The organism is Brevundimonas sp. SORGH_AS_0993 (assembly GCF_030818545.1).
Lineage (GTDB): Bacteria > Pseudomonadota > Alphaproteobacteria > Caulobacterales > Caulobacteraceae > Brevundimonas.
The window spans coordinates 1,130,245-1,187,915 of the sequence record NZ_JAUTAH010000001.1 but is presented as its reverse complement, the minus strand read 5'-3'; the positions used below and the strand labels follow the sequence as shown (position 1 = coordinate 1,187,915).

The 57,671-nt window shown below is 65.6% G+C and carries 46 protein-coding genes, 3 tRNA genes and 3 pseudogenes (2 of these 52 only partly in view); 31 read left to right on the top strand and 21 right to left on the bottom strand.

Translation table 11 applies throughout. The features are described 5' to 3' along the window. A protein-coding gene (locus tag QE389_RS05925) for a TonB-dependent receptor (protein ID WP_307365377.1) crosses the window boundary here: on the top strand, positions 1-1,983 show its 3' portion. 1,170 nt of this gene lie to the left of the window's left edge; 1,983 of the gene's 3,153 nt are visible here — the last part of the coding sequence; its start codon lies off the left edge, out of view; its stop codon occupies positions 1,981-1,983. 97 nt (positions 1,984-2,080) lie between these two features. Here QE389_RS05925 and QE389_RS05920 read toward each other — a convergent pair. After that, positions 2,081-2,985 (bottom strand): annotated as a pseudogene (locus QE389_RS05920) (MBL fold metallo-hydrolase). Between the two features lie 216 nt (positions 2,986-3,201). Continuing rightward, positions 3,202-3,738: a hypothetical protein gene (locus QE389_RS05915; RefSeq protein WP_307365375.1), complete on the bottom strand. Its 537-nt coding sequence runs from the start codon at positions 3,736-3,738 to the stop codon at positions 3,202-3,204. 149 nt (positions 3,739-3,887) lie between these two features. On the opposite strand from QE389_RS05915, the gene QE389_RS05910 reads away from it, so the two are divergent. From QE389_RS05910 to QE389_RS05900, 3 genes are all read left to right on the top strand, one after another. After that, positions 3,888-5,942 (top strand): TonB-dependent receptor plug domain-containing protein, encoded by a 2,055-nt coding sequence (locus QE389_RS05910; RefSeq protein ID WP_307365373.1) that lies wholly within the window; start codon positions 3,888-3,890, stop codon positions 5,940-5,942. Beyond that, complete coding sequence (locus QE389_RS05905) at positions 5,869-6,999, top strand: TonB-dependent receptor domain-containing protein (protein ID WP_307368937.1); 1,131 nt, start codon at positions 5,869-5,871, stop codon at positions 6,997-6,999. Before QE389_RS05910 ends, QE389_RS05905 begins: the two co-directional genes overlap by 74 nt. Before the next feature lie 140 nt (positions 7,000-7,139). Then, positions 7,140-7,727, top strand: coding sequence for a hypothetical protein (locus tag QE389_RS05900; RefSeq protein WP_307365371.1), 588 nt, complete (start codon positions 7,140-7,142; stop codon positions 7,725-7,727). Positions 7,728-7,767: 40 nt separating this feature from the next. Here QE389_RS05900 and metH read toward each other — a convergent pair whose 3' ends face one another. The 4 genes from metH to QE389_RS05880 form a co-directional block, all read right to left on the bottom strand. Beyond that, a complete protein-coding gene (gene metH, locus QE389_RS05895; protein ID WP_307365370.1) occupies positions 7,768-10,434 on the bottom strand; it encodes a methionine synthase in 2,667 nt (888 codons plus the stop codon). Positions 10,435-10,585: 151 nt separating this feature from the next. Then, positions 10,586-11,674 (bottom strand): homocysteine S-methyltransferase family protein, encoded by a 1,089-nt coding sequence (locus QE389_RS05890; protein ID WP_373458293.1) that lies wholly within the window; start codon positions 11,672-11,674, stop codon positions 10,586-10,588. Beyond that, positions 11,674-12,639 carry a methylenetetrahydrofolate reductase [NAD(P)H] gene (metF, locus tag QE389_RS05885; RefSeq protein ID WP_307365368.1) on the bottom strand — a complete coding sequence of 322 codons (966 nt, stop codon included), beginning with the start codon at positions 12,637-12,639 and terminating at the stop codon, positions 11,674-11,676. Before metF ends, QE389_RS05890 begins: the two co-directional genes overlap by 1 nt. Beyond that, on the bottom strand, positions 12,639-13,601 hold the full coding sequence (locus QE389_RS05880; protein ID WP_307368933.1) for a metalloregulator ArsR/SmtB family transcription factor: 963 nt from the start codon (positions 13,599-13,601) through the stop codon (positions 12,639-12,641). Before QE389_RS05880 ends, metF begins: the two co-directional genes overlap by 1 nt. A 121-nt stretch (positions 13,602-13,722) precedes the next feature. Here QE389_RS05880 and QE389_RS05875 point away from each other — a divergent pair, with 121 nt between their 5' ends. After that, positions 13,723-14,124 carry an EF-hand domain-containing protein gene (locus QE389_RS05875; RefSeq protein WP_307365365.1) on the top strand — a complete coding sequence of 134 codons (402 nt, stop codon included), beginning with the start codon at positions 13,723-13,725 and terminating at the stop codon, positions 14,122-14,124. On the opposite strand, the gene QE389_RS05870 is transcribed toward QE389_RS05875, so the two are convergent. The 3 genes and pseudogenes from QE389_RS05870 to QE389_RS05860 form a co-directional block, all read right to left on the bottom strand. Then, positions 14,125-15,051: a 2-hydroxyacid dehydrogenase gene (locus QE389_RS05870; RefSeq protein WP_307365363.1), complete on the bottom strand. Its 927-nt coding sequence runs from the start codon at positions 15,049-15,051 to the stop codon at positions 14,125-14,127. A gap of 28 nt (positions 15,052-15,079) precedes the next feature. Beyond that, entirely contained in the window at positions 15,080-16,747 is a 1,668-nt protein-coding gene (ettA, locus tag QE389_RS05865) for an energy-dependent translational throttle protein EttA (RefSeq protein WP_307365362.1), read from the bottom strand. Between the two features lie 101 nt (positions 16,748-16,848). Then, positions 16,849-17,461 (bottom strand): annotated as a pseudogene (locus QE389_RS05860) (TIGR02466 family protein). Between the two features lie 139 nt (positions 17,462-17,600). On the opposite strand from QE389_RS05860, the gene QE389_RS05855 reads away from it, so the two are divergent. Further along, the gene (locus QE389_RS05855) at positions 17,601-19,613 is read left to right on the top strand and encodes a biotin carboxylase N-terminal domain-containing protein (protein ID WP_307365360.1); all 2,013 of its coding nucleotides are present in this window, start codon (positions 17,601-17,603) and stop codon (positions 19,611-19,613) included. Here QE389_RS05855 and QE389_RS14625 read toward each other — a convergent pair. After that, positions 19,546-19,899 (bottom strand): putative quinol monooxygenase, encoded by a 354-nt coding sequence (locus QE389_RS14625; protein WP_373458291.1) that lies wholly within the window; start codon positions 19,897-19,899, stop codon positions 19,546-19,548. The two genes, QE389_RS05855 and QE389_RS14625, sit on opposite strands and share 68 nt — an antisense overlap. Before the next feature lie 108 nt (positions 19,900-20,007). On the opposite strand from QE389_RS14625, the gene QE389_RS05850 reads away from it, so the two are divergent. Both QE389_RS05850 and QE389_RS05845 read left to right on the top strand, forming a co-directional pair. Beyond that, positions 20,008-20,406 (top strand): DUF1489 family protein, encoded by a 399-nt coding sequence (locus QE389_RS05850; protein ID WP_307365359.1) that lies wholly within the window; start codon positions 20,008-20,010, stop codon positions 20,404-20,406. Positions 20,407-20,469: 63 nt separating this feature from the next. Then, on the top strand, positions 20,470-21,822 hold the full coding sequence (locus tag QE389_RS05845) for an MATE family efflux transporter (protein WP_307365356.1): 1,353 nt from the start codon (positions 20,470-20,472) through the stop codon (positions 21,820-21,822). 346 nt (positions 21,823-22,168) lie between these two features. On the opposite strand, the gene QE389_RS05840 is transcribed toward QE389_RS05845, so the two are convergent. Beyond that, complete coding sequence (locus QE389_RS05840) at positions 22,169-22,588, bottom strand: NINE protein (protein ID WP_307365354.1); 420 nt, start codon at positions 22,586-22,588, stop codon at positions 22,169-22,171. Positions 22,589-22,837: 249 nt separating this feature from the next. Here QE389_RS05840 and metG point away from each other — a divergent pair, with 249 nt between their 5' ends. Both metG and QE389_RS05830 read left to right on the top strand, forming a co-directional pair. Beyond that, on the top strand, positions 22,838-24,541 hold the full coding sequence (metG, locus tag QE389_RS05835; RefSeq protein WP_307365352.1) for a methionine--tRNA ligase: 1,704 nt from the start codon (positions 22,838-22,840) through the stop codon (positions 24,539-24,541). Positions 24,542-24,563: 22 nt separating this feature from the next. Further along, a complete protein-coding gene (locus QE389_RS05830) occupies positions 24,564-25,277 on the top strand; it encodes a 2OG-Fe(II) oxygenase family protein (protein WP_307365350.1) in 714 nt (237 codons plus the stop codon). On the opposite strand, the gene QE389_RS05825 is transcribed toward QE389_RS05830, so the two are convergent. From QE389_RS05825 to rlmB, 3 genes are read right to left on the bottom strand one after another with little or no spacing between them, the layout of a single operon-like run. Next, positions 25,274-25,609 (bottom strand): rhodanese-like domain-containing protein, encoded by a 336-nt coding sequence (locus tag QE389_RS05825; protein ID WP_307365348.1) that lies wholly within the window; start codon positions 25,607-25,609, stop codon positions 25,274-25,276. The two genes, QE389_RS05830 and QE389_RS05825, sit on opposite strands and share 4 nt — an antisense overlap. After that, positions 25,606-26,412, bottom strand: a complete 807-nt coding sequence (locus QE389_RS05820; RefSeq protein ID WP_307365346.1) for a TerC family protein — start codon at positions 26,410-26,412, stop codon at positions 25,606-25,608. Before QE389_RS05820 ends, QE389_RS05825 begins: the two co-directional genes overlap by 4 nt. A 31-nt stretch (positions 26,413-26,443) precedes the next feature. After that, positions 26,444-27,328 carry a 23S rRNA (guanosine(2251)-2'-O)-methyltransferase RlmB gene (gene rlmB, locus QE389_RS05815; protein ID WP_373458290.1) on the bottom strand — a complete coding sequence of 295 codons (885 nt, stop codon included), beginning with the start codon at positions 27,326-27,328 and terminating at the stop codon, positions 26,444-26,446. 149 nt (positions 27,329-27,477) lie between these two features. Between rlmB and QE389_RS05810 the strand changes: the two genes are divergently transcribed. From QE389_RS05810 to rplA, 11 genes are all read left to right on the top strand, one after another. After that, positions 27,478-27,561, top strand: a tRNA-Tyr gene (locus tag QE389_RS05810). Between the two features lie 82 nt (positions 27,562-27,643). Further along, a tRNA-Gly gene (locus tag QE389_RS05805) sits at positions 27,644-27,717 on the top strand. Positions 27,718-27,777: 60 nt separating this feature from the next. Beyond that, on the top strand, positions 27,778-28,968 hold the full coding sequence (gene tuf / locus QE389_RS05800) for an elongation factor Tu (RefSeq protein WP_307365289.1): 1,191 nt from the start codon (positions 27,778-27,780) through the stop codon (positions 28,966-28,968). Between the two features lie 186 nt (positions 28,969-29,154). Beyond that, positions 29,155-30,129 (top strand): sensor histidine kinase, encoded by a 975-nt coding sequence (locus QE389_RS05795; RefSeq protein ID WP_307365342.1) that lies wholly within the window; start codon positions 29,155-29,157, stop codon positions 30,127-30,129. A gap of 96 nt (positions 30,130-30,225) precedes the next feature. Further along, positions 30,226-30,360: a hypothetical protein gene (locus tag QE389_RS05790; protein WP_307365340.1), complete on the top strand. Its 135-nt coding sequence runs from the start codon at positions 30,226-30,228 to the stop codon at positions 30,358-30,360. Positions 30,361-30,476: 116 nt separating this feature from the next. Next, positions 30,477-31,811, top strand: a complete 1,335-nt coding sequence (locus QE389_RS05785) for a hemolysin family protein (RefSeq protein ID WP_307365338.1) — start codon at positions 30,477-30,479, stop codon at positions 31,809-31,811. A 95-nt stretch (positions 31,812-31,906) separates the two neighbouring features. Then, a tRNA-Trp gene (locus tag QE389_RS05780) sits at positions 31,907-31,982 on the top strand. A gap of 70 nt (positions 31,983-32,052) precedes the next feature. Further along, on the top strand, positions 32,053-32,352 hold the full coding sequence (secE, locus tag QE389_RS05775) for a preprotein translocase subunit SecE (protein ID WP_307365336.1): 300 nt from the start codon (positions 32,053-32,055) through the stop codon (positions 32,350-32,352). A gap of 17 nt (positions 32,353-32,369) precedes the next feature. Continuing rightward, positions 32,370-32,945 carry a transcription termination/antitermination protein NusG gene (gene nusG, locus QE389_RS05770; RefSeq protein ID WP_307365334.1) on the top strand — a complete coding sequence of 192 codons (576 nt, stop codon included), beginning with the start codon at positions 32,370-32,372 and terminating at the stop codon, positions 32,943-32,945. A gap of 284 nt (positions 32,946-33,229) precedes the next feature. Continuing rightward, a complete protein-coding gene (gene rplK, locus QE389_RS05765; RefSeq protein ID WP_292183138.1) occupies positions 33,230-33,661 on the top strand; it encodes a 50S ribosomal protein L11 in 432 nt (143 codons plus the stop codon). 4 nt (positions 33,662-33,665) lie between these two features. Then, positions 33,666-34,355 carry a 50S ribosomal protein L1 gene (gene rplA, locus QE389_RS05760; protein ID WP_307365332.1) on the top strand — a complete coding sequence of 230 codons (690 nt, stop codon included), beginning with the start codon at positions 33,666-33,668 and terminating at the stop codon, positions 34,353-34,355. Between the two features lie 136 nt (positions 34,356-34,491). On the opposite strand, the gene QE389_RS05755 is transcribed toward rplA, so the two are convergent. Next, positions 34,492-35,100 (bottom strand): NAD(P)-dependent oxidoreductase, encoded by a 609-nt coding sequence (locus QE389_RS05755; protein ID WP_307365330.1) that lies wholly within the window; start codon positions 35,098-35,100, stop codon positions 34,492-34,494. 54 nt (positions 35,101-35,154) lie between these two features. Here QE389_RS05755 and QE389_RS05750 point away from each other — a divergent pair, with 54 nt between their 5' ends. The 5 genes and pseudogenes from QE389_RS05750 to rplL all read left to right on the top strand — a co-directional run bounded on the left by QE389_RS05750 (position 35,155) and on the right by rplL (position 38,075). Continuing rightward, on the top strand, positions 35,155-35,571 hold the full coding sequence (locus QE389_RS05750) for a helix-turn-helix domain-containing protein (protein WP_307365328.1): 417 nt from the start codon (positions 35,155-35,157) through the stop codon (positions 35,569-35,571). Between the two features lie 111 nt (positions 35,572-35,682). Next, positions 35,683-36,132: an NUDIX hydrolase gene (locus tag QE389_RS05745; protein ID WP_307365325.1), complete on the top strand. Its 450-nt coding sequence runs from the start codon at positions 35,683-35,685 to the stop codon at positions 36,130-36,132. Positions 36,133-36,200: 68 nt separating this feature from the next. Continuing rightward, positions 36,201-36,782 (top strand): DUF2059 domain-containing protein, encoded by a 582-nt coding sequence (locus tag QE389_RS05740; RefSeq protein WP_307365323.1) that lies wholly within the window; start codon positions 36,201-36,203, stop codon positions 36,780-36,782. 330 nt (positions 36,783-37,112) lie between these two features. Beyond that, a complete protein-coding gene (gene rplJ / locus QE389_RS05735; protein ID WP_307365321.1) occupies positions 37,113-37,628 on the top strand; it encodes a 50S ribosomal protein L10 in 516 nt (171 codons plus the stop codon). Between the two features lie 62 nt (positions 37,629-37,690). Next, positions 37,691-38,075 (top strand): annotated as a pseudogene (rplL, locus tag QE389_RS05730) (50S ribosomal protein L7/L12). Between the two features lie 105 nt (positions 38,076-38,180). Here rplL and QE389_RS05725 read toward each other — a convergent pair. From QE389_RS05725 to QE389_RS05705, 5 genes are all read right to left on the bottom strand, one after another. Further along, positions 38,181-40,154: a M61 family metallopeptidase gene (locus tag QE389_RS05725; RefSeq protein ID WP_307365319.1), complete on the bottom strand. Its 1,974-nt coding sequence runs from the start codon at positions 40,152-40,154 to the stop codon at positions 38,181-38,183. A gap of 211 nt (positions 40,155-40,365) precedes the next feature. Beyond that, complete coding sequence (locus QE389_RS05720) at positions 40,366-42,321, bottom strand: M61 family metallopeptidase (RefSeq protein WP_307365317.1); 1,956 nt, start codon at positions 42,319-42,321, stop codon at positions 40,366-40,368. Between the two features lie 131 nt (positions 42,322-42,452). Beyond that, positions 42,453-42,974, bottom strand: coding sequence for a hypothetical protein (locus QE389_RS05715; RefSeq protein ID WP_307365315.1), 522 nt, complete (start codon positions 42,972-42,974; stop codon positions 42,453-42,455). Positions 42,975-43,080: 106 nt separating this feature from the next. Beyond that, entirely contained in the window at positions 43,081-43,629 is a 549-nt protein-coding gene (locus QE389_RS05710; RefSeq protein WP_307365310.1) for an FKBP-type peptidyl-prolyl cis-trans isomerase, read from the bottom strand. Between the two features lie 56 nt (positions 43,630-43,685). Beyond that, positions 43,686-44,549: a S9 family peptidase gene (locus QE389_RS05705; protein ID WP_307365309.1), complete on the bottom strand. Its 864-nt coding sequence runs from the start codon at positions 44,547-44,549 to the stop codon at positions 43,686-43,688. 350 nt (positions 44,550-44,899) lie between these two features. Here QE389_RS05705 and rpoB point away from each other — a divergent pair, with 350 nt between their 5' ends. Together rpoB and rpoC are read left to right on the top strand one after the other, a co-directional pair. Next, positions 44,900-49,015: a DNA-directed RNA polymerase subunit beta gene (gene rpoB, locus QE389_RS05700; RefSeq protein ID WP_307365307.1), complete on the top strand. Its 4,116-nt coding sequence runs from the start codon at positions 44,900-44,902 to the stop codon at positions 49,013-49,015. 142 nt (positions 49,016-49,157) lie between these two features. After that, positions 49,158-53,354 (top strand): DNA-directed RNA polymerase subunit beta', encoded by a 4,197-nt coding sequence (rpoC, locus tag QE389_RS05695; RefSeq protein WP_307365304.1) that lies wholly within the window; start codon positions 49,158-49,160, stop codon positions 53,352-53,354. 268 nt (positions 53,355-53,622) lie between these two features. On the opposite strand, the gene QE389_RS05690 is transcribed toward rpoC, so the two are convergent. After that, a complete protein-coding gene (locus QE389_RS05690; RefSeq protein WP_307365301.1) occupies positions 53,623-54,438 on the bottom strand; it encodes a hypothetical protein in 816 nt (271 codons plus the stop codon). Positions 54,439-54,805: 367 nt separating this feature from the next. Here QE389_RS05690 and rpsL point away from each other — a divergent pair, with 367 nt between their 5' ends. The 3 genes from rpsL to fusA form a co-directional block, all read left to right on the top strand. Next, positions 54,806-55,180: a 30S ribosomal protein S12 gene (gene rpsL / locus QE389_RS05685; protein WP_021697983.1), complete on the top strand. Its 375-nt coding sequence runs from the start codon at positions 54,806-54,808 to the stop codon at positions 55,178-55,180. Positions 55,181-55,261: 81 nt separating this feature from the next. After that, positions 55,262-55,735, top strand: coding sequence for a 30S ribosomal protein S7 (gene rpsG, locus QE389_RS05680; protein ID WP_166623005.1), 474 nt, complete (start codon positions 55,262-55,264; stop codon positions 55,733-55,735). Positions 55,736-55,870: 135 nt separating this feature from the next. Next, positions 55,871-57,671: the 5' portion of an elongation factor G gene (gene fusA, locus QE389_RS05675; protein WP_307365291.1), read on the top strand. It continues 278 nt past the right edge of the window; only the first 1,801 of its 2,079 coding nucleotides appear in the window; the start codon lies at positions 55,871-55,873; the stop codon falls past the right edge of the window.

The window sequence follows — 57,671 nt, the reverse complement described above, 5'->3', positions numbered from 1 at the left end:
GTCATCAACGACAAAACGACCACCACGACTGTCACTAAGACATTTGACGCCGCGACAGACGCCTATCTGCGCGAAACCGCGCCGATTTACGCTGACGCTGGCGGCATCACGCAAATCTACAAGTACACCGGTGTCTTCACTGACTGGTTCACTTTGTCCGCTCTGTATGGCCGGCAGGAAAACTCGCAGCTGGATTACGGCGACCCGGTTAACCTGCCCGGCATTCGTGACTATGTGGCGAACGGGGGCGGTTTTATCACGGCGGGTATTCACGCCGGACCCTACAATCTCGAAGGCACCGATATTCGTAAAACCTATCGGGTCGATGCCGACTTCTATGTCAATCTGCTGGGCGATCACCATATCCGGGTGGGCTATGACAAGGAAGACCTGCTTTCGACGGCTCGTAGCGCCTATTCTGGCGGTGCGCTGTACTACGCGCTCGATCAAGCCGATTGCCCGGCAGGCACGCTAGCTGCGGGATGCGTCGAAGTTCTGACCTTCGCCAACAATGGCCGCTTCACGGCGGACCAAAGCGCTCTTTATATCCAAGACTCTTGGGACATTCTCCCGAACCTGAATCTTCAACTTGGTGTTCGTAACGATCGCTACGATTACAAGAACGTCGATGGCGAAAGCTATATCAAAGTCGATGATCAATGGGCGCCGCGTTTGGGCTTCAACTGGGATCCGTTGGACGACGGCGCAAATCGCATCTATGGCTCGTTTGGCGACTATTACCTGCCGATCGCGACAAATACGTCGATCCGTGCCTCGTCGGGCGAAGTTTACACCGACGAGTATTTCGACGCCTCTCGCAACGGTAGCGGTGCTCTGGTTCTTAACGGCAACTATCCCGTTCTCGGCACCCGGCGTCAGATCGACTACCTGAGCCCTCCTGGCGCTCCTGATCCGCGCACGGTGGCTGAAGCCGACCTCAAACCCATGTATGAGCGCGAGTTCGTTCTGGGATATGAGCACAGCTTCAGCGACGGCATGTTTGCGGACTGGTCGGCCGGCGTTCGCTACATCCATCGCAATCTCGAACAGGCTATCGAAGATACGGCCATCGGTGACGCCATCGTGCGGTACTGCGTCCGCACCAACACGGCTTGCGGTCAAAGTGGTCCGGGCGATTCCGGCTTCTCGTCGCTGTTCCCGTATGTCTTGGTGAACCCAGGCGACGGCGCTTCCGTCTTCATCGATCTGCAAGGCGACACACGCACCGTGGGTAACGCTGCGAACCCTGCCTACAACCCCCAGCAAATTGAACTGACGGCGGAGGATTTGAATCTGCCGAAGGTTGATCGCAAGTATCAGGCGCTGGAATTCACCTTCGAGCGTCCGTTCGATGGACGTTGGGGATTGCAGGGTTCCTATACCTTGGCGGAATCTAAGGGCAATTACGAAGGGGCTGTTAAATCTGACATTGGTCAGACTGACACTTCCATCACTCAAGACTACGACCATTCGGCGAGTTCATTGGGTTCCTATGGTTATCTTCCTAATCACCACGCCCATACGATCAAGCTGTTCGGGTCTTACGCGCCCAACGACTTCTTCAACGTTGGCGCTAACTTCACGGCGCAGTCGGGCCGTTACTATGGTTGCCTAGGTCGCGTCCCGGTTTCGGTCGATCCTCTGTCGCCGCAAACGGGGACACCTTCGGGTTGGTACTGCCCCATCGGCGCCAACAACGCGGTAATCTCAACCCCGCGCGGGTCACAGGGTGAAACCCCTTGGACCTATCAGCTGGACCTGAGCATGAACTTCAACCTCCTGCAGACGGAGACGAAGGGCGCGCTTACGGCTTCGATCGACATCTTCAATGTGTTCGATAACGACGCTGTGACCCGCGTCGTGGAGCAAGGTCTGATTCGTACCCCCGCAAACGTGCCCAACGCGCGCGCGCCGTATTACGGCATGGCGCGTAGCTACCAGGCACCTCGCACGCTTCGCTTCGGACTGCGGTATCGTTTCTAATACCGTCGAAGCAGGCTAACGACGAAGAGGCGGCGGAGCATGCTCCGCCGCTTTTTCAATCCGCTATGCGACTTAGCGTTAAAGACCTGAGCAGCCGTTAGGCACGAAAGAAACGGGTGTCCCGCCAGGCTTGTCCATCGACAGTCACGCGCTGATCGTCGACTAGCTTCATCAAGTGGGCGAGGACCGAGAGCGAGGCGGCAGGCCATAGACGTCCATCAACCCCAGCGTAAAGTGCGGGGACAATCGCGACGACGGTGCGGTCTCCCGCGGCAAGCCGTGCCAGGATTTGGGTCTCGCGCTGAAGGCGATGCGCGCGATAGGCAATGAGAAATGGTTGAACATCGGTGACGGGCGCGCCGTGGGTGGGCCAGATTGTGGCGAAGCCGCGCGCGATCACGCGGTCAAGGCTGTCCATATAGGTGCGCATGTCGCCGTCGGGCGGGGCGACGACCGTTGTCGACCACGCTATGACGTGGTCGCCGCTGAACAAGGCGTTCTCTTCCTCCAGGATGAAGGCCAGGTGGTTGGACGCATGACCTGGCGTCGCCAAGACTTCGAGATTCCACTCGTCGCCGTCCAAACGCTCGCCTTCGGTCAACAGGACATCCGGACGAAACTCCGCATCCTCATCTTCGTCCACCGCGCCCGAAGCATGGGTATCGGCGGCCGGCGGTCGGGCGGCGAGGATGGTTGCGCCGGTTCTTTCCGCGAACGGGCGAGCGAGAGAGAGGCGTGGTCGCGGTGGGTGTGCGTAACGAGGATGTGGCTGACGGTGCGGCCCTTTACCGCGTCAAGGAGGGCGTTCAGATGAGCCTGGCTCAGAGGGCCGGGATCGATGACCGCCGCGGTCGCCCCCGCCTCGGGCCGGCCGACGATATAGGTTCCCGTGCCGGTGAAGGTGAAGGGCCCCGGGTTTTCAGCGATCACACGCTGGATCAAGGGAGACACCCGGTCGCATCGGCCATAGGCGAAGTCGAACGCGCGAACGAAGGGAATCACGGCGCCGCGACGACTTGGCGCGCGCCTTGCGGGGCGGAGGCGGCAACATCATTCGGAGCACGTCCTTTGGCCCGGTCGATCCTTCTCGCTGTTTCAAAACGGCTCCAGGCCCTGGTTGCGGCCCTGTTGTGTCTCATGGCGATCCAACTCATCGCAGCCTCCTGCACCCCGGAGCCCGCGCCCTATGCGACGCGAACGGCGATTCAACGGTAGCGTCTACTGTCGTCTGACCCGGAAAGGCGGCGCGTCGCCCACTTTCATCATATAGCTGCCCATCGCCGCCCGACGGACCGTGACGGAATACCGGCGGCGCGTCGAAAGGCTGAGGTCGCCTGAGTCGATCTTTCGCCAGATGGAGCCGTCGTCGAGCGTGATGATCCATTCGCCTCGCCCCAGATTGCGGGCTGACGTCAAGGTGGCGGTGATCGACTGAAGTTCCTCGGTGCGTCCGTCGCGGTCGAAGGGATTGACGATCGATACATCGAATCCGAAGAGCCGCCTCTGATTCTGTTGAATTTCCTGTCGACTGACGATGGCGACCTCGCCTGCGGCCGCCAGTGTCGCCGCTGCCGCATCGAAGCACGCCAGGCGCGCTGCATCCGACTCGATCGTCCGGCATTGCGTCACCGCTTGGATCGCGTTCGAGGCGGCGGGTTGAAAAGTGCCTGTTTGATCCACAGCGGTGGCAAAAGTGAACGTGGGGAGGGTAAGCGTTGCGGTAAAAATTCCGCAGAACGGCCGCAGTATGTGCATATTTGTTCTTTCAATGTTTGGAGGTGCGCCACAATCTTGCCACAAGAAATGCCATGCGCGAGGCTCACTAAAGAGCGCCGAAACTGTGTCGCTCTTGCGACATATGCGCCCATACTGTGGCGAACGGGCACCTTGAAGCTAGACTTGGTGTGCGGTTGCTGCGCTGTCTGCTCCCATCGGTCATCGGACCGGCATTGGATATTGATCGAGCGGGGCGCAAATCGCGTGTCCGGCTCTTTCCGGGAGAATATGCCTTGAACACCATCAAGTATCGCAGCGGACTGTTGGCGAGCACGATCATCGGGGGGGCCGCGCTGGCTCTGGTCGCGTCGCCGTCGTTTGCGCAGACGGCCGACCAGGCCACCGAAGTCGGCGAAATCGTCGTGACGGGTTCGCGGATCGCGCGTCAGGACTATCGATCGACGAGCCCGATCGTGACCGTCGATACGGAAGACTTCCAGGCGACCGGCTCGGTCACGATCGACACCCTGCTGAACGACATGCCGCAGTTCGTTCCTTCTATCAATTCGACCTCGAACAACCCTTCGAACGGCGGCCAGGCCAACTTGAACCTGCGCGGTTTGGGGACGTCTCGTACTCTTGTGCTGATGAACGGTCGTCGCGTCGTGCCGTCGAACTCGTCCGGCGTCGTCGATGTCAACATCATCCCCACCGCCCTTATCAAGAACATCGAAGTGATCTCGGGCGGCGCCTCGGCCGCCTATGGTTCGGACGCCCTGGCCGGGGTTGCCAACTTCATTCTCAATGAAAGCTTCGAAGGCGTTCAGATCGACGCGCAGTATGGCCAAACGGACCGCAGCGACGGCGCCACCGAAAGCTATTCGCTGACCCTGGGGGGCAACTTCGCAGACGACCGTGGCAACATGGTGCTGTCGCTGGGGCGCTCCACACGGGCGCAAATCTATAATGCGGCGCGCGACTGGGCCGCGATTTCGGGCGCCTCGGGCACGACGCCCCTGGGGTCCACGACGTTCGACGCCGGCAACCTGCCCAGTCAGGCGTTCATCAACAGCTACTTCGGCACGCCGACTGTCTGTCCGACATCGAGCAACCCGACTGCGCCCTGCGTCGGCAACTCGGGCCAGTTCGGCTTCAACAACAACAACTCGCTGTTCAGCTATGTCCTGACCCGCAACTTCCAGAGCCCTGGCGGCATCACCTATGATGGTTTCGCGCAACCCGGCGTCGGCACCTATGCCTTCAACACCGGCGCGCTTAACTCGCTGCAACTACCGCTTGATCGCTACAACGTCTATGCGGGCGGTCGGTACAAGATCAACGAGAACGCCGAGGTTTACGGCAACGTGCTGTTCACCCAGTATGAGGCTCAGCAGGAACTGGCGGCGACGCCCGCCGCCAACAACGTGCCGGGCACCGGTTTCCGCGTGCCGTCCACCAACCCGTTCATTACGGGCGACATTCGCACGTTCCTGAACGCCCGGCCGAACCCGGCCGGTTCCTTCCTGCTCAATAAGCGATTCACGGAAGTGGGCGGCCGGATCGGCAACGACCGCTATGACGTCTACCAGATCACGACCGGCGTTCGCGGCCAGGTGCCCAAGAGCAGCTGGACGTATGACGTCTATGCGCAATACGGCCGGGTCGACAACGTGAACACCCAGACCGGCAACGTGTCCCGCTCGGCCGTTCAGCGTCTGCTCGACGCGCCCGACGGCGGTGCCAGCCTCTGCACCGGCGGCTTCGATCCGTTCGGCGAGTCCAACCTTTCGGCGTCTTGTGTCAACTACATCTCGCGTCGCGCACAGAACACGACGATCAGTGAGCAGCGCGTCGTTGAAGCCTCCTTGCAGGGCAAGCTCTTCGAACTGCCTGCGGGCGAAGCCCGGGGCGCCTTCGGCGTGCAGTATCGTCAGGACGACTTCGCATTCCGTCCGGACGCTTCGCTGGCCCAGACCAACCCTGTCACCCCGCATCTGGGGCTGAACGGTCTTCCGGACGGCGGCAATGTGGGCGGCTCCGAAATCGCCGGATTCAATCCGCAACAGGCGCTGTCCGGTTCGACCAACTCGCGCGAACTATTCGCTGAAGTGCTGCTGCCGGTGCTCAGCGACCTGCCGTTCGTTCAGTCGCTTGAGCTGACCCTCGGCTATCGCTATTCGGACTACAGCACCATCGGCGGCGTGGCGGCTTATAAGGCGCGACGTCGAATGGGGCGTCGTTGACGGACTGCGTCTGCGAGGCGGTGCCAACCGCGCCGTCCGCGCACCGTCGATCGGCGAACTGTACGCCCCCACCAACACCAGCTTCCCTTCGGTCGGTACGCCGTCGGCGGCGGGTCTGTCGGGCGATCCTTGCGATATCCGCAGCAGCTACCGCAACGGCACCAACGCCGCGCAGGTCCGCGCTCTGTGTATCGCACAAGGCATCTCGGCGGCGTCGGTCGACAGCTATCAGTTCGGCAACAACCAAGTGTCGGGCATCACCGGCGGGAATGTGAACCTGGAAGAAGAAACCGCCGACACCTGGTCGGTCGGCGCCGTCTATCAGTCGCGCTTCCAGAACGCCTGGCTGTCGGGCATTTCGGCCTCGATTGACTACTACAACATCGAGATCACGAACGTGATCGGCACGGTCGGCGCTGCCGCCCAGCTGCAGGGCTGCTATAATGCCCAAGGCCAGAACCCGACCTACGACGCGACCAATGGATACTGCCAACTGTTCCAACGCGACCCGCTGACTGGCAATGTGGTCCAGGCGCGCGAGTTGAACCAGAACCTGGCGACGCTGAAGACCTCGGGCATCGACGCGCAGGTCGATTACCGCATCGACGCCGCGGACGTGGGCCTGCCGGATATCGGCGCGTTCAACGTCAACGTCGTGGTCGGCTGGCTGGAGAACTGGGAACGCCAGGACACGGCCGGCGGCCCGTTCATCAACCGCACCGGCACGATCGACAGCGTCTTCGGCAACACCTTCCCCGAATGGAAGCTGCTGACGTCGGTCAACTGGTCCAAGGGCCCGTTCGGCGCTGGGGTTCGCTGGCGTCGCGTGGGTGAGATGACGCAGTTCGGCACGACCAACGTGCTGGAGCCGTTGCACTACTTCGACGTCAATGCCTCGTGGTCGATCAACGACGCGGTCGCCCTGCGCGCAGGCGTCAACAATGTCGGCGACGAATCCCCGCGCGTCTACTCGCCGGGCGTTCAAGCCAACACCGATCCGTCGACATACGACGTTCTGGGTCGCCGTTACTACGTCGGTCTGACCGCCAAGTTCTAAGATCGATCTGACCACAAACTGAGGCGGCGGGGCCACGCTCCGCCGCCTTTTTCGTTGGGGGCGGTCGCAGAAAAACCATTTGGGGCTGAGAACGTTAAGCTTCGCCGCCCGCAGTCGCGGCGTGGAGTTCAAGGACCATCATGTTGAAGACCCTTCTTGGCGGCGTGGCCGCCCTGTCGCTGATCGGCGCCAGCAGCGCCGGCTTCGCTCAGGAGCCGGAAGGCCCCGTCGTGACCGGCGCGCGTCCGGCCGAGACGGCCGACGCCCTGAAGGTGCGCGAGGCTATCGCCTATTCCAATCCGCTGCCGCGCGGGGCGCCGACGGCGGACTATCCGCTGGTCGCCTGGTGCGACGCCCTGGTGACGGGCCACGCCGATCTGGGCGAGACCCTGACGAACCCTGCGCCCGAGGATACGGAGCTGGTGCGTCTGGGCCGTCTGGAAGCGCAGGATTTCCGCAGCGCACTGGCCGCCGCCACGCCGCGCCAGAGCGCCGCATCCAAGGCGGAGGCGGCCCGTGCGGTCGCGGCGGTGAAGGCGCAATGGGCGCCGCTGCTGGCCAGCCAGGACGAAGCGGCGCGCAGCCAGTCGTTCGGCCTGTTCTACGGCCTGCCGGGCCGCTGCGAACACGCGGCGCGCCGTATCCGCGAGAACATCACCACCCCGCCGGCCACCCCGGCTGAGGTCGGGCTGGAAGCGCCGGCCGCAGCGTCTGCCACCGCCAACTGATCCACCGATCAACTGACGAGAAACGGCGGTCTGGCTTCGGTCAGGCCGCCGTTTCGCGTTTCGGGGCGTAAGGATCGTAGTTGACGATGGGAGCTAGCCAGCGTTCGGCCGTCTCCACATCCCATCCCTTTCGGCCCGCATAGTCCTCGACCTGATCGCGGTCGATCTTGCCGACGCCGAAATAGTGGCTGCCGGGGTGGCCGAAATACAGGCCCGAGACCGAAGCCGGGGGCGTCATGGCGAAGCTTTCGGTCAGGGCCATGCCCGCGTTGGTCCCGGCGTCCAGCAGGCGGAACAGGGTGGCCTTTTCCGTGTGGTCGGGCTGGGCCGGATAGCCGGGGGCGGGGCGGATGCCCTGGTATCTTTCCTCGATCAGGTCCTGAACGCTGGTGGCCTCATCGGCGGCGTAGCCCCAGAGCTGGGTCCGCACCGCCTTGTGCAGCCGCTCGGCGAAGGCTTCGGCCAGGCGGTCGGCCAGGGCGGTGGCCATGATGGCGGAATAGTCGTCGCCCGCGGCCTTGAAGGCGGCGGCCTTCTCCAGTTCGCCATGCCCGGCGGTCACGGCGAAGGCGCCGATATAGTCCTGACCCGTCTCCGCCACAAAGTCGGACAGGCACAGGTTCGGCTTGCCGTTGGACTTGGCGATCTGCTGGCGCAGGCCGTGGAAGCGGGCGATTTCGGTCGTGCGGGTCTCGTCGCTCCAGACCAGGATGTCGTCGCCGCGCGCATTGGCGGGCCAGAAGCCGACCACGCCCCTGGCGGTGAACCAGCGCTCCTCGATGATCCGCTTCAACATGTCCTGCGCGTCCTTGAACAGGTCGCGCGCGGCCTCGCCGACGATCTCGTCCTCCAGGATCAGCGGATAGCGGCCGATCAACTCCCAACTGGCGAAGAAGGGCGTCCAGTCGATGTGATCGGCCAGGTCCTTCAGGTCCCAGGCGTCGTAGGCGCGCACGCCCAGGAAGGACGGGGCGGGGGCAGGCGACTGGTCCTCGGCGGGCCGCCAGCGGTTGTCTCGCGCCTGCTGGATCGAGGCGCGGGCCTTCACCTCCTGGCCGCGCGCATATTGTTCGCGGATGCGGATGTATTCGTCGCGGGTGGCGGCTTCGTTGCGCGCCTTGTCGGTGGGGGACAGCAGGCCGGAGACGACGCCCACGGCGCGGCTGGCGTCGACGACATAGGTGGTCGATCCGGCCGAGTAGCCGGGCTCGATCTTCACGGCGGTATGGGTCCGGCTGGTTGTCGCCCCGCCGATCAGCAGGGGGATGGAAAAGCCGCGCCGCTGCATCTCGCGCGCGACGAAGACCATCTCGTCCAGGCTCGGCGTGATCAGGCCGGACAGGCCGATGATGTCCACCTTGTGCTCGACGGCGGCGTCGAGGATGCGGTCGGCCGGGACCATGACGCCCAGGTCGATGACCTCGTAGTTGTTGCACTGAAGCACGACGCCGACGATGTTCTTGCCGATGTCGTGGACGTCGCCCTTGACGGTGGCCATCAGGATACGGCCCGCCTGTTCGCGCGGCTTGCCTGCCTTTTCGGCCTCCATGAAGGGTTCCAGCCAGGCGACGGCCTGTTTCATCACGCGGGCGGACTTCACCACCTGGGGCAGGAACATCTTGCCCGAGCCGAACAGGTCGCCGACCACGTTCATCCCGTCCATCAGCGGGCCTTCGATCACATGCAGCGGGCGCTCTGACGCCAGGCGCGCCTCTTCAGTGTCGGCCTCGATGAACTCCGTGATGCCGTTGACCAGGGCGTGTTCGATCCGCTTGCCGACCGGCTGTTCGCGCCATTTCAGATCGACGACGCGGGCCTGACCCTTCTCGCCCTTGTAGCGGGGCGCCATGTCCACCAGCCGCTCGGTGTTGGACACATTGGTCCGCTGGGGCCGGTTCAGGATCACGTCCTCGACCGCCTCGCGCAGTTCGGCGTCGATGTCGTCATAGACCGGCAGGTCGCCGGCGTTGACGATGCCCATGTCCATGCCGGCGTTGATGGCGTGGTACAGGAAGACGCTGTGGATCGCCCGGCGCACAGGCTCGTTGCCGCGGAAGCTGAACGACACGTTCGACACCCCGCCCGAGATGCGGGCGTAGGGCAGGGTGGCTTTGATGACCCTGACCGCCTCGATGAAGTCGACGGCGTAGTTGTCGTGCTCCTCGATCCCCGTCGCCACGGCGAAGATGTTGGGATCGAAGATGATGTCCTCGGGCGGGAAACCGACCTCGTCGACCAGGATGCGATAGGCGCGGGTGCAGATCTCGATCTTGCGGGCCGCGGTGTCGGCCTGGCCCACCTCGTCAAAGGCCATGACCACGACGGCGGCGCCGTAACGCAGGCATTTGACCGCATGGTCGCGGAACTCGGCCTCGCCCGCCTTCATCGAGATGGAATTGACGATGGGCTTGCCCTGGACGCACTTCAGGCCCGCCTCGATCACCTCCCATTTGGAGCTGTCGATCATCACCGGCACACGGGCGATGTCGGGCTCGGCCGCGATCAGGTTGAGGAAGGTCTGCATGGCGACGACGCCGTCCAGCAGCCCTTCATCCATGTTGACGTCGATGATCTGGGCGCCGGCCTCGACCTGTTGCCGGGCGACGTCCAGAGCCGCCGAATAGTCGCCCTCGACCACCAGCTTGCGGAATTTGGCCGAGCCGGTGACGTTGGTGCGTTCGCCGACGTTGATGAAGACAGGTCTCACGCAAAAACTCCGTTCATCCCGGCGAAAGCCGGGACCCAGCGCTTTTGTGAGGCACGGTGTCTGGGATGACGGGCGACACCCACGCATCGGCGGCTATCGCCCAAAGAACTGGGTCCCGGCTTTCGCCGGGATGAGCGGGTGAGGAAAGCCATCACGACACCAGTTCGAACGGTTCGAGGCCGCTCAGCCGCAAGGCCACCGGCCGTTCCGGGATCGCGCGGGGCTTCAGCGGCGCGACTTCCTCGGCGACATGCCGGATGTGGTCCGGCGTCGTGCCGCAGCAGCCGCCGACGATGTTGACCAGTCCGGACGCCGCCCATTCCTCGATGAAGTGGGCGGTCTCGTGCGGTTCCTCGTCGTACTGGCCCATGGCGTTGGGCAGGCCGGCGTTGGGATAGGCCGCGACCAGGGTGTCGGCGACGCGGCTGAGTTCGGCGATGAAGGGCCGCATCAGGTCGGCGCCCAGGGCGCAGTTGAAGCCGACGGCGAAGGGCTTGGCGTGGCGCACGCTGTTCCAGAAAGCCTCGGCCGTCTGGCCCGACAGGGTGCGGCCCGAACGGTCGGTGATGGTGCCGGAAATCCAGATGGGCAGGGGCTCCAACCCCTCGTCCTCCAGATCCTTGATCGCCTTGATGCAGGCCTTGCAGTTCAACGTGTCGGTGATGGTTTCGATCAGATAGAGATCCACGCCGCCTTCGTTCAGCGCCTGCACCTGATGGCGATAGGCGTCATAGACCTGGTCGAAGGTCACGCTGCGGGCGCCGGGATCGTTCACGTCAGACGACATCGACAGCATCTTGTTCAGCGGGCCGATGGAGCCGGCGGCGAAACGGGGCTTGTGCGGCTCCTTTTCCGTCCAGCGATCGGCTGAGGCGCGGGCCAGTTTCGCGCCTTCCAGGTTGATGTCCCAGACGGCCTGGGCGTCCAGTTTGTAGTCGTCCTGGGCGATGACGGTGGCCGAGAAGGTGTTGGTTTCCGAGATGTCGGCGCCGGCGCCGTAATACTGATCGTGCAGGTCGGCGATGATGTCGGGCCGGCTGATGCAGAGGATGTCGTTGTTCCCCTTCATCTGGTCGCGCTCGTCATAGCCGTTGGCGGTGGTGAAGCGGTCGCCGCGGAAATCGGCTTCCGACAGGCCGCGCCGCTGGATCATGACGCCCCAGCTGCCGTCCAGGACCAGAATGCGATCCCTGGCCGCCTGATGCAGGGCGGCGATGCGTTCGGAACGGGTCAACGGCATCAGGCGACGGCCTTCTGTTCGCGCACGCCCAGCACCCGGCAGATGGCGTAAACCAGTTCGGCCCGGTTCAGGGTGTAGAAGTGGAAGTCCGAGAAGCCCTCCTCCTGCAGACGCGCGCAGTTCTCTGCGGCGATGGAGGCGGCCAGCAGCTTGCGGGTCTCGGGGTCGTCGTCCAGGCCGTCGAAATGGGCCGCCAGCCAGTCGGGCAGGGCCGCGCCGCACGCCGCCGTCATTCGCTTCAGTCCCGCGAAGTTCGACACCGGCATGATGCCGGGGATCAGCGGAATCGTGATCCCCGCCGCGCGCACCCGGTCGCGGAAGCGCAGGAAGGCCTCGATGTCGAAGAAGAACTGGGTCACGGCGCGCGTGGCGCCCGCGTCGATCTTGGCCTTGAGAACCTCGATGTCGTGGTCGATGGACGGGCTTTCCGGGTGCTTCTCCGGATAGGCGCCGACCGTCACTTCGAAACCGCCGATGCGACTTATGGCGGCCGTCAGTTCGGTGGCGTTGGCGTAGCCGTCGGCGCGGGGCTGATAGGCGCCGCCGATGCTCCCGGAATCGTTCATGCCGCCGGGCGGGTCGCCGCGCAGGGCCACGATGTGATCGACGCCGATGGCCTTGTAGCCCTCGATCACCTCGTCCACCTCGTCACGGCTGGCCTCCACGCAGGTCAGGTGGGCGGCGGGGCGCAGGGTGGTCTCGCCGATGATGCGCTGAACCGTGCGGTGGGTCCGCTCGCGGGTCGAGCCGCCGGCGCCATAGGTGACGGAGACGAAGGCGGGGTTCAGCGGCTCCAGCCTGCGGACGGCCTTCCACAGATTGGCTTCGGCCTCGTCCGACTTGGGCGGAAAGAATTCGAAGGAGACGTTGACCGCATTGTGGTTCGACCCGGCGCGGGCGACCGGCCCCAGCGGCGACAGCAGCAGGGCGCGGGCATCGGCCAGGTTCAGGGCGGGGGCGGCCATCAGGCGGTCTTTCGTTCGGACTGGGCGCGGCGCTGCGCAGTCCAGATGGTTACGGTCAGGCCCTCGTTGTCGGGGGGCAGGGCGATGGGCGCCGAGGGCGTCAGCCCTGCGCCGGTCAGCCAGTCGCGGATCTCGGCGTCGGCGAAGCCCAGGCGGCGATGCTGATGCGCCTCGCGCATATGTTCGAAGTCGTGTGGGGCGAAGTCCACAATGACCAGGCGGCCGCCCACGCTGACCAGGCGCGCGGCCTCGGACACGGCGGCGGCGGGATCGGCCAGATAGTGCAGCACCTGATGCACGATCACCAGGTCGGCGCTGGCGGCGGGCAGGCGGGTGGAGAAGATGTCGCCGTGGCGCAGTTCGACCTTGTCCAACCCGGCCTTGGAGACATTGGCCCGGGCGATGTTCAGCATGTTCTGGCTGAGGTCCAGCCCGACCGACATCTTGGCCTTCTTGCCGAACAGGGTCAGCATCCGGCCCGAGCCGGTGCCCAGGTCCACGACCCGCTCGAACGGTCCGGGGCCGACGGCTCGTTCCAGAGCCGCTTCGACGGCGGTTTCACTGACATAGAGGGAGCGCAGCCGGTCCCATTGAGGCGCGACCTGTTCGAAATAGTCGGCGGCGGCGACCTCGCGCTCCTTGCGCACGTCGTCCAGACGGCGGTGGTCGGCCTCGCCCGCGTCGTCGGCCAGGATGTCCAGAACCGTGTCGATCAGGCGGCGCGCCTGGGCGTCGTGCGACAGGCGATAATAGACCCGCGCCCCATCCGGGAACCGTTCGATCAGTCCGGCGTCCGTCATCAGCTTGAGATGGCGCGAGACGCGCGGCTGGCTTTGATCCAAGATGCGCGACAGCTCCATGACCGACAGTTCCTCGCCGCCCAGCAGCGACAGGATGCGGAGACGGGTCGGTTCGCCCGCAGCGCGCAGGGCTTCGACGGTCTGATCGGCGGACAGGCTCATGCGTTTCATATAAGGATATCCTTATATGATTGTGCAAGGAAAAAGCGCGGTCTCGGAAATCGCGCGACGGGAAAACTTCGTGCGCGCGTTTGAGGAGGATAACGCCCTTTGGAGCAATCTCATGCGCTTTATCATGATCGCCGCCGTCGCCGCCTTCGCCGTCGCAGGTCCCGCCATGGCCCAAAGCGACTTTCCCGACCCGCCCATGCCGCAGATGTCCGGCGACCAGGCTGGGCCGCGCATGGGCATGATGCGCCCGCCCGAGCGCGAAACCGTGGCCGAGATGCAGTCGCGCACTGGCCGGCTGTTCGACCGGCTGGACGCCAATCATGACGGGGTGATCGACGCCGCCGAACTGGCCAATGCGCGAGGCGGGCGTATGCTGGCGCGCTTCGACGCCGACGGCGACGGCCGTATCACCCGCGAGGAGATGAATACGGGCGTCCAGACCCTGTTCAAGGCGTTGGACAAGAACGGCGACGGCGTCGTGACCGCCGACGAGCGGCCCCAACGGCCGAACTGATCAGACCACGGGCGTCTTCAGGGGGGCGCCCGCGAAATGGGCCTGCAGGTTTTCGATCAGCAGCACCAGCATGCCCTGCACTCCGGCGGTCGTCGCGCCGGCGGTGTGGGGCGTCAGGATCACATTGGGCGTGTCCGCCCAGCGCGTCGGATCGGTGGGTTCTTCCTGGAAGACGTCCAGCGCCGCCTGGCCCAGGACGCCGGACTTCAGGGCGTCGATCAGGGCGTCTTCATCCACCACCTGACCGCGAGAGACATTGATCAGGAGGCCGTCCGGCCCCAGGGCTTGGATGACCGTGCGCGAGATCAGACCGCGATTGGTCTCATCGGCCTTGCAGGCCACGACCAGGATGTCGCTGTCCTTGGCCAGGTTCAGAAGACTGTCTGCGCGGGGCCATCGCGCCTCATGCGGGCGGGGACCCCACCAGGACACATTCATGCGGAACGCCCCGGCCCGTTCGGCCACCGCGCGGCCGATGTGGCCCAGGCCGACGACGCCCAGCTTTTGACCGGCCAGGGAGGGGGTGATGGTGCGGGATTCGACCTTCCAATCGCCGTTGCGGACCTGACGGTCGCCGGAAACGATCTGGCGACGGGCGGCCAGGATCAGGCCCAGCGCATGATCGGCCACGTCTTCGTGATTGACGCCCGGCGCATGAGTGACTGGCAGGCCGCGCGCCCTACACCATTCGACGTCGATGCCGTCGTAGCCGGCGGTGAAACAGGCGATCAGGCCAAGGTTCGGCAGGCGCTCGATCAGCGTCTTATCCAGCGGATACTCGCCCGCGACGATCAGGGCGCGGATGTCATGGGCGGCCTCGACCGGCGGCCCTTCCCAGAAACGATACACGTCAAAGGCGCTCTCCAGAAAGCCGGAGAGCGGGGCCAGATGCCGCTGCATGATGAGAACGGCGGGGCGTTGGGTCATGCAGCGGCTCCTTTTTCAGGTCAGGCGATCAGCGGCCGAACTTCTGGTGCTGAACGCGCTTGGGGATGATGCTGTCGGCGCCCAGGCGGCGCATCTTGTCCTGTTCGTAGGCTTCGAAGTTGCCCTCGAACCACTCGACATGGCCATTGCCTTCGAAAGCCAGGATGTGGGTGGCCAGGCGGTCAAGGAACCAGCGGTCGTGGGAGATGACCACGGCGCAGCCGGCGAACTCTTCCAGCGCCTCTTCCAGGTTCTGTAGGGTCTCGATGTCCAGGTCGTTGGTCGGTTCGTCGAGCAGGATCAGATTGCCGCCGGACGCCAGGGTCTTGGCCAGATGGACGCGGTTGCGCTCGCCACCCGACAGTTGGCCGACCTTCTTCTGCTGATCGCCGCCCTTGAAGTTGAAGCTGCCGACATAGGCGCGGGTGTTGATCTCGCGCTTGCCGACCATCATCACGTCGGTGCCGCCGCTGATCGCCTGCCAGATGGTTTCGTCCGGCTTCAGGTCGTCGCGCGACTGATCGACATAGGCCAGCTTGACCGTCTCGCCGACCTTGATCGTGCCGCCGTCGGGCTGTTCCTGGCCGGTAATCAGTTTGAACATGGTCGACTTGCCGGCGCCGTTCGGGCCGATGACGCCGACGATGCCGTTGGGCGGCAGTTTGAAGGTCAGATTGTCGAACAGGGTCTTTTCGCCATAGGATTTCTGCAGGCCCTCGACCTCCAGAACCACATTGCCCAAGCGCGGGCCGGGCGGAATCTGGATGACGGCGAAGGACTGGGCCTTGGTCGCGTTCTCCTGTTCGGCGACCATCTTCTCATAGGCGGCCAGACGGGCCTTGGACTTGGCCTGACGGGCCTTGGCGCCCGACCGGACCCATTCCAGTTCGCGGGTGAGGGCGCGCTGGCGGGCTTCGGATTCCGACTGCTCCTGCACCACGCGCTTCTGCTTGGCTTCCAGCCACGAGGAATAGTTGCCCTCGTGCGGGTGGCCCTTGCCGCGGTCCAGCTCCAGCGTCCACTTGGTGACTTGATCGAGGAAGTAGCGGTCGTGGGTCACAAGAATGACGCAGCCGGGGAAGTTCTCCAGGTGGTGCTGCAGCCAGGCGACGGATTCGGCGTCCAAGTGGTTGGTCGGTTCGTCCATCAGCAGCATGTCGGGCTTGGACAGCAGCAGGCGGGCCAGGGCCACGCGGCGCTTTTCACCGCCGGACAGGTTGGTGACTTCCCAATCGTCGGGCGGGCAACGCAGGGCGCCCATGGCCTGGTCGATGCGGCTGTCGATGTCCCAGACGTCGCCGGCGTCGATCTTCTCCTGAAGGGCGGTCATCTCCTCCATCAGCTCGTCGGTGTAGTTTTCACCGAGTTCGGCGGCGACCTCGTTGAAGCGGTTGACCCACTGCTTCTCTTCGCACCATGCCTCGACGTTCTGGCGCACGTTCAGGGCGGGGTCGAGCTGAGGCTCCTGCTCCAGATAGCCGCGCTTGACGCCGTCGGCGGCCTTGGCTTCGCCGGTGAATTCTGTGTCCAGACCGGCCATGATCTTCAGCAGGGTGGACTTACCCGAGCCGTTGACGCCGACCACGCCGATCTTGGCGTCGTTATAGAAGCTGAGCCAGATGTTCTCGAAGATCTTGCGGCCGCCGGGGAAGGTCTTGGTCAGACCCTGCATCTGGAAAATATATTGCTGCGCCATGAGGTGCGTCGCGCCCTTTGGGTTCGTCTGATTGGGGAGTTGGCCCGATGTAGCGATCCGGCGCGCGAAGGGCAAATAAGGCGGTCGCGCGACGGGCCGGGTCAGGCGTAGTTGAAGCTGATGGAGATGCGGTCGGACCTGGCCTGGTTGGTCGGCACCTCGTGCCGCAGCGCAGCTTTCCCACATCAGGACGGTCCCGGCCTGGGGGCGCAGATAGACGAAGGGGCGTTCGGCTTCGGGCGCGTCGTCGGTTACGCCGGGGCGGGCCATCATCAAGGGCAGGCGCGGGTCTTCCAGCTTCAACGACGAGGCGCCGTCGGGCACGGCGACATAGACGGTGCCGGACAGGAAGGCGTGGGGGTGGATATGGCCGGTGTGGCCGCCGCCGGGCTTGAGGATATTGACCCACAGATTGTCGAGGCGCGGCTTCCTGGCCAGATCGAAGTTCAGGGCCCGGGCATAGGCGATGGCGTGGCGATCCAGATGACGCTTCAGTTCCGCGAACTCCGGGAACCGCTGCGGCAGATCGTTCAACGAGGCGTAGGAGGTGTAGCCCCGGTAGGCGTTGGCGCGGCACCAGCGACGGCCCGCCTCGTCCTCTTCGGCCATCATGCGGACGACGTCGACCAACTGCGCGTTGAAGTCGGGCCAGCCCCGGCTGTCGGCGAGAGAGGCTTCATAGACCTGGGTGACGAAGAGGGGGCGCAGGGACATGGACGGGGGATAGCCTGTCGATGCGCGGACGGGAACTCCTCTTTCCCATGCCGGAACCCCTGCATGGTTCCATACAGGCTCCCGTGCTGGGGAGGCAGGACGCCTGTGCAGGCGCGCACGATCCGGCTAAGAACAGCGGATGTTCAAGTCCGTCCTTGTCGCCAATCGCGGCGAAATCGCCTGTCGCGTCTTCCGAACCGCCAAGCGGATGGGATTACGCACCATCGCCGTCTATTCCGAAGCCGACGCCGAAGCCCTGCATGTGCGCGAGGCCGACGAAGCGGTGCTGATCGGCCCGGCGGCGGCCCGCGAGAGCTATCTGGACGGCGCCAAGGTGCTGGCGGCGGCCAAGGCTGTGGGGGCGGAGGCGATCCACCCCGGCTATGGCTTCCTGTCCGAGAACGCCGACTTCGCCGAGGCCGTCGTGGCGGCGGGCATCGTCTGGATCGGGCCGCAGCCGGCCTCCATCCGCGCCATGGGGCTGAAGGACGCGGCGAAAAAGCTGATGATCGCAGCGGGCGTGCCCGTCACCCCCGGCTATCAGGGCGAGGACCAGTCCCTGGAGACGCTGACGGCCGAGGCGAACCGTATCGGCTTTCCCGTTCTGATCAAGGCGGTAGCGGGCGGCGGCGGCAAGGGCATGAAGAAGGTCGACCGGCCCGAGGACTTCGCCGACGGCCTGGCCAGCGCCCAGCGCGAGGGGCAGTCGTCTTTCGGCGACCCGCGCGTTCTGATCGAAAGCTACATCACTCGCCCGCGCCATATCGAGGTGCAGGTCTTCGGCGACAGCCACGGAAACGTCGTCCACCTGTACGAACGCGACTGTTCGCTGCAACGCCGCCACCAGAAGGTGATCGAGGAGGCACCCTCGCCGGGCATGGACGCCGCCACCCGCGCGGCCGTGACCGCCGCCGCCGTCCGCGCCGCCAAGGCCGTCGATTATCAGGGCGCGGGGACCATCGAGTTCATCGCCGACGCCTCGGACGAGCTGAAGTCCGACCGCATCTGGTTCATGGAGATGAACACGCGGCTGCAGGTCGAGCATCCGGTGACGGAATCCATCACCGGGGTCGATCTTGTCGAATGGCAGTTGCGCGTGGCGGCGGGCGAGCCGATCCCGCTGAAGCAGGACGAGATCAAGCTGAACGGCTGGGCCATGGAGGCGCGGCTGTACGCCGAGGATCCCGCCAACGGCTTCCTGCCTTCGATCGGCGCGCTGGAGTATTTCAGCCTCCCTGACGACATCCGCGTCGATACCGGCGTGACCTGGGGTGGCGAGGTCAGCCAGTTCTACGATCCCATGATCGCCAAGCTGATCGTGCACGAAGACAGCCGCGAAGCCGCCGCCGGACGTCTGGCCAAGGCCTGCGCCGAGGTCTGCGTCTGGCCGGTCAAGGCCAACGCCGGGTTCCTGAAGCGCTGCCTTGACCATCCGCGCTTCGTGGCGGGCGACGTCGACACCGGCTTCATCGCGGCGGAAGAGGCCGCCCTGACCCACGTTGCGGCGCCGACCGAGGTGCAGGCGGCGGCTCTGGCGGTTCTGGCGTCCGAGGCCCATCACGCCGAAGAATGGGTGCGGCCGATGAAGACCGGCCGCGAGGCCTCGCCCTGGTCGCCCACCGCCTATGGCCTTTACGGCTTTCGACTGAACGGCGGCGTGGCGGCGTCTCAGCGCGCTCGCATCAACGGCGCCTTGGTCGAGGCGTCCGTGCGTCCGGATGAGCACGGCAGCTATTTCAACGTGGACCTGAACGACCAGACCCTGGGGGCCTATGTGCTGACAGGCGACGTGGCCCTTTTTCGCGACGGGCAGGAGTACGCCTCACTGGTCCGGCCGGTGGACGAGCCCGTCGTCTTCTACGGCGGCGAAGCCTGGACCTTCGAAACCCCGCGCCACGGCGGCGGGGCCGGCGCAGGCGGCTCCGCCTCCGACGGCTCTCTACGCGCACCCATGCCCGGCAAGATCGTCGCGGCGCCCGCCAAGTCAGGTGACGCCGTGAACAAGGGCCAGCCGGTGGTGGTGCTGGAAGCCATGAAGATGGAGCACGCCCTGACCGCGCCCTTCGACGGGGTGGTGGCCGAGCTCAATGTCGTCGTGGGCGATCAGGTCGTCGATGGGACCGTCCTGGCGGTGGTGAAGGCGGCCGATTAAAGCCCGACGCCGCCCAAGGGGCGTGTCTGGATGGCGTCGTCCACACTGACCAGAAGGCCAAGGACGGGGCCCAGACGCCGCTCTTACGGATGTCTTGGGTGCAGACCTCGTGGGTTTCGGCGTCGGTCCAGATTTCCGTCACCCACAGAGTGTCGGTGTGGGCCAGGTCGTGCGCCACGACATAGGAATGGCAGCCGTGACGCCGCAGCGTGGGATCCAGAAGGATCAGGGCCAGTTCGTCGCGACGACCGGGATGAGCCACCAGGCGGGTAATCAGTCCGTACATCGTTCCCGACGCCCGGCGGGCGGCGTCCTGCTCAATGAGAAACGCCTTCTAGCCGGCCGGGTCTTAAGAATTCTGGCTATTCGGTCGGCGAGCGCTTAGGTGAGCGCCATGCCGCTGCACATGATCAAGCTTTGCGTCGGGGTGTCCGACGTCGAATGGCTGGAAAACCGCGCCAGGGGCGGAAAGCCGCTGATCGTCCACACCCGGATGACGCCCAAGCGCGTCGCCGAGATCGAGGATGGCGGGTCGCTGTACTGGGTGGTCAAGGGAACGGTCGTCTGTCGTCAGCCGATCCTGGACATCGCCACCCTGGGCGAGGGCAAGGCCAGCCGCTGCGAGATCACGCTGGAGCCCCGGGTGATCCGCACGGCGCCCCTGGCGCGACGGCCGTTCCAGGGCTGGCGCTATCTGGAGTCCAAGGACGCGCCGACCGATCTGGACACGCTGGACGCGGGCGAGGCGCCCGAGGATCTGGTCCGGCAACTGCGCGAACTGGGCGCCTGGTAGCGTAAATCCACAAAGTTTTTGGGAGTTGACCCCGACGGTCGCCCATGGCCTGTGCCGCGTCCCATGATGCGTTTCAGCTCCCACGCCCGATCCACCCTTCGTGAATTGACGACCTTGGCCTGGCCGGTGGTCATGGCGCGGCTGGGCATCATGACCATGGGGCTGACCGACGCCATCGTGGTGGGCCACTATTCCAGCCGCGAACTGGCCTTCCACTCCCTGGCCTGGGCGCCGTCGTCGGTGGTGCTGACCACGGCGGTCGGTCTGATGATGGGGGTCCAGGTCATGACCGCTCGCCTGCGGGGCGAGGGACGGCACGACGAGGTCGGCGCCGTGCTGCGTCGCGGCCTGGTCTATGCCCTGCAGATCGGCGTGGTGTCCATGATCGGGCTTTTGCTGCTGGGGCCGTTCGGCATGGTCCGCATGGGACTGGAGGACGGATTGGCCGAGGGCGCCTCGCCCGTGCTGATGGTCTTCGCCTTGTCGATGCCGGCCTATCTGATTTCAGTGGCGGCGCAGTTCTTTCTGGAGGGTCTGCATCGGCCCAAGGCGGGCATGGTCGCCATGTGGGTCGCCAATGCCGTCAATCTGGGCCTGAACCTGATGCTCGTGCCCGACCCGTTCGGGCTAGGGGTGCATGGGGCCGTGGCCTCGGCCTGGGCGACGTTCGGTGCGCGCACGGCCCTGGCGGTGTTTCTGGCCGTCTACATCCTGCGTTTGCCCGAGGCGCGGCAATGGGGGCTGTTCGCCAAGCCGCGCCGCGACCGTTCGACCGAGGTGGAGCAGATCCGGGTCGGCATCGGGGCGGGATCGTCGAACTTCGTCGAAGTCGGCGCCTTCGCCGCCATGACCCTGTTCGCCGGCCAACTGGGCGCGGCCGAGACCGCCAGCTGGGCGGTGGTCATCAATGTGTCCGCCATCGTCTTCATGGTGCCGATGGGCCTGTCGTCCGCCACCGCCGTGCTGGTCGGCCGGGCCTATGGGGCGGGGGACAAGGCGGGCGTGATGCGCAGCGGCCTGATAGGCATCGGGGTGGTGACGGTGCTGGCCTTCGTCATCGCCCTCGGCCTGTGGCTGGCGGCGCGGCCGGTGGTCGGCGCCTATACCGCCGATCCGGCGATCCTGGCCATCGCCGCCCCGGCCCTGGTTCTGGCGACGCTGTTCTTCGTCGCCGACGCCCAGCAGGTGGTCGCCGCCCAGGCCAACCGCGCCGCCGGCGACGTGGTCTGGCCGACCCTGATGCACGTCTTTTCCTACGGCGTGGTCATGATCCCGCTGGGCTGGTGGCTGGCGCACCGGATCGGCGTCGACGGCCTGGTCTGGTCGGTCATCGTCGCCAGCGTCATCTCCGGCGCCCTGCTGACGGGGCGCTTCATAAGGATCGCAAGGCGGTTGCCTGAGCCGGCTAATGGGTGAACGTCAACTCACTCATTAGCCTTGGCCGGCTCGGAAACACCCTGATGCAGCGTTTCAGTTGCCGGAGCCGCCGCCGACGGGGCGTCGTCTTCCAACAGCGAGAATTCAACCTTCGCTCGAAACCGTTGACCCGTGCGCACGCCCTGCCGTAACTCCACTCGACCCCGTTCAATGACTGAAACCGCTGCAGGCTCCAGACCCTGACCCGGGGGGCTAACCTCGATCGCACGGCATCGCTGTGGAACCTGATTGGGTCCGGCCACGCATTCGACGACGACGTAGGCTGGTTGCGCGCCTTCACTCTGGGGCGCGGTGGTCTGTAAAGCGACAGCCATGGCGATACTGATCACGGTCGGAGGATTGCGTCGCCGGGCGCGCCTAGAATGCGGCGCTTCTGAGCTTCGTACTCGTCGGAGGAGATTGCGCCGCTGTCTCTCAGGGCAGCGAACTTCGCGAGATCGTCAGCTGACGAAGACGAAGTCTGACGTTGGGCGCTGCTCAACCGCGCCATCAGGGCGTTGTTTTGCTCGGAAACCATGCCGCCCAGGGTGAAAGCGTCGATCAGCAACCAGATGCCTAATGGAATGAGAAAGAGAAGGCCAAAGCCTGCCGCCAACAGGAGCGTCCATCCCAGGATCGCCAGCACCAGCTGAAACACGGCCGAGCCCGTGCGCCCCAGATAGAAGCGATGCCCTCCGACGCCGCCCGTGAAGAACCAGAGCAGATACGCGACGCCCACGGACTTCTTGTTGCTCTCGAACGCCATGAGCGCCTGAGTGTCGGCGCTTAGCCCACCATATTTTGTCATTATACGTCCCCTTTGCCTTGTGGTTCTCTCAACCCCAGCGCGCACGAGTCAAGGGCGTCGAAGCTGGTTGTGCAATTGAGCGTAAGCAGCTCTCTACGCTTGTCGGGCAGCGGGCTTCGGGTCGTTCGCCGCTGTTTATCAGGCGCAGGTGACGGAACGGTTCCGCCGCTCTATATCCCTGCGCTTCCCCGAACTCCCTGGACGATCATGGCCCGCATCCTCATCACCTCGGCGCTGCCCTACATCAACGGCATCAAGCACCTTGGGAATCTGGCCGGGTCGATGCTGCCGGCGGATGTCTGGGCGCGGTTCAAGCGCGGGCAGGGTCATGAGGTGCTGTATATCTGCGCGACCGACGAGCACGGCACCCCGGCCGAACTGGCCGCCGCCGCCGCCGGTCAGGACGTGCGGACCTATTGCGACGAGCAGCACGAAATCCAGAAAACGGCGGGCCAGGCGTTCGGCCTGAGCTACGACTGGTTCGGTCGGTCGTCGAATCCGCAGAATCATCGGTTGACCCAGCACTTCGCCGAGGCCCTGGAGAAGAACGGCCTGATCGAGGAGCGGGTGGATCGGATGATCTACTCCATCGACGACGCCCGTTTCCTGCCCGACCGCTATGTCGAGGGGACCTGTCCGCACTGCGGCTATGACAAGGCGCGCGGGGACCAGTGCGACAACTGCGGCCGCCTTCTGGACCCCACCGACCTGATCGATCCCTATTCGTCGGTCTCGGGCAGCCGGAACCTGGAGGTGCGCGACACGCGGCACCTGTATCTGTTGCAAACGAAGATCGAGCCGCAGATCCGCGCCTGGGTGGACGGAAAGTCGGGCTGGCAACCGCTGGCCAAGTCCATCGCCAACAAACATCTGGACGAGGGGCTGATCGACCGGGGCATCACCCGCGACCTGGCGTGGGGCGTGCCTGTGACCAAGGACGGTTTCCCCCGCCCCGGCATGGAGGACAAGGTCTTCTACGTCTGGTTCGACGCCCCCATCGAATACATCGGCGCGACCGAGGAATGGGCCGAGGCGACCGGAAACACTTGGCGCGACTGGTGGCGGCTGGACGAGGGGGGCGAGAATGTCCGCTATGTCCAGTTCATGGGCAAGGACAACGTCGCCTTCCACACTGTCAGCTTCCCCGCCACGATCATCGGCTCGGGCGAGCCGTGGAAGACGGTCGACCAGCTGAAAGCCTTCAACTGGCTGAACTGGTACGGCGGCAAGTTCTCGACCAGCCAGAAGCGCGGCGTCTTCATGGACCAGGCGCTGGACCTGCTGCCGGCCGACTATTGGCGCTGGTATCTGACCGCCTACGGGCCCGAACATTCCGACGCCGCCTTCACCTGGGAGCAGTTCCAGGGGGCGATCAACAAGGACCTGGCCGACGTGCTGGGCAATTTCGTCAACCGCATCGTCAAGTTCGCCGAATCCAAGTTCGACGGCGTCGTGCCAGAAGGCGGAGAGGCCGGCCCGCTGGAAGCCAAGCTGGAGGCCGACCTGCGCGCCGCCGTGGCCGAGGCGACGGAACAGTTCGAGGCGATGGAGTTCAGGAAGGCCGCGGCCGCTGTGCGCGCCGCCTGGGTGCTGGGCAACGAATATCTGCAGGAGGCCGCGCCCTGGACCGCGCTGAAGAGCGACCGCGACCGGGCGGCCGTCGGTGTTCGCACCGGGCTGAACATGGTCGCCCTGTTCGCGCGTCTGGCCGCGCCGATCCTGCCCTTCACCGCGCCGCGCATCGCCGCCTCGGTCGGGGTGACGGACCTGACCTGGCCCGCCGCCGACGCCGATCTGCTGAACACCCTGCGGGTCGGCGGCAAGGTGGAGGCGCAAGGGGTGCTGTTCGCCAAGGTCGAGGACGCCCAGGTGGCGGAATGGTCCGAACGCTTCGGCGGCGCGGATCAGTGAGCGGGCGGCGGGGACAGACGTTGTGACGCCGACCCTGGCCCCGCTGGACACCGTGCGTCGGGCCGCGATCCGCGATCGTCTGACGCGCACCGGCCGGGCCCAGGTGGATGGCGTGTTCACGCCGTCGGACGCTCGGACCCTGTACGAGGCTGCTACGGCCGCCGAGTACAATGTCGTCACGCGGCGTGAAACGGGGCATGTCGACTTGCCCGCCGCTTGGCTGGCTTCGCTGACGCCGGATCAGAAGCGTGGGTTGGGACAGGCGGTGCAGACCTCGGCCCAGACCGACTTTCAGTATCTGTACGACAATCACCCGATCTACGATCTGGTCCAGACGGGGCAGGCGGCGCCGATTTGGCGCGACCTGCTGGCCTTTCTGAACGGGGCGGCCTTTCTGGACCTGATGCGCGACCTGACCGGCGAAGGGCGGATCGCCCTGGCGGACGCCCAACTGACCCGCTATCGCGCGGGCCATTTCCTGACCGAGCACGACGATCACGCCGACGGCAAGAACCGCTTCTTCGCCTATGTGCTGAACCTGACGCCGATCTGGCGCATCGAATGGGGCGGCCTGCTGGCCTTCCACGGCACGGACGGCAATGTGGCCGAGGCCTTCACCCCACGCTTCAACACGCTGAACCTGCTTAAGGTGCCGTCGCCGCATTCGGTGACGCAGGTGGCTCTGTCCGCCGCAGCGGACCGGATCTCGGTCACGGGCTGGCTGCGCGGTGCCTAACGCTCGGCGATGACGACCGGCAGGCCGGCGGCGTGCCAGGCCTGGATGCCGCCCAGCATGTTGAACAGGGACTGGCCGTCCGCGGCGGTCGGGCCGACGAAGGCGCAGACCTGATGGCTTCGTCCGCCCTTCAGGCACTGGACGACGATCTTCTTGTCGGGGGGCAGGTCCAGCGCCTCCCAGGCGGCGGGCATCTGGCTGAGCGGCGCCAAAATGGCCCCGTCGATGCGGGCGGCGGCGAACTCGTCCGGCTCGCGCACGTCGATCAGGACGGCTTCGCCTGCCCGCAGCCAGGCGGCGGCCTCTTCGACCGTGACCGTCGCCACCGTCATGGCGCTACCGTCGGTTCGGCAGGCGCCGGCGTCGGGCTGTTCTCGGTGCGCTTCTGACCCAGGTGTTTGGCGGCTTCCTCAGGACCGATCTCAAGGAAGGTCGGGGCGGAAGCGTTGAACTGCTCTATATGGCCGGTGCGAACCACGACCTGGCGCGCCCCGTCCCAGATCATGTGCAAGGCGACGTACAGCACCACGACCAGACCGATGTAGCCGATCCAGCGGAAGCGATGCAGCAGCTTGGCGATGTAGGTGGCGGCGACGCCCATCAGGGCGATCGACAGAATCAGGCCGAAGACCATGATCCAGGGGTGTTCATGCGCCGCGCCGGCGACGGCCAGCACATTGTCCAGCGACATGGTGATGTCGGCGACCATGATCTGTATCAGGGCGGCGCCGAAGCTCTTGCGCTTGATGCCCAGTTCTTCGGGCGAGGGGCCCGAGCCATGCTCGATGCTCATCGCCAGTTCGAGTTCCTTCTCGGCCTCGGCCTGGTCGTGGGTCGCCTGCTCGCGCAGTTCGCGCCACATCTTCCAGCACACCCACAGCAGCAGAAGCCCGCCCGCCAGCAGCAGGCCGACCAGGGCCAGAAGCTGGACGGTGATCAACGCAAAGCCGATGCGCATGACGACGGCGGCGGCCAGGCCGATCAGAATGGCCTTCTTGCGCTGGTCCTGGGGCAGGGCGGCGGCGGCCAGGCCCACGGCGACGGCGTTGTCGCCGGCCAGGACCAGATCCATCAGCAGGACCTGGCCCAGGGCCGCAGCCTGGCTGGCGAGTTCGGGAGATAAAAGGAAATCCATGTCCGCTCTCTAGCGCCGGCGCGGCCGTCTGTCAGCCGCGTTGCGCGCGGGCGGCCTCATAGAGGGCGACGGCCGCCGCATTGGAGACATTCAGGCTCTCGAACCCGCCCGGCATGGGAATCTTGGCCAGGACGTCGCAGTGTTCGGCCACCAGACGGCGGATGCCGTCGCCTTCCGACCCCATGACCAGAACGGTGGGCCGGGCGTCCAGCGCCTCTTCCAGCGTCTGTTCGCCCGCGCCGTCCAGGCCGACGGCGCGCCAGCCCAGGTCGGCCAGCCGCTCCAGCGCGCGCGACAGGTTCGTCACCCGGGCGTGGGGCAGGCGTTCGGTCGCCCCGACCGCCGCCTTGGCCAGGGCGCCGGCCAAGGCCGGGGCGTGCCGGTCCTGGACGATGATTCCGCGCGCGCCGAAGGCCAGGGCCGAGCGGAAGATGGCGCCGACGTTCTGAGGATCGGTCAACTGGTCCAGCATGACGATGACCCCCTGCGCCGGTTCGGCCAGGTCCTCCAGCGCCACGCCTTCCAGCGGCTGGACCTTGAAGGCCAGGCCCTGGTGCACCGCGCCGGGCGGCAACATCCGGGTCAGGGCCTGGGCTTCGACCACCTCGATCTTGTGGCCGTGGGCCAGCTTGCCGTCCTCGATCTCGGCGGCGCGCTCGGGCGTGGCCAGAAGGCGTCCCATGCCGCGCCGCGCGGGATTCGCCAGGGCCGCCAGAACCGGATGACGACCCCACAGGAAATTATCGGCGTCCACCTTGCCGCGGTCGGACGCACGCTGCGGGCGCGGCGCCGTCTCGCGCCCGCCAAACCCTTGTGCGGCGGGCTTTTGATCCCGGTCGCGCGGGCCGGAAGGGCGGCCGGACAAGGCCTGTTTTTTACCGCTTTTACGGTCGTTGCGTTCTGATTTCGACGACACTATAAGACGCCCTCCGATTTGGAGCCCCAAGGGCTTTCGGGTCTGGGCGCTCCCTCTATCGCAGAGGAGGCGGCAACCCGAAGGCTTTTGTTTCGTCCCGCTTCTTTATGGGCGGAACGGAGGGGTCCGGCGGTTCGACAAGGCGCGCTGGGGGAATGTCCCGAGCGGCAAAGGGGGGGGACTGTAAATCCCCTGCGTAAGCTTCGAAGGTTCGAGTCCTTCTTCCCCCACCACGCGCCTTCGACGGACACGACGGATCAGGACGACGGAGAGGAACCGGCTGCGGCGTTCCCTTAGAACTTCCGCAGTCTCCGCGCGGGTATAGCACAATGGTAGTGCAGCAGCCTTCCAAGCTGAGGATGTCGGTTCGATCCCGTCTACCCGCTCCAGGTTTTTTGATCAGCATCGCGCCCCTCCGCTGACGGACCCGGGCCACAGGAGTTTTGGCCATGGCCAAGGAAAAGTTCGAACGCACGAAGCCGCACTGCAACATCGGCACGATTGGTCACGTTGACCACGGCAAGACGACGCTGACGGCGGCGATCACGATGACGCTGGCGAAGGCGGGTGGCGCGAAGGCGATGAACTACGCCGACATCGACGCGGCGCCGGAAGAGAAGGCGCGGGGCATCACGATCAACACGGCGCACGTCGAGTATGAGACGGCGAACCGTCACTATGCGCACGTCGATTGCCCCGGCCACGCCGACTATGTGAAGAACATGATCACGGGCGCGGCGCAGATGGACGGCGCGATCCTGGTTGTTTCGGCCGCCGACGGCCCGATGCCGCAGACGCGCGAGCACATTCTTCTGGCTCGTCAGGTCGGCGTTCCGGCCCTGGTGGTCTTCATGAACAAGGTCGACCTGGTCGACGACGAAGAGCTGCTGGAACTGGTCGAGATGGAAGTGCGCGAGCTGCTCTCGTCGTACCAGTTCCCGGGCGACGACATTCCGATCACCAAGGGCTCGGCCAAGGCCGCGACCGACGGCGTGAACCCGGAGATCGGCGAACAGCGCGTTCTGGCCCTGATGGAAACGGTCGACGCCTACATCCCGCAACCGGCGCGTCCGGTGGACCAGCCGTTCCTGATGCCGGTCGAAGACGTGTTCTCGATCTCGGGCCGCGGCACCGTGGTGACGGGTCGGGTCGAGAAGGGCGTGGTCAAGGTCGGCGAGGAAGTGGAGATCGTGGGCATCCGTCCGGTGCAGAAGACGACCTGCACGGGCGTGGAAATGTTCCGCAAGCTGCTGGACCAGGGCGAGGCGGGCGACAACGTGGGCGTTCTGCTGCGCGGCACCAAGCGTGAAGACGTCGAGCGCGGTCAGGTTCTGTGCAAGCCGGGTTCGATCACGCCGCACACCAAGTTCCTGGCCGAAGCCTACATCCTGACGAAGGAAGAAGGCGGCCGCCACACGCCGTTCTTCACGAACTACCGTCCTCAGTTCTACTTCCGCACGACCGACGTGACGGGGATCGTGCATCTGAAGGAAGGCGTCGAGATGATCATGCCGGGCGACAACGCCGAGCTGAACGTCGAGCTGATCACGCCGATCGCCATGGACCAGGGCCTGCGCTTCGCCATCCGTGAAGGCGGCCGCACCGTCGGCGCCGGCGTCGTCGCCAAGATCGTCGAGTAAGGCTTCTCTCCGGGCTAACGCGCTTCGCGCTGCTTGAGGCCGGACGAGACAGACGAAACAGTCGCGTAACAGAGCGGCCCCCGGAGATATCCGGGGGCCGTTTCTGTGTGAGAGACCGAAGGTTTTCAGCGCTTTGCCTTTGCCGTGGGGTGTGGCATCTAGTTTGGACAGATGAAGGGTCTTGGGTTGCGCGCCACCGATTTCGAGACCCGGCCTGCGTTGGCCTATGGGCTGGCGCTGACGGCCTGGGGCGTGGCCTTCGGCCTGAGGCTGGTGTTGAACCCCTGGTTTCCGCCGGGTTTTCCATATCTGACCTTTTTCCCGGCCGTGGTCATCGTGGCCTATTATGCGGGACTGTGGCCCGCTACCCTGACGGCGGTGTTGTCCGGTTTGACGGCCTGGTGGTTCTGGATCGGCAAGCCGGGATTCGACTGGGGCCTGGCGACGGCGGTGGCCTTGGTCTTCTTCATCTTCGTCGTGGCCGTAGACATCTTCTTCATCCACGGCATGCGCGCGGCGACGCGCAAGCTGAAGGCCGAGGTCGAACGCAGCACCGCCCTGGCGCACAGCCGCGACCTGCTGCTGCGCGAGGTCCAGCACCGCGTCTCGAACAACATTCAGGTCGTCAGCGCCCTTCTGTCGCTGGAGGCCGGCGCCTCGACCGATCCCAAGGTCCGGCGTGTGCTGAACGAGGCGGCGGGCCGGACCGGGGTGATCGCCAAGGTGCAGCGGGGCCTGCTGGACGCCCACGGCCGCGCGACCAGTTTTCACGACTTCGCCCAGCCCCTGGCCCAGGACGCCCTGACGGCGGCGGGCCGGACGGACGTGGAGGTGACTGTTGTTCCGACCGGCGTGAGCCTGAGCGCCGAAGAGGCCACGCCGGTCATGCTGACCATGCTGGAATGCGTGAACAATGCGCTGGAGCACGGCCTGCCGGATCGTGCAGGGCGGATTCAGGTGCGGCTGGAGGAGGAAGACGGTCAGCGCCGCCTGGAGGTCCGCGACGACGGCCAGGGTCTGGCGGAGACCTTCGATCCGGCCCGGCCCGCCAGCCTGGGCTTGCAGATTCTGAAGGGGCTGGCGACGCAGTTGGGCGGGCGGTTCGACATTGCGGCGGCCCAGCCAGGCGTAAGGTGCCGGTTGATCTATCCCGCACCCTGAGGCCCCTCGTTCGCCCCCGAGGCGAAGGGGCTTGCCTGCAACCCGAAACCGAGACTTACGTTCGACCTGACGAGCGTTAACTTCTTGGTAACTTTCATGCGGCGCGCCATCCGGCTGGGCATCTTCATCGGCACCGTCCTGGGCATGAGCGCCTGCGCGACCCACTATGACGCCAACGGGAGGTCCGTTTCAGCCGCCTATGGCGCGGTCGAGGTCGGTCGCGCGGGCTGAAAGGCAAGGAAAACGTAGCGCTGGCCGCGATCCTGCCCTAATATAGGGACGCGGACGCCCTAATATAGGGACGCGGACGCCGGCTGTCGCGCCGCGTCGGTCCCTAAACCTCCTAGATGTTACTCATCGCTATTGCTGTCGTTCTGCTCCTGGTGGTGCTCAACGGCCTGTTCGCCATGACCGAATTGGCGGTTGTCTCCTCGCGGAAATCAAAACTCCAGGCGAGGGCGGAACGCGGAGACCGGGGCGCCAGGACTGCGTTGAAGCTGTCGGAAGAACCGACTCAGTTCCTGTCCGCCGTTCAGGTGGGCATCACCCTGATCGGAATTCTGGCGGGCGCCTATGGTCAGGCGACCATCGCCGGAGAGCTGGATCGCATTCTGGAAGTCGCCTTCCCGGCGCTGGCGAAATACACCGAATTCTTCGCCACGGCTCTGGTGGTCGTGTGCATCACCTATGTCTCGCTGATCATCGGCGAATTGGTGCCCAAGCGTCTGGCGCTGATCTTTCCCGAAGCGGTCGCCTCCAAGATGGCCAAGCCGATTTCGACCCTGGCCATCGTGCTGAAGCCGTTCGTCCTGCTGCTGACCGCCTCCACCTCCGGCATTCTGAAGCTGTTGGGGGTCAAGGATCGCGACGGGTCGGACGTGACCCAGGAAGAGGTCGCCACCATCCTGGCGGAAGGCGCTTCGGCCGGTCTGATCGAGCCGGAAGAGCAGGAGATGATCGAAGAGATCATGCGCCTGGGCGACCGTCCCGTGCGGGTGGCCATGACGCCGCGTCACGAGGTCTTCTGGATCGCCTTGGACGATCCCGAAGAGGTCCTGCGCGAGGAAATCCGCACCTGCCCCTATTCCCGCATCGTGGTGGCGCGCGAGAACGACGTCGATAATCCTCTGGGCCTGGTCCACAAAAAGGATCTGCTGGACGCGCTGCTGACCAACGGCGAATTCAATGTGGAGCCTCTGGTCGCAGAGCCCGCCTTCATTCCGCAATCGACCTCGGTGCTGAAGGCGCTGGAGATCCTGAAGGGGTCGCGCGTCCACATGGCCTTCATCGTCGACGAGTACGGCGCCTTCGAAGGGGTGGTCACGGCGACCGACATTCTGGAGATGATCGCCGGCGACTTCGACGAGGGACACGACGAGGAGCAGGCCTGGATCCATCAGCGCGCCGACGGCAGCTGGCTGATCGACGGCCAGACCGATCTGGACGATCTGGCCGACACCCTGGGCGAGGACTTCGGCGAGCACGAGGGCTTCCACACGGTCGCCGGCCTGATCCTGCACCAGTTGTCGCGCGTACCCGACGAGGGCGAAGTCCTGCAGCTGGGCCGATTCGAGGTCGAGGTGATCGATATGGACGATCGCCGCATCGACAAATTGATCTTCAAGGAACTGGTCAAGGCGCAGGACGAGCGGGACGCCGTCGCCGCCCACCTGGAAGAGTAGGGGCCGCGTCCACATCGCCCTTGAAATGACGGGCGGCGTCGGGCATACGCCCCCCTCTGGCGAGCGCGCGAGCCGGACGGGTCGCGCGATTGTCTAGGAGTTTAGCTCAGCTGGTAGAGCACCGGTCTCCAAAACCGGGGGTCGTGGGTTCGAGTCCCCCAACTCCTGCCAATCCCCCCTGTCGCTTCCGGATGGGACTTCCCATCTGGGGCGACAGGAACAATTGTGTGAAGAGCAACTGATGGCCAAGGCCAAAACCCCCGGCAAGCGGCCTCAAGGCGCCGCCAAGGTTCAGCCCGCTTCGGCCGGCGCGACCATCGCCGTCGATTCGCCCGAGCCGAAGAAGCCGCGGACCAGCCCGGCCCAATTCTTCAGCCAGGTTCGCGCCGAAGGCCGCAAGATCGTATGGCCCAGCCGCAAGGAGACCTGGATCACCTCGGTGATGGTCTTCATCATGGTGGTGATCGCCTCGATCTTCTTCTGGATCGTGGACACCGGTCTGGGCTTCCTCTTCCGCTGGATCATCGGCCTCGGCTCGTAAGGATAGATAGAACCGTCATGACCGACGCAGCGCCCGCCAAGCCGGCCAATCCGCGCCACAAGTGGTACATCGTCAACGCCTATTCGAACTTCGAAAAGAAGGTCGCAGAGCAACTGCGCGAACAGGCCAAGCAACAGGGTCTGGAGGACGCCTTCTCCGAAATCCTGGTTCCGACCGAGGACGTTGTCGAGATCCGTCGCGGCCGCAAGGTGAACTCGGAACGCAAATTCTTCCCGGGCTATGTGCTGGTGAAGATGGAAATGACCGACCAAGCCTATCACCTGGTCAAGAACACGCCGAAGGTCACGGGCTTCCTGGGCGCGGCGGGCGGCACCAAGCCGCTGCCGGTCTCGGAGCGTGAAGTTCAGAACATCATCGGCGCCGTGGAAGAGGGCGTCGAGCGGCCCAAGCCCACGATCCGCTTCGACATCGGCGAGAAGGTCAAGGTCACGGACGGCCCCTTCGCCAGCTTCGACGGCTCGGTCGAGAGTGTGGACGAAGAGAACGCCCGCCTGCGCGTCGCCGTCTCCATCTTCGGCCGCGCCACGCCGGTCGACCTGGAATACGGCCAGGTGGAGAAGGTCGCGGGCTGAGGCCGGCGTTCCTGCCGAGAGATTGAAGCCGCGTCCGAAAGGGCGCGGCTTTTTTCTTGCATTAAGCGGACCCCTCCGTCACGGCGCTGCGCGCCGCCACCTCCCCATCGCTGCGGACGGGGAGGAGAGGGGATGGTTTGCCTTTCCGTCCCCCCTCTGTTACATGCGCGCCTTCGCTCGGTGGGCCTCGGCTCGCGGAGCGGCAAATCCGTGGGAGGCAGCCATGCCGGACCACGGCTCACCGGCCCTGCGTTCGTTCGCCGGGTCATTCATAGGAGAGACCAATGGCCAAGAAGATTCTCGGCTATATCAAGCTGCAAGTGCCGGCCGGTTCGGCCACGCCTTCGCCCCCGATCGGCCCGGCTCTGGGTCAACGCGGCGTGAACATCATGGGCTTCTGCAAGGAGTTCAACGCGCGCACCGAGAAGGAAGCCAAGGGCACCCCGCTTCCGACCGTCATCACCGTCTATCAGGACAAGTCGTTCACCTTCCTCACCAAGACGCCCCCGGCGACCTGGTATCTGAAGCAGGCCACCGGCCTGAAGTCGGGCTCCAAGCTGGTCGGCCGTGAAGTCGCCGGCAAGATCACTGTGGCCCAGCTGCGCGAGATCGCCGAAAAGAAGATGAAGGATCTGAACGCGAACGACCTGGACGCCGCGACCAAGATCATCGAAGGCTCCGCCCGCGCGATGGGCCTCGAAGTGGTGGAGGGCTAAGCACATGGCCAAGCAAACCAAGGCTCAAAAGGCCCGCACCGGCGTCAGCCAAGACCTGCTGCCGTTCACTGACGCCATCAAGCTGGCCAAGGACAACGCCAAGGCCAAGTTCGACGAATCCATCGAGATCGCCGTCAACCTGGGCGTCGATCCGCGTCACGCCGACCAACAGGTCCGCGGCGTGGTCAACCTGCCGTCGGGTACCGGCCGTGACGTCCGCGTCGCCGTCTTCGCCAAGGACGCCAAGGCGGCCGAAGCCACCGCAGCCGGCGCCGAACACGTCGGCGCCGAGGATCTGTACGAAAAGATCGCCGGCGGCTTCATGGAGTTCGACCGCGTGATCGCGTCGCCGGACATGATGGCCCTGGTCGGTCGTCTGGGTAAGGTGCTGGGCCCGCGCGGCCTGATGCCGAACCCCAAGGTCGGCACCGTGACCCCGAACGTGGCCCAGGCCGTCAAGGACGCCAAGGGCGGCGCCGTGGAGTTCCGCGTCGAGAAGGCCGGCATCGTCCACGCCGGCATCGGCAAGGCCTCCTTCACCCAGGACGCCCTGGAAGCCAACGTCAAGGCTATCGTGGACGCTCTGGTCCGCGCCAAGCCGTCGGGCGCCAAGGGCACCTATGTGAAGCGCATCAGCCTGTCTTCGACGATGGGCCCGGGCTTCAAGATCGACCCGGCCTCGCTGGGCGCCTGATAGGCGCATGCCGAACGGCCTCATGCCGCGCAAGCGCGATAGGCCACAAAGGCAGAGGGCCTCATGTAGCGCGCAAGCGCGATAGGCCACAAAGAATGAAGGCCCCGGAGAGCGATCTCCGGGGCCTTTTTCGTGTTCAATACGCGGCGGTGAAGCGGGCGCGACTGTGGTTGTGCTGCTCCAGTTCGTCGACCATGGCGACGGCGTAGTCGGCGAAGCTGATCTTGCTGTCGCCATTGGCGTTCACGACCAACTGGTCGCCGCCGGTGCGATAGGCGCCGGTGCGGGGGCCTTCCTCGATCAGGGCGGCGGGGGAGAAGAAGGTCCAGTCGATGTCATGCTCCTGGCGCAGGTCGTTCAGGAAGGCGATGCCGCCCTGGGCGATGGGCTTCCATTCGGCCGGGAACTGGGGCGTGTCGAACAGGAGTACGCCGGGCGCAACCTCCAGGCTGGCGGCGCCGCCCGTGACCAGCAGACGCGGGACGCCGGCCTGTTTCAACGCCCCAAGCAGGGTCGAGGCCGGGATGTCGAAATGCAGGGCGCTGATGACGGCGTCCACGCCCTTGATCCGTTCGGCCAGGGCGTTGGCGTCGGAAGCGTCGCCTGCGACGGGGGTGACGCTGGGCGCCGTGGGGATGGCCTCGGGTTTGCGGGCGATGGCGACGACGGTGTGACCGCGCGCGGCCAACTCCCTGGTGATTTCCGATCCGGCGTGACCGCTGGCGCCGAGGACTGCGACCTTCATGACAAGGCTCCTTCAGGTTTCCAATGGGTACCAGGTGCGGTATGGAGAGCGATCATGCAAGACGGCACCTTTTCCCTACCTAGTCACCTGCAGGAGACTGCTCCGCGCGGCGATGTCTTCGCCGCCCAATGTCCGACGCGCCAGTTGCTGGACCGGATCGCGGACAAATGGAGCATTCTGATCCTGATGACGTTGGGCGAGGGGCCGCTGCGGTTCAATGGCCTGAAACGACGGATCGAGGGCGTGTCGCAGAAGATGTTGAGCCAGACGCTGCGGTCGCTGGAACGCGACGGCCTTGTGTTGCGGACGGTGGAGGCGACGTCGCCCGTCACCGTCACCTATGCGGTCACGCCGCTGGGCCAGACGCTGATGGCGGCGATGCAGGCCATGATCGTCTGGGCCGAGACGCGCATGCCCGAGGTCGCCGCGTCCCAGGCTCGCTTTGACGGGCGTCAGGCGGGGCTGAATTGAGCGGGCTGCTCAAATGAGTTCGTCCGTGTACGGCGGACTTGACGCGGTCGGCGCGATCTCGTCTTGGACATGTGCGCCCGCCGGCCGGCGGGCCGGATCGGAATAGAGACCATGGCCAACGCTTCGAAACGCACGCGCCTGTCGGAGACGCGACAGGTCGCGGCCCTGCCCTGGCGGGTCGAGAACGGCCAGCGCCGCATTCTGATGATCACCTCGCGCGAGACGCGACGCTGGGTCATTCCCAAGGGCGGGCGGATGGTCGGCAAGTCCGATCCCGAGGCCGCCGCCCAGGAGGCGCTGGAAGAGGCCGGGGTCAAGGGGGAGATCGAGGCGCGCTCCATCGGCGTCTTCCGCTACGCCAAGGGGCTGAAGGACGGCGGCCTGCGCCGCTGCGTCGTGTCGGTCTATCCGCTGCAGGTGCTGATCCAACTGGGCGCCTGGCCCGAGGCGCACCAGCGCGAGCGCCGCTGGATGACCCCGCGCGAGGCGGCCGAAGCGGTGCAGGAACCCGACCTGGCCGCCCTGATCCGCGACTTCGACGCCACGCCGGTGGACGTCTGAGCAACCGGCGGTCGATTTGATCTGGCCAAGGCCGGCGGCGCTCGGGATAAGGCGGGCAGGGGGATGTCATGACCATGATCCGAAAGCTCGCCGCCGCACTGGCCGTCGGGGTCGCTCTGACCGCCGCCATCGCGCCTGTGCAGGCGCAAGAGGCCCGGCGCACCGATGCGAATGGCGAACCTTTGCTGCAGGTGGTGGTCCGGCCTGATCCCGATCGGGCGCGTCGCACCGAACTGGCGCAACGGCTGATCCGTCTGTCGGCCGGGCCGAACTTCCAGAAAGACATGGACGCCATGATCGCGTCCCAGATCGCTCAGTTGGAAACCTCGGGCCAAAATCGGCGCGAGGCGGAGTGGGTGCGCGCCAATGCGCCGCGCATGTTGAGCGCCCTGGTCGAACAGATCACGACCGATCTGGCGCCCCGCTATGCGGCCATCTTCACGGCGGACGAGTTGGAGGCGCAGATCGCCTTTTACGAATCCCCAATGGGACGACGGATCGCCGGCAAGAGCATTCTGGTCGGGCAGGCTTCGCAGGAAGTCCTGAGCGAGCATCTGCAAACGTTCGTTACGGAACTGGCGACCAAATACTGCGCCCAGTTCGATTGCGAAGCAACCGGAGCCGCTGCCGCCAAACCGCAACGACGCTAGCTTGCACGAGGTGCGCGCCATGGCTTGATTTCACGGCGCGCGGCCTGTAAGAGCGCCGCTTCCCGCTGGAAGTTCGTCTTCCGGCGGTCCTGTCCGAGAACTTCGGGGTCTGGGGGTCGCCCAGGCCGTAACTGTCAGAAAGCCTTCTGACGCCGTGGGGAGATGGGGACGCGACCTTGCCGATGTCAGCCCGCATTCCGGGACGGACGCCGTCAGACGCATCCTTCGGACAATAAGACCGGCCTGAACGTCTTGCGGCGACGCACGGCGCTTGGGCCAATCCGTCGTCGGGAATAAGCCCGGCGGCGAATGCCAAGACTGGAGACCGCAATGGATCGCGCTCAAAAAGCCGAGTCTATCGAGACGCTCAAGGGCGTGTTCGCCGAGGCCGGCAGCGTGGTCGTGACCCACAACCTGGGTCTGACCGTTGCGGAAATGGAAGACCTGCGTGGCCGCCTCCGCAAGGAAGGCGGCGCGTTCAAGGTGGTCAAGAACCGCCTGGCGCTCAAGGCGCTCGAAGCCCAAGACGGCAGCGACTACCACGGCCTGTTCAAGGGCCCCGTGGGCATCGCCTACGCCGAGAACCCCGGTACGGCCGCCAAGGTCGTGACCGAGTTCGCCAAGGGCAACGATCGCTTCAAGATCGTCGGCGGCTTCATGGGCGAAACCATCGTCGATCAGAAGGGTGTGGAGGCTCTGTCCAAGCTCCCGACGCTCGACGAAGTCCGCGCTCAGCTCATCGGCCTGCTCAACGCGCCCGCGACCAAGATCGCCGGCGTGCTGCAAGCGCCCGCCGGTCAGCTGGCCCGGGTGTTCAACGCCTACGCCACCAAGGAAGCCGCGTAAGCGGCCCCGGCTTTCATCTCTGCATCCCTCTCTAAACCTCATCCTCCGAAGGAAAACTGACAATGGCCGACCTCGCCAAGATCGTCGAAGACCTGTCCGCGCTTACCGTTCTGGAAGCCGCTGAACTGTCCAAGCTGCTGGAAGAAAAGTGGGGCGTCAGCGCCGCTGCTCCGGTCGCCATGGCCATGCCGGCCGGCGGCGCCGCCGCTCCGGCTGAAGCCGCCGAAGAGCAAACCGAGTTCACCGTCGTCCTGGTCGACGGCGGCGACAAGAAGATCAACGTGATCAAGGAAGTCCGCGGCGTCCGTTCGGAACCTGGGTCTGAAGGAAGCCAAGGACCTGGTCGAAGGCGCTCCGCAGAACGTCGTCGAAAACGTCTCCAAGCAAGCCGCCGAAGAAGTCGCCAAGAAGCTGACGGAAGCCGGCGCCAAGGTCCAGATCAAGTAATCTGGATCTCAGCATCCGCTGAAGATCGGAAAGGCCCCGAGGGAAACCTCGGGGCCTTTTTGTTTGGCCGATCGCGTTTCGCGCGACTTCAGGGCGGATCGACGCTCAGCGTCGGCGCGGGGCCAGGATGTCGGACAGGAGGTCGGGCGTTCCCTCGATCCGCTCCAGGCGCGGGTAGCGCAGGCCGTCGTGATAGTCGAAGGCGACGGTGCGGAAGCGGTCGCCGGACTTGAGCAGCAGTTCGATGGGGGCGTCGGTTTCCTTGGCGGCGGTGACGGCGTCGCGCAGCTCCTCGGCCGAGGCGGCCTTGCCGTTGACGGCGACCAGGGACCAGCCGGCGCCGATCCGCTGCTGGAAGGCCGGGCCGCCCCAGCGGATGTTGGTCAGCTTGTCGCCCGACAGGGTGAAGCCCAGCGAATACTGGAAGTCGTTGGCCCAGCCGCTCTGGACGGCCTTTTCGGCCTCGGTCGGAGTGTCGGTGTAGGTCAGGCGCCAACCCGCGCGCGTCAGCCCGGCCAGGGGCGCCTTGGCGTCGGGGCCGACCGCGTCCAGCCGCGTCCGCAGAAAGCCGGCCCAGTCGTAGGGATAGACGGCGTTCAGGCCGTTCACGACATCGTCGAAGGTGTAGCCCTGGGGCGCCCATCGCCCGTCGTCGTGGCCGAAGAAGGCGCGGGCGAAGTCGTCGAGGGACTTCCTGCCCCGCGTGCCCTCCCGGATCAGAGTGTCGGCGTCCAGCCAGACTAGCAGGCTTTCGCGGTAATAGTCGCCCGTGCCGCGCATCCACGACGGATACTGGCCGGCTACGCGATAGCCCATGAGGTTGTGGTTGTTGGTGTCCTGCAGGGACCGCCACTGACGGCCCGGCTGCTCGTCGTAGAAGGCGGCGATATTGGCCAGGGTGGCCAGGGCCACGTCCCGCGTGTGCAGGCCCGAGCGGGCGGACAGGACCTCGCCCCAGTATTCGGTCTGGCCCTCGTAGACCCACAGCAGGGTGTTCTGGGTCGGGACGTTGTGATTGGCGGTCAGCTCGTCCGCCGGCCGCATGAACTTGCCGTTCCAGGAGTGAGTGAACTCGTGCGGCAGCAGGCTGCGGTCGCCGGCGCTCTTCTTCCAGTCGGTGAAGAATTCGGGCGCGCCCGTGTTTTCGGAACTGCGATGATGCTCCAGCCCGATGCCTCCCAACTGGTCGCTGAGGGCGAACAGGAACTCGTAATGGTCGAAGTGGCGGGCGCCGAACAGGCGATCGGCCTGCTGGACCATGTTCTCGTAGAGCTTCAACTGGTCGTCGGTGGCGGCCAGGCCCTTGGCCTCGTCGGCCAGGATGTTCAGGTGGACGCGGTCGCCGCTGGGGTCGATGTCGATGCGGCGATAGTGGGCGCCGGCGAAGACGGGACTGTCGATCAGGGTGTAGAGGTCGGTCGTGGCGAAGGTCGCCACGTCGCCGTCGCGCGAGGCGGTGTCAAGCGCCGTGCCGTACTGCCAGCCGGCGGGCAGGACGACCGAAGGGGCGACCTGGATTTGGCGGCTGAAATAGCCGGCCGGATAGAGGATGGCCTTCTCCCACTGCAGATTGACCAGGTTCGGCGTCATCAGCACGCGCCAGTTGGCGCTGTCGGGCTGGGTCAGTTGCTGGAAGGCGACGTCGATGGCCGTCACGCCCGCCGGAATGTCGAGGTGGAAGGCGTAAGGGTCCAGGGTGTCGCGCCGCCATTCGATGCGCCGGCCCTCGGCGGTGACGGTCAGGCCGGCCAGAAGCTGGATCGGGCCGGTCGCGGCGTGGTTGCCCGGCAGATATTTCGGATAGAGCAGGGTCAGCGGTCCCGGACCCGCGACGGGAATGGTCTGGGTCACGCCGATGATGCGGCGGTCGCGGTCGGTGATGTCGGCCCTGTACTGGATCACACCCGGATAGGGCCGGTCCTGCGGCGCGGGGATGGCGGGCTGAGCGCGCCCCAGGGCCAGGGGCGCCTGGCTGGCGTCGGTGACGACGGGCGTGGAGCGGAAGGTCTGGGCGGCGGCCGGGACGGCGGCGGCCATCAGAACGGCGAGGCAGGCGGCGGTCAGGCGGGTACGCGGCATCAGATCATCCGAACAGAAGGGCAGGCGCCCACCGTCGAGGGCGAGGGGCGATGCGTCAAGCGCGGCCTTGTGTCTCCTCCCGCGAAGCGAGGGGGGCAAGGAGCGAAGCGGACGGACGGGGGGGCTGTGCGATACGTCACAAGCTTTAAGAGCCCCTCCACCACCTCGTGGTCCCCCTCCCCATTTCACGGGGAGGAGACACCCTCTTCGGTCAGCGCGTGCGGGGGGTCAGGATGTCGCCCAGGCGATCGGGCGTGCCGACGATCCGCTCCAGACGCGGGTAGCGCAGGCCGTCGTGATAGTCGAAGACGACGGTGCGATACTGGTCGTCGGTCTTGACGATCAGGGTGACGGGGACGGCCGGGTCCTTGGCGGCGGTGACGGCGGCGGAGATCCGGTCGCCGTTGGCGGCCTGACCGTTGACGGCGACGATCTCCATGCCCGCGGCCAGGCCGGATTTGAACGCCGGGCCGCCCCATTGGACGCTGCGGATCTTGTTGCCCTCGCTGGTCTGGAAGCCCAGCGAATAGGTGAAGTCGTTACGCTTCAGCTCCGCATACAGGGTCTTCATGTAGTCGGTCGGCTTGTCCGTATAGGTCAGCCGCCAGCCGCCGCGCTCCAGCCCGTCCAGCGGCGCATGGGCGTTCGGGCCATCGGCGTCCAGCCGCGCGCGCAGGAAGGCGGCCCAGTCGTTGGGAACTACGGCGTTCAGGGCCGCGACCACGTCTTCGAAGGTGTAGGGGGCGGGCGTATAGCTGCCGTCCTGGACGCCGTAGAAGGCGCGGGCGAAGTCATCCAGCGACTTCCTACCGCCCGTCTTTTCCCGGATGGTGGTGTCGACATCCAGCCAGATCAGTTGGCCTTCGGAATAGTAGTCCTCGTCGCGCTGCCACGACAGCCAGCCCTTGGGCTGGCGCTGGCTGATGATCGGGTCGTTGGTGGTGTCCTGAAGGGGGCGCCATCTCCGGCCGACGCGCGCGTCGTAGGTGGCCGCCGTCAGGGCCAGGGAGTCCATGGCCTGCTGCCGGGTCAGAAGGCCCGAGCGGGCGGCGATGACCTGGCCGTAGTATTGGGTCTGGCCTTCATAGACCCATAGCAGGCTGTTCTGCAGGGGCACGTTGAAGTTGGGCGCATACTGGTCGGCCGGGCGGCGCCATTTGCCGTCCCAGGAGTGATTCATCTCGTGGCTGAGCAGATCGCGGTCGGACAGATGCTTGTCCCAGCCGGTGAAGAAGGCCGGATCGACCGAGTTTTCCGAACTGCGGTGATGCTCCAGCCCGATACCGCCCAGCTTGTCGGTCATGGCGATCAGAAAGTCGTAGTGGTCGAAGTGGCGCGCGCCGTAGAGGCGGTCCATCTGCGTCACGAGATTGCGAAGGATCTGGACCTGGGCGTCGGTGGCTTCCAGGCTGTCGGCCTCGTCGGCGACGATATTGGCCCGCACCGGGGAGCGGCCGCCGGGATCCAGGTCGATCTGGCGATAGTGGAGACCGGCGAAGACGGGGCTGTCGATCAGAACCTCCAGGTTCACCGGCTTGAAGGTCTGAACGTCGCCGGACCGGGCGTCAGGCTCCAGCGCCGTGCCGAACCGCCAGCCGGCGGGCAAGGTCACGGTCGGACGCACCATGATGTTCCGCGACCAGTGTCCGGCCGGATAGAGCAGCATCTTCTCCCACTGAATGTTCAGCATCTCGGGCGTCATGGTGATGCGGCCCTGGGCGCCGGCGGTCGGCGACAGATGCTGAAGCCTGATCTTCAGCTCGCGCGCGCCCGCCGGCACGACGATGTGGAAGGCGAAGGGGTGCAGGGTGTCGCGCACCCATTCCACGCGCTGGCCGTCGGCGGCGACCTCGATTCCCGCCAACTGGGCGATAGGGCCGACCGGGCCATGATTTCCGGGCAGCCATTCGGGGAAGAACAGGGTCATCGGCCCTGCCTGGGCGACCGGGAGGGTTTCGGTCACGGCGAAGATGTGCTGGGCCAGGTTGGTGGCGTCCACCTCCAGGTCGATGACGCCCGGATAGGCTGCGTCCCGCGCCTCGGGGATGGCCGGCAGGGGCGCGGGCAGGGCAGGCGGATAGGTCGAAGCCTGCTGGGCCAGCGCGGCGGGGGCGGCGGAGACGAGCAGAAGCGCCAGGCCGGCGGCGCGGAAACGGGAACGGATCATCACGGACTCTGTCGGACGGAGGCGGGGAAGCCGCGACAGTCCGCCGCAGGGGCCGGGGCGTCAAGTTTCGCCGGGCCGAAATTGCACTGCGCCGTCGAAAACGGTGCAATATGCAAAGGGGTGCAATTCGCTCAGTCCTCTTCCATCGGCCGGTAGGGCGGGGTGGTGGGGATGAAGCCGGCGTTCGCAGGGTGTTCGGCCCATTTTGCATAGGTCCGCAGGCGTTGGCGGTCGTCCCTGGCCATCTTCTCCAGATCGACGTGCAGGCGGGACCAGCCGCGCGCCTCGATCAGCTTGCCGTCGCGCATGGCGCGCGAGGCGTTGGACCAGGCCAGCCGCGCCATCTCGGCGGCGTTGCAGGGCGGGTGGGCGTCGGCGAAGGCAAGGTCGTCGGCCTCCTGAGGTTCCACAACCGCGCCGTGGGGCTGGTCCGCCAGACGCCAGCCTTCGGTGCGGGCGCGCCAGCGGAAGGTGGAAAGGCTGAGGCCGTGGCGTTCGCAAACCTCGGCGGCGGACCCGCCGGCCAGATAGTCGGCGCGCGCGGCAGCCCAGACGGTCGCAGAACGCCGTGTCCACGGTCTCGATGAGGCGGTGTCTTCTATAGGATCGGTCATGCCGACGATGATGGCGCCGGCGCCGATCAGGACGACCAAATCGGTTCGACTTTTCGACAAGTCGTTGAAAGAACGATGCCTGTTTTCCGAATTAGGGGATCAGGCGCAGGTTTGCGCCCCTATTCCGGCGATTATTCGAGGGGGATCAGCCCGGCGTCACGCCCAGCAGTTCGACCGAAAACCGCAGGGTCGAGTTGGGCGGCAGTTCGTCGCCGCCGACCCAACGCGAGCCATAGCCCAGCGAGGCGGGAATGACGAACTCGTAGATCTCGCCGACGCGCATCAGGGCGACGCCCTCGGTCCAGCCCTTGATGACGCGGTTCAGGGGGAACTCGGCCGGTTCGTTGCGGGAATAGGAGCTGTCGAACTCGCGCCCATCGATGAAGGTGCCGCGATAGTGAACCTTGACCGTGTCGGACCCGGAGGGTTGGGCGCCCTCGGGATGAGCCTTGCCGACGCGGCGGTACTGAAGCCCGCTGGGGGTGGTGGTCCAGCCGCGCCGCGCGCCGTTCCATTCCAGATAGGCGGCGTTGCCCTGGTCCCAGACCTGCTGGGGCGTCAGCTCGGCCCGGGCCTGAATTTGCGCGGCGGCGCGCGCGGCGACCGAGGCGGTCTCGGCATAGGTCACGGGTTCGCGGTGCGCGCAGGCGGACAGGGCGACAAGGGCGAGGACGGCGGAAGCGGTGCGGATCATGACGGCGACGCTAGAGGAGGGGCGGGCGGGACGCAACGGTGGCGCCAGAGGTCCCGTCAAAGGCCGGTCAGGGCCTCGGCGATGCGGGGCTGGAAGTCGGGCTGCCGGCCCACGTCGCCATGGCCGGCCTGGGGGAAGACCAGACGGCGCACGTCGACGCCCTGGCGCTGAAGATCGCGGGCCAGGACGCGGCTAAGGGCGGGCGGCAGGGTGTCGTCGCGTCCGGCCTCCAGGACCAGAACGCGGCCGCGATAGTCCTTGAGGGCTGCGGGCACGTCGATGGCGGCCAGGTTGGGGGCGATATTGACCTTCACCAGCGGGCGAACCCAGCCGACCATGGCGTCCACGGCGGCGCGCGTGCTGGGGGTCGTCGTCTCCAGCACGACGGCGTCGGCGCGGACCAGCGACGCCGCCTGGGCGCAGACCGGGCCGCCTAGCGAGTGGCCCCAGACGATGACCTTGCGATGTTCGGCCAGGGCCAGGTCCCGGACGGCGTCGGCCACGGCGGTCCCGACCGCCACGAAGGCGGCGTAGTCGGCCTGGCCCGCCGTCTCGCCATAGCCAGGGTAGTCGAACGTCACCACGTCGCCGAAGGGCGCCAGTTCCGACGCGACCGTTCCCGCGCCGCTGCTGCGCCGGAACAGGTTCCCGCCGCAGTAGAGGATCAGGGGCGCGTCGGCCCGGCCCGTGCGGACCCGCGTGACCCCGACCGGCCCGCCGGCGTAGGCGACGTTCAGCCTGTCGGTCGGAAAGGCCATCGGCCGGTCGGTCGGCAGTTCGATCTTCTCGGCCGCGACGCGCGCGTTCGGATAGAAGAAGGCGGATTCCGGCACATTCACGCTCATGCAGCCGGCCAAAAGGGCAGGCGCGATCAGGGCCGCAGCCGTGCGGCCGACGCTGAAACGGCGAAGTCTGAACATGGCGCGATGTCTCCCCTGCCGCTAGGCAGGACCGGCGACTCGGCGCCTGTCAATCACGCGCCAAAAAGGTTTCCTCGGGCCTTTATTTCGTCGCGAAAGCGCGTATATGTGCGCGTTCCCGCAACACTCCTCCATGAGTCTGCGCGCAAGCGCCGAGGCCCGGTCCGTCGCCCTCCGACCGGAGCGAAGGCGCGGCTCCTTCCCAGGGAGCCGGTCCATTTCAGGCGTCCTGGTCCGGCAGCGGACCGAGGGTGGACGCCGAAAAACTGGCTGCGGACGCTGAAAAGGCGGGCCGTGGCTGCTGCATTTCACGCACGGCTTTCCCGGGTCGTGCGCATGGGAAACACTGAATGACCGACGCCTCCCACGATCTCGCCATTCCCGGTCAGATCGCCTCCGCCACCTCGTTCACCGGTAAGAAGCGCATCCGCAAATCCTTCGGGCGCATTCCCGAGGCCGTGCAGATGCCGAACCTGATCGAGGTTCAGCGCGCCTCCTACGAGCAGTTCCTGCAGCGCGAGGTCCGTCCGGGCCAGCGCAAGGAGCAGGGCATCGAGGCGGTCTTCAAGTCGGTCTTCCCGATCAAGGACTTCAACGAACGCGCGATCCTGGAATACGTCTCGTACGAGTTCGAGGATCCGAAGTACGACGTCGAGGAGTGCATCCAGCGCGACATGACCTTCGCCGCGCCGCTGAAGGTCAAGCTGCGCCTGATCGTGTTCGAAACCGACGAGGAAACGGGAGCCCGTTCGGTCAAGGACATCAAGGAGCAGGACGTCTACATGGGCGACATCCCGCTCATGACGGACAAGGGCACCTTCATCGTCAACGGCACCGAGCGCGTGATCGTCTCGCAGATGCACCGTTCGCCGGGAGTCTTCTTCGACCACGACAAGGGCAAGACGCACTCTTCGGGCAAGCTGCTGTTCGCCGCCCGCGTCATCCCCTATCGCGGCTCGTGGCTCGACTTCGAGTTCGACGCCAAGGACGTGGTCTATGTGCGCATCGACCGCCGCCGGAAGCTGCCGGCCACGACCTTCCTGATGGGTCTGGGCATGGACGGCGAGGAAATCCTGAAGACCTTCTACGAGACCGTGCCCTACGAGAAGCGCGGCGAAGGCTGGGTCACGCCGTACAAGCCGGAACGCTGGCGCGGTGTGAAGCCGGAGTTCGACCTGATCGACGCCGACACCGGCGAGGTGGTGGCCCAGGCCGGTCAGAAGATCAGCGCGCGCGCCGCCAAGAAGCTGGGTGAAACCACCACCTCGCTGTCGCTGGCCGCCGACGCCCTGGTGACGAAGTATCTGGCCAACGACGCCGTCAACTTCGAGACCGGCGAAATCTTCGCCGAGGCCGGCGACGAGCTGGACGTTCCGACCATCGAAGTGCTGGAGCAAAACGGCTTCACCACCATCGAGGTGCTGGACATCGACCACGTCACAGTCGGCGCCTACATGCGCAACACCCTGCGCGTGGACAAGAACGACAACCGCGAGGACGCCCTGTTCGACGTCTATCGCGTGATGCGTCCCGGCGAGCCGCCCACCCCGGAAGCCGCCGAGGCCATGTTCAACTCGCTGTTCTTCGACAGCGAACGCTATGATCTGTCGGCCGTCGGCCGGGTCAAGATGAACATGCGTCTGGAGACCCCCGAGGTCTCCGACGAGATCCGCGTCCTGCGCAAGGACGACGTGCTGAAGGTGCTGCAGATCCTGGTCGGCCTGAAGGACGGCCGGGGCGAGATCGACGACATCGACAACCTGGGCAACCGCCGGGTCCGTTCGGTCGGCGAGCTGCTGGAAAACCAGTACCGCGTCGGTCTGCTGCGGATGGAGCGCGCCATCAAGGAACGCATGTCCTCGGTCGATATCGACACGGTCATGCCGCACGACCTGATCAACGCCAAGCCGGCCGCCGCCGCCGTGCGCGAGTTCTTCGGTTCGTCGCAGCTGTCCCAGTTCATGGACCAGACGAACCCGCTGTCGGAAATCACCCACAAGCGTCGTCTGTCGGCGCTTGGCCCGGGCGGTCTGACGCGCGAGCGCGCGGGCTTCGAAGTTCGCGACGTCCACCCGACCCACTACGGCCGCATCTGCCCGATCGAAACGCCGGAAGGCCCGAACATCGGTCTGATCAACTCGCTGGCCACCCACGCCCGCGTCAACAAGTACGGCTTCATCGAGAGCCCGTATCGTCGCGTGAAGGACGGCCAGGCCCAGGGCGAGGTGGTCTACATCTCGGCCATGGAAGAGTCGAAATACACGATCGCCCAGGCCAACATCGAACTGAAGAACGGCCAGATCGTCGAAGAACTGGTCCCCGGCCGGATCAACGGTGAATCCCAGCTCCTGAACAAGGACGCTGTGGACATGATGGACGTGTCGCCGAAACAGGTCGTTTCGGTCGCCGCCGCCCTGATCCCCTTCCTGGAAAACGACGACGCCAACCGCGCGCTGATGGGCGCGAACATGCAACGTCAGGCCGTGCCGCTGGTGCAGTCGGACGCGCCGCTGGTCGGCACCGGCATGGAAGCGGTCGTCGCCGTGGACTCCGGCGCCGTCGTGGTCGCCCGTCGTGACGGCGTCGTCGAACAGATCGACGGCACCCGGATCGTCGTGCGCGCCACCGGCGACGTGGATGCGGCCCGCTCGGGCGTCGACATCTATCGCCTGTCGAAGTTCCAGCGTTCGAACCAGTCGACCTGCATCAACCAGCGCCCGATCGTGCGCGTGGGCGACCAGGTCAAGGCCGGCGATGTCATCGCCGACGGCCCGTCGACGGACCTGGGCGAACTGGCGCTGGGCCGCAACGCCCTGGTCGCCTTCATGCCCTGGAACGGCTACAACTTCGAAGACTCCATCCTGATCTCCGAGCGTATCGTGCGCGACGATGTCTTCACCTCCATCCACCTCGAAGAGTTCGAAGTGATGGCGCGTGATACGAAGTTGGGCCCGGAAGAAATCACCCGCGACATCCCCAACGTCGGCGAGGAAGCCCTGCGCAACCTCGACGAAGCTGGCATCGTGGCCATCGGCGCCGAGGTCCAGCCGGGCGACATCCTGGTCGGCAAGGTGACGCCGAAGGGCGAAAGCCCGATGACGCCGGAAGAGAAGCTGCTGCGCGCCATCTTCGGCGAGAAGGCTTCGGACGTGCGCGACACCTCCCTGCGCCTGCCGCCCGGCGTCGCCGGCACGATCGTCGACGTTCGCGTCTTCAACCGTCACGGCGTCGACAAGGACGAGCGCGCCATGGCGATCGAACGCGCCGAAATCGAACGTCTGGGCAAGGACCGCGACGATGAGCTCAAGATCCTGGAGCGCAACGTCTATGGCCGCCTGAAGCCGCTGATCCTGGGCAAGAACGCCGTGTCGGGGCCCAAGGGCATCGGCCGTGGCGAACTGACCGAAGAGAAGCTGGCCGAGGTCAGCCGGGGTCTGTGGTGGCAGATCGCCCTGGACGACGAAAAGGCCATGGGCGAGCTGGAGGCGATGAAGCGCCAGTTCGAAGACGCCCGCAAGCAACTGGACCGTCGTTTCGAAGACAAGGTCGAGAAGCTGCAACGCGGCGACGAACTGCCCCCCGGCGTGATGAAGATGGTCAAGGTCTTCGTGGCCGTGAAGCGCAAGCTTCAGCCCGGCGACAAGATGGCCGGCCGTCACGGCAACAAGGGCGTCATCTCCAAGATCCTGCCGATCGAGGACATGCCGCACCTGGAAGACGGCACCCACGTCGACGTCGTTCTGAACCCGCTGGGCGTGCCGTCGCGCATGAACATCGGCCAGATCTTCGAAACCCACCTGGGTTGGGCCGCCGCCGGTCTGGGCAAGCAGATCTCCGGTCTGCTGGAAGCCTGGCAAGCGGGTGGTCAGAAGCAGGCGCTGATCGATCGTCTGACGCATATCTACGGCGAGGAAACCCCTCTGCCGCAGGATGAGGAAGAACTGATCGAACTGGCGAAGAACCTGTCCAAGGGCGTGCCCTTTGCGACCCCGGTCTTCGACGGCGCGCACATCGGCGACATCGAACGCCTGCTGGAAGAGGCGGGGCTGAACAAGTCGGCCCAGTCGATCCTGTACGACGGTCAGACCGGCGAGCAGTTCAAGCGTCCGGTCACGGTCGGCTACATCTACATGCTGAAGCTGCACCACCTGGTCGACGACAAGATCCACGCCCGTTCGATCGGCCCGTACTCGCTGGTCACTCAGCAGCCGCTGGGCGGCAAGGCGCAGTTCGGCGGTCAGCGCTTCGGGGAAATGGAGGTCTGGGCTCTGGAAGCCTACGGCGCCGCCTACACCCTGCAGGAGATGCTGACGGTGAAGTCCGACGACGTGGCCGGCCGGACCAAGGTCTACGAGGCCATCGTCCGCGGCGACGACAGCTTCGAGGCCGGCATTCCCGAGAGCTTCAACGTGCTCATCAAGGAAATGCGTTCGCTGGGTCTGAACGTGGAGCTGGAGAACAGCTGAGGCGCGTAGCGCCTCAGAGTGGCGAGTAACGAGTGGCGAGTGAAGAGATTCCGCGCCGTGATCGCCCTTCTTACTCGCCACTAACCACTCGCCACTCGCCACTAAGTTTTTCGCGGTCTCAAACCGCAGCAAGGAAACCAAGATGAACCAGGAAGTCCTGAACATCTTCAACCCGGTCCCGGTCACGCCGACCTTCGACCAGATCAAGATCGCCCTGGCCTCGCCGGAGAAGATCCGGTCGTGGTCGTTCGGCGAGATCAAGAAGCCGGAAACCATCAACTACCGCACGTTCAAGCCCGAACGTGACGGCCTGTTCTGCGCGCGTATCTTTGGCCCGACCAAGGATTACGAATGCCTGTGCGGCAAGTACAAGCGCATGAAGTACAAGGGCATCATCTGCGAGAAGTGCGGCGTCGAAGTCACCCTGGCCCGCGTTCGCCGCGAGCGGATGGGCCACATCGACCTGGCCGCCCCGGTCGCCCACATCTGGTTCCTGAAGTCGCTGCCCAGCCGCATCTCCCTGATGCTGGACATGGCGCTGAAGGACGTCGAGCGCGTTCTGTATTTCGAAAACTACATCGTCACCGAGCCGGGCCTGACCCCGCTGAAGCAGAACCAGCTGCTGACGGAAGACGAGTTCTATCGCTATCAGGAAGAGTACGGCGACGACGGCTTCACGGCCGAAATCGGCGCCGAGGCCGTCCGCAACCTGCTGATGGGCATCGACCTGCACGCCGAGGCCGAGAAGCACCGCGGCGAACTGGCCGACAATCCCTCGGAAATGAAGGCCAAGAAGGCGTCCAAGCGCCTGAAGCTGATCGAGGCCTTCCTGGAATCGGGCAACAAGCCCGAGTGGATGATCCTGACCATCGTGCCGGTCATCCCGCCGGAACTGCGTCCTCTGGTGCCGCTGGACGGCGGCCGTTTCGCCACGTCCGACCTGAACGACCTGTATCGCCGGGTCATCAACCGGAACAACCGCCTGAAGCGCCTGATGGAGCTGCGGGCGCCGGACATCATCATCCGTAACGAAAAGCGGATGCTGCAGGAATCCGTCGACGCCCTGTTCGACAACGGCCGTCGCGGTCGCGTCATCACCGGCGCCAACAAGCGTCCGCTGAAGTCGCTGGCCGACATGCTGAAGGGCAAGCAGGGTCGCTTCCGTCAGAACCTGCTGGGCAAGCGCGTCGACTATTCGGGCCGTTCGGTCATCACCGTGGGACCGGAACTGAAGCTGCACGAGTGCGGCCTGCCCAAGAAGATGGCTCTAGAGCTGTTCAAGCCGTTCATCTATGCGCGCCTTGACGCCAAGGGCCTGTCGGGCACGGTCAAACAGTCCAAGCGCATGGTCGAGCGCGAGCAGCCCGCCGTCTGGGACATCCTGGACGAGGTCATCCGCGAGCACCCGGTTCTGCTGAACCGCGCGCCGACGCTGCACCGTCTGGGCATCCAGGCGTTCGAGCCGAAGCTGATCGAGGGCAAGGCCATCCGCCTGCACCCGCTGGTCTGCACCGCCTTCAACGCCGACTTCGACGGCGATCAGATGGCCGTTCACGTTCCGCTGAGCCTCGAGGCCCAGTTGGAAGCGCGCGTCCTGATGATGTCGACGAACAACATCCTGTCGCCCGCCAACGGCAAGCCGATCATCGTGCCGTCGCAGGACATCGTCCTGGGTCTGTACTATCTGTCGCTGGTCAAGGACGGCGAGCCCGGCGAGGGCAAGCTGTTCGCCAACATCGGCGAGATCGACGCGGCGCTGGACGCCAAGGTCGTGACCCTGCACACGCGCATCAAGGCGCGCTGGACCGAACAAGACGCCGAGGGCAAGGAGGTGACGAAGGTCATCGACACCACGCCCGGCCGTATGAAGCTGGCGGCCCTGCTGCCGCGCAATCCGAACGTCGGCTATCGCCTGCTCGAAAAGAACCTGACCAAGAAGGAGATCGGGAACCTGATCGACGTGGTCTATCGCCACTGCGGTCAGAAGGCGACGGTCATCTTCGCCGACCAGATGATGGGCCTGGGCTTCCGCGAAGCCGCCAAGGCGGGCATCTCGTTCGGCAAGGACGATATCGTGATCCCGGCCAAGAAGGTCGAACTGGTCGCCGAAACCCGCGCCCAGGTCGAGGAGTACGAGCAACAGTACGCCGACGGCCTGATCACGCGCGGCGAGAAGTACAACAAGGTCGTCGACGCCTGGGCCAAGGCCACGGACCGGATCGCCGACGCCATGATGGGTGAGATCGCGCAGCCGCGCGTTCTGATCGAGGGCGAGAACCCCGACATCAACTCGGTCTATATGATGGCCAACTCCGGCGCCCGCGGTTCGCAGGCCCAGATGAAGCAACTGGGCGGCATGCGCGGCCTGATGGCCAAGCCCTCGGGCGAGATCATCGAGACGCCGATCACCTCGAACTTCAAGGAAGGTCTGACCGTCCTCGAATACTTCAACTCGACCCACGGCGCCCGCAAGGGTCTGGCCGACACCGCGCTGAAGACCGCCAACTCGGGCTATCTGACCCGCCGTCTGGTGGATGTGGCGCAGGACTCCATCGTCACCGAGCAGGACTGCGGTTCGACCCGCGGCATCACCCTGCGCGCGGTGATGGAGGGCGGCGACGTCCTGGTCTCGCTGGGCCAGCGCATCCTGGGCCGTTATGCGGCCGAGGACATCAAGGAGCCGGGTACGGACACCGTCCTGTTCCCTGCCGACACCTATCTGGTCGAGGAAGTCGTCGAGGCCGTCGAGGCCGCCGGCGTCCAATCGGTCAAGGTGCGTTCGGCCCTGACCTGCGAAGCCGAAGCGGGCATCTGCGCCCACTGCTACGGTCGTGACCTGGCGCGCGGCACCAACGTCAACATCGGCGAAGCGGTCGGCGTCATCGCCGCCCAGTCGATCGGCGAGCCGGGCACCCAGCTGACGATGCGGACCTTCCACATCGGCGGCACGGCCCAGGTGGCGGAAACCTCCTTCATGGAGGCGACCAACGCCGGTACGGCCAAGATCACCGGCCCCACCGTCGTCGCGGCGCACGGCGACCTGGTGGCCATGAGCCGCAACGTCGTCGTCACCGTGGTCGTGGACGGCAAGGACCGCGAGACGCACAAGGCCCCGTATGGCGCCCGCATCCGCGTCAAGGACGGCGGCGAAGTGAAGAAGGGCCAACGCCTGGCGGAGTGGGACCCCTACACCACCCCGATCCTGACGGAAGTGGGCGGCGTCGTGCGCTTCGAGGACCTGGTCGAGGGTCTGTCCGTCAAGGAAGAGACCGATGAAGCGACGGGCATCGCCCAGCGCGTGGTCTCCGACTGGCGCGCCAGCCCGCGCGGCTCGGATCTGCGTCCGGCCATGGGCGTCACCCTGGGCGACGCCTACGCCAAGCTGGCCTCGGGCTCCGACGCCCGTTACCTGCTGCCCGTCGGCGCGGTTTTGTCCGTGGCGAACGGCGACGAGGTCAAGCCGGGTGAGATTATCGCCCGCGTTCCGACCGAAGGCGCCAAGACCCGCGACATCACCGGCGGTCTGCCGCGCGTCGCCGAACTGTTCGAAGCGCGTCGTCCGAAGGACTGCGCCGTCATCGCCGAGATGGACGGTCGCGTCGAATTCGGCCGCGACTACAAGAACAAGCGCCGCATCAAGATCACGCCGGAGCCCAACGCCGATGGCGTTCAGGGTGAACCCGTCGAGTTCCTGATCCCCAAGGGCAAGCACATCTCCGTCCACGACGGCGATCTGATCCAGAAGGGCGACTACATCATCGACGGCAACCCGGATCCGCACGATCTGCTGCGCATCCAGGGCGTCGAGGCGCTGGCCGAATATCTGGTGAACGAGGTGCAGGAGGTCTATCGCCTGCAGGGCGTGCCGATCAACGACAAGCACATTGAAGTCATCGTGCGTCAGATGCTGCAAAAGGTCGAGGTAATCGACGCCGGTGAAACCACCCTGATCCGTGGCGACACGGTCGAGGTGGCGGAAGCCGTGCTGGAGAACGCCAAGGTCGAGAAGCGCGGCGGTCGTCTGGCCACCACCCAGCCGGTTCTGCTGGGCATCACCAAGGCGTCGCTGCAAACGCGCAGTTTCATCTCGGCGGCGTCTTTCCAGGAAACCACGCGCGTCCTGACCGACGCCTCGGTCCACGGCAAGAAGGACATGCTGGAAGGTCTGAAGGAAAACGTCATCGTCGGCCGCCTGATCCCGGCGGGCACGGGCGCCTATCTGCGCTCGCTGCAGAAGATCGCCAACGAGCGTGACGCCGAACTGACGCAGGCCCGCGAAGAGGCGATCGAGCCCCTGCCGGCCGATCTGCAACTGGAGCTGGAGAGCAGCGAAGTCTGATCTCCCGCCCCGGATCAGGTCCGGGATGACAAGGGTTGAAAAGGGCGGCGCCGGCGACGGGGCCGCCCTTTTTCTTTCCGGGTTCAAGCGACATTCAGTTGATCGACATCCCGGCTCGTCAGTCTGGGGTTGAGCGGAGCGAAGAACCCGGCAGCAAGGGCCGCATTCGTTTCTCTGGATGCATTCGGCGCTGGATGCCCGCCTCCGGGTTCCGGGTTCGTCCTTTGGACGCCCGGGAATGACGGTGATAAATCGATTGCGGTCGACTCTAGTCCTTCCACCGCTCCATCGGGGCCGCCGCGCCTGGGGTGATCGGCGCGCCGCTCGCCCGGTGGCCGTCGCGTCGGGTTTGGATGTTTCGCGTCGAATCCGGCGCCAGGGACGGGTTCAACTGGGCCCCGGCGCAGCCTGTGCCGAAGTTTGAGCCGACGCAGTCCGCAGGACCGACCACGCCGACGCCGCCGGACAGGGGGCGGTTCATCATCTCCCATTCCGCCAGGCGACGCGCGCCTTCGCGCGCGAAACGCGCGTCGCGTTCGGGATTTCCGGTTCCATGAATCGGCGGGGCGGCGGCGGCGCGGCGGCCGAAGTCGTCACGGCAGCGGCGTCGTTCCGCGTCGTTCAGCAATTCCGGCGAGGCGCAACCCGTCAGCCCCTGCCGCAAGGCGCGGGCCATGGCGGCCTGACGGTCTGCGGGATCGACCCGCCAGGCGTCGCCTGGCGGTGACGGCGCATTGACGGGGGCGGGCGCGGCCAGACGCGGTCGCAGCGGCGCCGGCTGATCGACGGCCCCAGGCGCGGCCGACGTAATCGGCGTGCGCCGGTCGGCCGCGTCGGAACGCGCCACGTTCGGCTGAGCCTGAGGCGGGGCGACGACGGGCGGGCGCGGGCGCTCGTCGGGCAGGAGACGGCGGGGCTGAATATCCAGCAGAATGGTCGGCTCGTCCTCGACCCAGACCCGTTCCTCGAACCCCAGGGCGGCGTAGGACAGGGCGGCGACCAGGGCGGCGTTGAACGCGACCGACAGGCCCGCCAGTCCAACCTTGCCGCGCCAGTCCGGGCCGTCGGATCGTGATACCCGCACAGTTTGCCTCCCCCTGCAGCGTGCAAGTTGTAAGAGAAGCGTGGCGGCTTTCGGGCGGGGCCGCGCTCGCTTCGCGGCGGAGGGACCGGCGGGCAGGCGCGTCTTGACCTTCGGCCCTATCGCGCGTAGAAGCCGCGCACTTTCGAGGCGTGGCCGGTTCGCCGGTCGCTGAGATCGTGACAATCGAACGGACGGCCTGTGCGCCGCCGGAACGCCCGAAGCGCGCGTTCCGGTTTTTCTGTTTGGGCGGTCGCGCTCAGTCTCGATGACACCCGGGCGGGGGAATGGTCCCTCGTTCACAAAAGAAGGCGTGGGGCGCCTCGGTCGAAAGACACACGCCCCCCAATAGAAGTCGAGACCTGTCTCAATGCCTACGATCAACCAACTGATCCGCAAGCCGCGCAAGCCCAAGCCCGTCCGCAACAAGGTTCCGGCCCTGGAGGGTTCGCCCCAGCGTCGCGGCGTCTGCACCCGTGTCTACACCACCACCCCCAAGAAGCCGAACTCGGCTCTGCGTAAGGTCGCCAAGGTCCGCCTGGCCAAGAACGGCTACGAAGCCGTGTGCTACATCCCCGGCGAAGGCCACAACCTGCAGGAACACTCGGTCGTTCTGATCCGCGGCGGCCGCGTGAAGGACTTGCCCGGCGTGCGCTACCACATCCTGCGCGGCGTTCTGGACACCCAAGGCGTCAAGGACCGCAAGCAACGCCGTTCGCACTACGGCGCCAAGCGTCCGAAGTAAGCCCTTTGCGTCCGGGCCGTCGCGCCCGGTCGCCTTTTCGAGATCTTCCCGGCGTCGGCCGGGCACTGCAAGGAATAACCCATGTCGCGTCGTCACCGCGCCCAGAAGCGTGAAGTTCTGCCGGATCCCAAGTTCGGGGACCTGATCGTCACCAAGTTCATGAACTACGTCATGTACGAAGGTAAGAAGGCCGTCGCCGAAAACATCGTCTATGGCGCCTTCGACATCCTGGCCGAGAAGAAGAAGGACCAGACCGCGGTCGAGACCTTCCATTCCGCGCTCGACAACGTCGCCCCGGCGGTCGAAGTCCGTTCGCGTCGCGTCGGCGGCGCCACCTATCAGGTGCCGGTCGAGGTCCGTCCGGATCGTCGTCGCGCCCTGGCCATCCGCTGGCTGGTCAACGCCGCCCGCAAGCGCGGCGAGAACACCATGACCGAGAAGCTGGCCGCCGAGCTGCTGGACGCCTCGAACAACCGCGGCACCGCGGTCAAGAAGCGCGAAGACACCCACAAGATGGCCGAAGCGAACCGCGCCTTCAGCCACTACCGCTGGTAAGCGTCTTAAAACCGCCAACTGCGGTGACTATCTGAGACTATCCGGCGCGGGCGGTTTGAGCTAAATCGCCCGCGCCGTCTTATCCGACATTCCGATGGGCGCTTTCGGCGTCCGAAGCCCCCAAGGGACGCTCCAATGCCCCGCACACATAAAATCGAAGACTACCGCAACTTCGGCATCATGGCCCACATCGACGCGGGCAAGACCACGACGACCGAGCGGATTCTGTATTACACCGGCAAGTCGCACAAGATCGGCGAAGTGCACGACGGCGCCGCCACCATGGACTGGATGGACCAGGAGCAGGAACGCGGCATCACCATCACGTCCGCCGCGACGACCGCCTTCTGGAAAGAGAAGCGCCTCAACATCATCGACACCCCCGGCCACGTCGACTTCACCATCGAGGTCGAGCGTTCGCTGCGCGTGCTCGACGGCGCCGTGACGGTGCTTGACGGCAACGCCGGCGTCGAGCCGCAGACCGAAACCGTCTGGCGCCAGGCCGACAAATATTCGGTGCCGCGCATCGTCTTCGTCAACAAGATGGACAAGATCGGCGCCGACTTCGACAAGTCGGTGGAATCGATCCGTGACCGCCTGGGCGCCAAGGCTGTGCCGATCCAGTTCCCGATCGGCGCCGAGTCGAACCTGAAGGGTCTGGTCGACCTGGTCCGCATGAAGGCCGTGGTCTGGGACAACGACGGCCTGGGCGCCTCCTTCCGCGACGAAGAAATCCCCGCCGATCTGGTCGACAAGGCCAATGAAGCCCGCCAGTACCTGATCGACAACGCCGTCGAGCTGGATGACGAGGCGATGGAGGCTTACCTGGAGGGCAACGAGCCTTCGGAAGAAACCATCAAGAAGTGCATCCGCAAGGCCGTTCTGACCGGCGCCTTCTATCCGATCCTGTGCGGCTCGGCCTTCAAGAACAAGGGCGTGCAGACCCTGCTGGACGCCGTGGTCGACTACCTGCCCTCGCCGGTGGACATCCCGCCGACCCAAGGCATCGACTTCAAGACCGAAGAGCCGGTCGTGCGCAAGGCTTCGGACGACGAGCCCCTGTCGGTCCTGGCGTTCAAGATCATGGACGACCCCTTCGTCGGCTCGCTGACCTTCTGCCGCCTGTATTCGGGCAAGATGGAAACGGGCATGGGCCTGCTGAACTCGACACGCGACAAGAAGGAGCGCGTCGGCCGTATGCTGCTGATGCACTCCAACAACCGCGAGGACATCAAGGAAGCCTACGCCGGCGACATCGTCGCCCTGGCCGGCCTGAAGGACACCCGCACCGGCGACACCCTGTGCGACCCGATCAAGTCGCCGGTCATCCTGGAGCGCATGGAATTCCCGGCCCCGGTGATCGAAATCGCCGTCGAGCCGAAGTCCAAGGCGGACCAGGAAAAGCTGGGCGTCGCCCTGGCCAAGCTGGCCTCGGAAGACCCGTCCTTCACCGTCTCGACCGACCACGAGTCGGGCCAGACGATCCTGAAGGGCATGGGCGAGCTGCATCTGGACATCAAGATCGACATCCTGAAGCGCACCTATAAGGTCGAGGCCAACATCGGCGCGCCGCAGGTCGCCTATCGCGAATCCATCAGCCGCAAGGCCGAGATCGACTACACCCACAAGAAGCAGACCGGCGGTACGGGTCAGTTCGCCCGCGTCAAGCTGGTGTTCGAGCCGGGCGAGCCGGGTTCGGACTTCGTCTTCGAATCCGCCATCGTCGGCGGCGCGGTGCCCAAGGAATACATCCCGGGCGTCGAAAAGGGCCTGAAGTCGGCCAAGGACAATGGCCTGCTGGCCGGCTTCCCGGTCATCGACGTCAAGGCCACCCTGGTGGACGGCGCCTTCCACGACGTCGACTCCTCGGTCCTGGCGTTCGAAATCGCTTCGCGCGCGGCCTTCAAGGAACTGCGCGAGAAGGGCGGCCCCAAGC

Excerpts from the sequence above, each read along its gene's own strand:
- QE389_RS05915 (WP_307365375.1), bottom strand. The coding sequence starts at position 3,738 with ATGCACATACTGCGGCCGTTCTGCGGAATTTTTACCGCAACGCTTACC.
- QE389_RS05900 (WP_307365371.1), top strand. The coding sequence starts at position 7,140 with ATGTTGAAGACCCTTCTTGGCGGCGTGGCCGCCCTGTCGCTGATCGGC.
- QE389_RS05890 (WP_373458293.1), bottom strand. The coding sequence starts at position 11,674 with ATGCCGTTGACCCGTTCCGAACGCATCGCCGCCCTGCATCAGGCGGCC.
- metF (WP_307365368.1), bottom strand. The coding sequence starts at position 12,639 with ATGGCCGCCCCCGCCCTGAACCTGGCCGATGCCCGCGCCCTGCTGCTG.
- QE389_RS05880 (WP_307368933.1), bottom strand. The coding sequence starts at position 13,601 with ATGAGCCTGTCCGCCGATCAGACCGTCGAAGCCCTGCGCGCTGCGGGC.
- QE389_RS05875 (WP_307365365.1), top strand. The coding sequence starts at position 13,723 with ATGCGCTTTATCATGATCGCCGCCGTCGCCGCCTTCGCCGTCGCAGGT.
- QE389_RS05870 (WP_307365363.1), bottom strand. The coding sequence starts at position 15,051 with ATGACCCAACGCCCCGCCGTTCTCATCATGCAGCGGCATCTGGCCCCG.
- ettA (WP_307365362.1), bottom strand. The coding sequence starts at position 16,747 with ATGGCGCAGCAATATATTTTCCAGATGCAGGGTCTGACCAAGACCTTC.
- QE389_RS05855 (WP_307365360.1), top strand. The coding sequence starts at position 17,601 with ATGTTCAAGTCCGTCCTTGTCGCCAATCGCGGCGAAATCGCCTGTCGC.
- QE389_RS14625 (WP_373458291.1), bottom strand. The coding sequence starts at position 19,899 with ATGTACGGACTGATTACCCGCCTGGTGGCTCATCCCGGTCGTCGCGAC.
- QE389_RS05850 (WP_307365359.1), top strand. The coding sequence starts at position 20,008 with ATGCCGCTGCACATGATCAAGCTTTGCGTCGGGGTGTCCGACGTCGAA.
- QE389_RS05845 (WP_307365356.1), top strand. The coding sequence starts at position 20,470 with ATGATGCGTTTCAGCTCCCACGCCCGATCCACCCTTCGTGAATTGACG.
- QE389_RS05840 (WP_307365354.1), bottom strand. The coding sequence starts at position 22,588 with ATGGCGTTCGAGAGCAACAAGAAGTCCGTGGGCGTCGCGTATCTGCTC.
- metG (WP_307365352.1), top strand. The coding sequence starts at position 22,838 with ATGGCCCGCATCCTCATCACCTCGGCGCTGCCCTACATCAACGGCATC.
- QE389_RS05825 (WP_307365348.1), bottom strand. The coding sequence starts at position 25,609 with ATGACGGTGGCGACGGTCACGGTCGAAGAGGCCGCCGCCTGGCTGCGG.
- QE389_RS05820 (WP_307365346.1), bottom strand. The coding sequence starts at position 26,412 with ATGGATTTCCTTTTATCTCCCGAACTCGCCAGCCAGGCTGCGGCCCTG.
- tuf (WP_307365289.1), top strand. The coding sequence starts at position 27,778 with ATGGCCAAGGAAAAGTTCGAACGCACGAAGCCGCACTGCAACATCGGC.
- QE389_RS05790 (WP_307365340.1), top strand. The coding sequence starts at position 30,226 with ATGCGGCGCGCCATCCGGCTGGGCATCTTCATCGGCACCGTCCTGGGC.
- QE389_RS05785 (WP_307365338.1), top strand. The coding sequence starts at position 30,477 with ATGTTACTCATCGCTATTGCTGTCGTTCTGCTCCTGGTGGTGCTCAAC.
- secE (WP_307365336.1), top strand. The coding sequence starts at position 32,053 with ATGGCCAAGGCCAAAACCCCCGGCAAGCGGCCTCAAGGCGCCGCCAAG.
- nusG (WP_307365334.1), top strand. The coding sequence starts at position 32,370 with ATGACCGACGCAGCGCCCGCCAAGCCGGCCAATCCGCGCCACAAGTGG.
- rplK (WP_292183138.1), top strand. The coding sequence starts at position 33,230 with ATGGCCAAGAAGATTCTCGGCTATATCAAGCTGCAAGTGCCGGCCGGT.
- rplA (WP_307365332.1), top strand. The coding sequence starts at position 33,666 with ATGGCCAAGCAAACCAAGGCTCAAAAGGCCCGCACCGGCGTCAGCCAA.
- QE389_RS05755 (WP_307365330.1), bottom strand. The coding sequence starts at position 35,100 with ATGAAGGTCGCAGTCCTCGGCGCCAGCGGTCACGCCGGATCGGAAATC.
- QE389_RS05750 (WP_307365328.1), top strand. The coding sequence starts at position 35,155 with ATGCAAGACGGCACCTTTTCCCTACCTAGTCACCTGCAGGAGACTGCT.
- QE389_RS05745 (WP_307365325.1), top strand. The coding sequence starts at position 35,683 with ATGGCCAACGCTTCGAAACGCACGCGCCTGTCGGAGACGCGACAGGTC.
- QE389_RS05740 (WP_307365323.1), top strand. The coding sequence starts at position 36,201 with ATGACCATGATCCGAAAGCTCGCCGCCGCACTGGCCGTCGGGGTCGCT.
- rplJ (WP_307365321.1), top strand. The coding sequence starts at position 37,113 with ATGGATCGCGCTCAAAAAGCCGAGTCTATCGAGACGCTCAAGGGCGTG.
- QE389_RS05725 (WP_307365319.1), bottom strand. The coding sequence starts at position 40,154 with ATGCCGCGTACCCGCCTGACCGCCGCCTGCCTCGCCGTTCTGATGGCC.
- QE389_RS05720 (WP_307365317.1), bottom strand. The coding sequence starts at position 42,321 with ATGATCCGTTCCCGTTTCCGCGCCGCCGGCCTGGCGCTTCTGCTCGTC.
- QE389_RS05710 (WP_307365310.1), bottom strand. The coding sequence starts at position 43,629 with ATGATCCGCACCGCTTCCGCCGTCCTCGCCCTTGTCGCCCTGTCCGCC.
- QE389_RS05705 (WP_307365309.1), bottom strand. The coding sequence starts at position 44,549 with ATGTTCAGACTTCGCCGTTTCAGCGTCGGCCGCACGGCTGCGGCCCTG.
- rpoB (WP_307365307.1), top strand. The coding sequence starts at position 44,900 with ATGACCGACGCCTCCCACGATCTCGCCATTCCCGGTCAGATCGCCTCC.
- rpoC (WP_307365304.1), top strand. The coding sequence starts at position 49,158 with ATGAACCAGGAAGTCCTGAACATCTTCAACCCGGTCCCGGTCACGCCG.
- rpsL (WP_021697983.1), top strand. The coding sequence starts at position 54,806 with ATGCCTACGATCAACCAACTGATCCGCAAGCCGCGCAAGCCCAAGCCC.
- rpsG (WP_166623005.1), top strand. The coding sequence starts at position 55,262 with ATGTCGCGTCGTCACCGCGCCCAGAAGCGTGAAGTTCTGCCGGATCCC.